The organism is Deltaproteobacteria bacterium, assembly GCA_028818775.1.
In the GTDB taxonomy this organism is placed as follows: domain Bacteria; phylum Desulfobacterota; class Binatia; order UBA9968; family JAJDTQ01; genus JAJDTQ01.
The window spans coordinates 1-44,859 of the sequence record JAPPNE010000089.1; the positions used below are offsets into that span (position 1 = coordinate 1).

General features: G+C 67.3%; 48 protein-coding genes and 1 pseudogene. 15 read left to right on the forward strand and 34 right to left on the reverse strand.

Annotation, left to right across the window (positions count from 1 at the left end; translation table 11 throughout):
- The 3 genes from OXU42_10865 to OXU42_10875 all read right to left on the reverse strand — a co-directional run.
- Positions 1-202 (reverse strand): hypothetical protein (locus OXU42_10865; GenBank protein MDE0029886.1); only part of this gene is annotated, 202 nt, incomplete at its 3' end.
- Between the two features lie 148 nt (positions 203-350).
- Positions 351-1,460 carry a c-type cytochrome gene (locus OXU42_10870; GenBank protein ID MDE0029887.1) on the reverse strand — a complete coding sequence of 370 codons (1,110 nt, stop codon included), beginning with the start codon at positions 1,458-1,460 and terminating at the stop codon, positions 351-353.
- Positions 1,461-1,498: 38 nt separating this feature from the next.
- Positions 1,499-2,572, reverse strand: coding sequence for a c-type cytochrome (locus OXU42_10875; protein ID MDE0029888.1), 1,074 nt, complete (start codon positions 2,570-2,572; stop codon positions 1,499-1,501).
- A gap of 248 nt (positions 2,573-2,820) precedes the next feature.
- Between OXU42_10875 and OXU42_10880 the strand changes: the two genes are divergently transcribed.
- From OXU42_10880 to OXU42_10905, 6 genes are all read left to right on the forward strand, one after another.
- Complete coding sequence (locus OXU42_10880; GenBank protein ID MDE0029889.1) at positions 2,821-3,231, forward strand: c-type cytochrome; 411 nt, start codon at positions 2,821-2,823, stop codon at positions 3,229-3,231.
- Positions 3,232-3,394: 163 nt separating this feature from the next.
- Positions 3,395-4,435 (forward strand): hypothetical protein, encoded by a 1,041-nt coding sequence (locus OXU42_10885; GenBank protein MDE0029890.1) that lies wholly within the window; start codon positions 3,395-3,397, stop codon positions 4,433-4,435.
- A 114-nt stretch (positions 4,436-4,549) separates the two neighbouring features.
- On the forward strand, positions 4,550-5,434 hold the full coding sequence (locus tag OXU42_10890; GenBank protein MDE0029891.1) for a hypothetical protein: 885 nt from the start codon (positions 4,550-4,552) through the stop codon (positions 5,432-5,434).
- A gap of 14 nt (positions 5,435-5,448) precedes the next feature.
- On the forward strand, positions 5,449-6,915 hold the full coding sequence (locus tag OXU42_10895) for a UbiD family decarboxylase (GenBank protein ID MDE0029892.1): 1,467 nt from the start codon (positions 5,449-5,451) through the stop codon (positions 6,913-6,915).
- Positions 6,916-7,004: 89 nt separating this feature from the next.
- Positions 7,005-7,553: a TIGR00725 family protein gene (locus OXU42_10900; GenBank protein ID MDE0029893.1), complete on the forward strand. Its 549-nt coding sequence runs from the start codon at positions 7,005-7,007 to the stop codon at positions 7,551-7,553.
- Between the two features lie 107 nt (positions 7,554-7,660).
- Positions 7,661-8,728, forward strand: a complete 1,068-nt coding sequence (locus OXU42_10905; protein MDE0029894.1) for an AI-2E family transporter — start codon at positions 7,661-7,663, stop codon at positions 8,726-8,728.
- Positions 8,729-8,732: 4 nt separating this feature from the next.
- Here OXU42_10905 and OXU42_10910 read toward each other — a convergent pair whose 3' ends face one another.
- From OXU42_10910 to OXU42_10930, 5 genes are read right to left on the reverse strand one after another with little or no spacing between them, the layout of a single operon-like run.
- The gene (locus OXU42_10910; GenBank protein MDE0029895.1) at positions 8,733-9,500 is read right to left on the reverse strand and encodes an ABC transporter permease; all 768 of its coding nucleotides are present in this window, start codon (positions 9,498-9,500) and stop codon (positions 8,733-8,735) included.
- The gene (locus OXU42_10915; protein ID MDE0029896.1) at positions 9,497-10,420 is read right to left on the reverse strand and encodes an ABC transporter ATP-binding protein; all 924 of its coding nucleotides are present in this window, start codon (positions 10,418-10,420) and stop codon (positions 9,497-9,499) included. Before OXU42_10915 ends, OXU42_10910 begins: the two co-directional genes overlap by 4 nt.
- Before the next feature lie 28 nt (positions 10,421-10,448).
- Positions 10,449-11,513, reverse strand: a complete 1,065-nt coding sequence (locus OXU42_10920) for an amidohydrolase family protein (protein MDE0029897.1) — start codon at positions 11,511-11,513, stop codon at positions 10,449-10,451.
- A gap of 57 nt (positions 11,514-11,570) precedes the next feature.
- Entirely contained in the window at positions 11,571-12,782 is a 1,212-nt protein-coding gene (locus OXU42_10925; protein ID MDE0029898.1) for an MFS transporter, read from the reverse strand.
- A gap of 31 nt (positions 12,783-12,813) precedes the next feature.
- Complete coding sequence (locus tag OXU42_10930; GenBank protein MDE0029899.1) at positions 12,814-14,304, reverse strand: nicotinate phosphoribosyltransferase; 1,491 nt, start codon at positions 14,302-14,304, stop codon at positions 12,814-12,816.
- Between the two features lie 104 nt (positions 14,305-14,408).
- Between OXU42_10930 and OXU42_10935 the strand changes: the two genes are divergently transcribed.
- Positions 14,409-15,173, forward strand: coding sequence for an aldolase (locus tag OXU42_10935; protein ID MDE0029900.1), 765 nt, complete (start codon positions 14,409-14,411; stop codon positions 15,171-15,173).
- A gap of 36 nt (positions 15,174-15,209) precedes the next feature.
- On the opposite strand, the gene tatC is transcribed toward OXU42_10935, so the two are convergent.
- A complete protein-coding gene (gene tatC / locus OXU42_10940) occupies positions 15,210-15,941 on the reverse strand; it encodes a twin-arginine translocase subunit TatC (GenBank protein ID MDE0029901.1) in 732 nt (243 codons plus the stop codon).
- A 249-nt stretch (positions 15,942-16,190) separates the two neighbouring features.
- Between tatC and OXU42_10945 the strand changes: the two genes are divergently transcribed.
- Positions 16,191-16,523 (forward strand): alanine-zipper protein, encoded by a 333-nt coding sequence (locus OXU42_10945; protein MDE0029902.1) that lies wholly within the window; start codon positions 16,191-16,193, stop codon positions 16,521-16,523.
- Positions 16,524-16,552: 29 nt separating this feature from the next.
- On the opposite strand, the gene murJ is transcribed toward OXU42_10945, so the two are convergent.
- Positions 16,553-18,232 carry a murein biosynthesis integral membrane protein MurJ gene (murJ, locus tag OXU42_10950; protein ID MDE0029903.1) on the reverse strand — a complete coding sequence of 560 codons (1,680 nt, stop codon included), beginning with the start codon at positions 18,230-18,232 and terminating at the stop codon, positions 16,553-16,555.
- Between the two features lie 35 nt (positions 18,233-18,267).
- On the opposite strand from murJ, the gene rpsT reads away from it, so the two are divergent.
- A complete protein-coding gene (gene rpsT / locus OXU42_10955) occupies positions 18,268-18,537 on the forward strand; it encodes a 30S ribosomal protein S20 (protein ID MDE0029904.1) in 270 nt (89 codons plus the stop codon).
- A gap of 19 nt (positions 18,538-18,556) precedes the next feature.
- Here the strand turns inward: rpsT and lptE are convergent, their stop codons facing one another.
- The 15 genes from lptE to OXU42_11030 form a co-directional block, all read right to left on the reverse strand.
- Positions 18,557-19,138, reverse strand: a complete 582-nt coding sequence (gene lptE / locus OXU42_10960) for an LPS assembly lipoprotein LptE (protein MDE0029905.1) — start codon at positions 19,136-19,138, stop codon at positions 18,557-18,559.
- Between the two features lie 22 nt (positions 19,139-19,160).
- On the reverse strand, positions 19,161-21,650 hold the full coding sequence (leuS, locus tag OXU42_10965) for a leucine--tRNA ligase (protein MDE0029906.1): 2,490 nt from the start codon (positions 21,648-21,650) through the stop codon (positions 19,161-19,163).
- On the reverse strand, positions 21,647-22,099 hold the full coding sequence (gene nusB / locus OXU42_10970; GenBank protein MDE0029907.1) for a transcription antitermination factor NusB: 453 nt from the start codon (positions 22,097-22,099) through the stop codon (positions 21,647-21,649). Before nusB ends, leuS begins: the two co-directional genes overlap by 4 nt.
- 20 nt (positions 22,100-22,119) lie before the next feature.
- Positions 22,120-22,587, reverse strand: a complete 468-nt coding sequence (ribE, locus tag OXU42_10975; protein ID MDE0029908.1) for a 6,7-dimethyl-8-ribityllumazine synthase — start codon at positions 22,585-22,587, stop codon at positions 22,120-22,122.
- A 25-nt stretch (positions 22,588-22,612) separates the two neighbouring features.
- Positions 22,613-23,827: a GTP cyclohydrolase II gene (gene ribA, locus OXU42_10980; protein ID MDE0029909.1), complete on the reverse strand. Its 1,215-nt coding sequence runs from the start codon at positions 23,825-23,827 to the stop codon at positions 22,613-22,615.
- Between the two features lie 50 nt (positions 23,828-23,877).
- Entirely contained in the window at positions 23,878-24,474 is a 597-nt protein-coding gene (locus tag OXU42_10985) for a riboflavin synthase (protein MDE0029910.1), read from the reverse strand.
- 13 nt (positions 24,475-24,487) lie between these two features.
- The gene (ribD, locus tag OXU42_10990; protein ID MDE0029911.1) at positions 24,488-25,585 is read right to left on the reverse strand and encodes a bifunctional diaminohydroxyphosphoribosylaminopyrimidine deaminase/5-amino-6-(5-phosphoribosylamino)uracil reductase RibD; all 1,098 of its coding nucleotides are present in this window, start codon (positions 25,583-25,585) and stop codon (positions 24,488-24,490) included.
- Positions 25,586-25,604: 19 nt separating this feature from the next.
- Entirely contained in the window at positions 25,605-26,177 is a 573-nt protein-coding gene (gene nrdR / locus OXU42_10995; protein MDE0029912.1) for a transcriptional regulator NrdR, read from the reverse strand.
- Positions 26,178-26,223: 46 nt separating this feature from the next.
- Positions 26,224-27,519 (reverse strand): serine hydroxymethyltransferase, encoded by a 1,296-nt coding sequence (locus OXU42_11000; GenBank protein MDE0029913.1) that lies wholly within the window; start codon positions 27,517-27,519, stop codon positions 26,224-26,226.
- A 92-nt stretch (positions 27,520-27,611) separates the two neighbouring features.
- Positions 27,612-27,848, reverse strand: coding sequence for an acyl carrier protein (gene acpP / locus OXU42_11005; GenBank protein MDE0029914.1), 237 nt, complete (start codon positions 27,846-27,848; stop codon positions 27,612-27,614).
- Between the two features lie 73 nt (positions 27,849-27,921).
- On the reverse strand, positions 27,922-28,674 hold the full coding sequence (fabG, locus tag OXU42_11010; GenBank protein MDE0029915.1) for a 3-oxoacyl-[acyl-carrier-protein] reductase: 753 nt from the start codon (positions 28,672-28,674) through the stop codon (positions 27,922-27,924).
- A gap of 5 nt (positions 28,675-28,679) precedes the next feature.
- Positions 28,680-29,627, reverse strand: a complete 948-nt coding sequence (gene fabD / locus OXU42_11015) for an ACP S-malonyltransferase (protein MDE0029916.1) — start codon at positions 29,625-29,627, stop codon at positions 28,680-28,682.
- Positions 29,624-30,616: a phosphate acyltransferase PlsX gene (gene plsX / locus OXU42_11020; protein ID MDE0029917.1), complete on the reverse strand. Its 993-nt coding sequence runs from the start codon at positions 30,614-30,616 to the stop codon at positions 29,624-29,626. Before plsX ends, fabD begins: the two co-directional genes overlap by 4 nt.
- Positions 30,617-30,649: 33 nt before the next feature.
- Positions 30,650-30,832 (reverse strand): 50S ribosomal protein L32, encoded by a 183-nt coding sequence (gene rpmF / locus OXU42_11025; protein MDE0029918.1) that lies wholly within the window; start codon positions 30,830-30,832, stop codon positions 30,650-30,652.
- A 41-nt stretch (positions 30,833-30,873) separates the two neighbouring features.
- Positions 30,874-31,395 (reverse strand): DUF177 domain-containing protein, encoded by a 522-nt coding sequence (locus OXU42_11030; GenBank protein ID MDE0029919.1) that lies wholly within the window; start codon positions 31,393-31,395, stop codon positions 30,874-30,876.
- 195 nt (positions 31,396-31,590) lie between these two features.
- On the opposite strand from OXU42_11030, the gene OXU42_11035 reads away from it, so the two are divergent.
- On the forward strand, positions 31,591-32,514 hold the full coding sequence (locus tag OXU42_11035) for a S1C family serine protease (GenBank protein MDE0029920.1): 924 nt from the start codon (positions 31,591-31,593) through the stop codon (positions 32,512-32,514).
- A 51-nt stretch (positions 32,515-32,565) separates the two neighbouring features.
- Positions 32,566-32,970: a thioesterase family protein gene (locus tag OXU42_11040; protein ID MDE0029921.1), complete on the forward strand. Its 405-nt coding sequence runs from the start codon at positions 32,566-32,568 to the stop codon at positions 32,968-32,970.
- Between the two features lie 27 nt (positions 32,971-32,997).
- On the opposite strand, the gene lpxC is transcribed toward OXU42_11040, so the two are convergent.
- The 6 genes from lpxC to OXU42_11070 form a co-directional block, all read right to left on the reverse strand.
- Positions 32,998-34,329 (reverse strand): UDP-3-O-acyl-N-acetylglucosamine deacetylase, encoded by a 1,332-nt coding sequence (gene lpxC, locus OXU42_11045; protein MDE0029922.1) that lies wholly within the window; start codon positions 34,327-34,329, stop codon positions 32,998-33,000.
- A gap of 59 nt (positions 34,330-34,388) precedes the next feature.
- Positions 34,389-36,635, reverse strand: a complete 2,247-nt coding sequence (locus OXU42_11050; GenBank protein MDE0029923.1) for an ATP-binding protein — start codon at positions 36,633-36,635, stop codon at positions 34,389-34,391.
- Between the two features lie 125 nt (positions 36,636-36,760).
- Positions 36,761-37,798 (reverse strand): Holliday junction branch migration DNA helicase RuvB, encoded by a 1,038-nt coding sequence (gene ruvB, locus OXU42_11055; protein MDE0029924.1) that lies wholly within the window; start codon positions 37,796-37,798, stop codon positions 36,761-36,763.
- 36 nt (positions 37,799-37,834) lie between these two features.
- Positions 37,835-38,422, reverse strand: a complete 588-nt coding sequence (ruvA, locus tag OXU42_11060) for a Holliday junction branch migration protein RuvA (protein MDE0029925.1) — start codon at positions 38,420-38,422, stop codon at positions 37,835-37,837.
- Between the two features lie 9 nt (positions 38,423-38,431).
- The gene (gene ruvC, locus OXU42_11065) at positions 38,432-39,028 is read right to left on the reverse strand and encodes a crossover junction endodeoxyribonuclease RuvC (GenBank protein MDE0029926.1); all 597 of its coding nucleotides are present in this window, start codon (positions 39,026-39,028) and stop codon (positions 38,432-38,434) included.
- Positions 39,018-39,764 (reverse strand): YebC/PmpR family DNA-binding transcriptional regulator, encoded by a 747-nt coding sequence (locus tag OXU42_11070; GenBank protein ID MDE0029927.1) that lies wholly within the window; start codon positions 39,762-39,764, stop codon positions 39,018-39,020. The genes ruvC and OXU42_11070 overlap by 11 nt, the downstream gene beginning before the upstream one ends.
- A 388-nt stretch (positions 39,765-40,152) precedes the next feature.
- On the opposite strand from OXU42_11070, the pseudogene OXU42_11075 reads away from it, so the two are divergent.
- Both OXU42_11075 and OXU42_11080 read left to right on the forward strand, forming a co-directional pair.
- Positions 40,153-40,458 (forward strand): annotated as a pseudogene (locus OXU42_11075) (septal ring lytic transglycosylase RlpA family protein).
- Complete coding sequence (locus OXU42_11080; protein MDE0029928.1) at positions 40,456-40,737, forward strand: SPOR domain-containing protein; 282 nt, start codon at positions 40,456-40,458, stop codon at positions 40,735-40,737. Before OXU42_11075 ends, OXU42_11080 begins: the two are co-directional and overlap by 3 nt.
- A gap of 128 nt (positions 40,738-40,865) precedes the next feature.
- Here the strand turns inward: OXU42_11080 and OXU42_11085 are convergent, their stop codons facing one another.
- The 3 genes from OXU42_11085 to OXU42_11095 form a co-directional block, all read right to left on the reverse strand.
- The gene (locus OXU42_11085; GenBank protein MDE0029929.1) at positions 40,866-41,690 is read right to left on the reverse strand and encodes an MBL fold metallo-hydrolase; all 825 of its coding nucleotides are present in this window, start codon (positions 41,688-41,690) and stop codon (positions 40,866-40,868) included.
- A gap of 90 nt (positions 41,691-41,780) precedes the next feature.
- A complete protein-coding gene (locus OXU42_11090; protein ID MDE0029930.1) occupies positions 41,781-42,653 on the reverse strand; it encodes a CoA ester lyase in 873 nt (290 codons plus the stop codon).
- A gap of 15 nt (positions 42,654-42,668) precedes the next feature.
- Positions 42,669-43,829 (reverse strand): acyl-CoA/acyl-ACP dehydrogenase, encoded by a 1,161-nt coding sequence (locus tag OXU42_11095; GenBank protein ID MDE0029931.1) that lies wholly within the window; start codon positions 43,827-43,829, stop codon positions 42,669-42,671.
- A 37-nt stretch (positions 43,830-43,866) separates the two neighbouring features.
- Between OXU42_11095 and OXU42_11100 the strand changes: the two genes are divergently transcribed.
- Both OXU42_11100 and OXU42_11105 read left to right on the forward strand, forming a co-directional pair.
- A complete protein-coding gene (locus OXU42_11100; GenBank protein MDE0029932.1) occupies positions 43,867-44,601 on the forward strand; it encodes a DUF3047 domain-containing protein in 735 nt (244 codons plus the stop codon).
- A 144-nt stretch (positions 44,602-44,745) separates the two neighbouring features.
- Positions 44,746-44,859 (forward strand): MaoC family dehydratase (locus tag OXU42_11105; protein ID MDE0029933.1); only part of this gene is annotated, 114 nt, incomplete at its 3' end.

Sequence of the window (44,859 nt, forward strand, 5' to 3'; positions counted from 1 at the left end):
GCTTGCCGATGAGCTTGCGCGGGTAGGTGGACACCACCGCCGGCGTCTGCGCCCCGGGACGTCCGGGGATGCCGGTCATGATCACCGCGGTGGTGATGCCGCTCCACAGGAGGAAGCTGCGCCGGCTCACGAGGCAGGGCGCCGAGCCTTCCTTTTCCTCGACGCCCGTGGGGCCGGGGAGGTTTCGGCAGGATATCGTCATGGTATTTGTCCTCCGGCATTCGAGCGACGTCACGTCCTTCGACTTCGCTTCGCTACGCTCAGGACGAACGGAGACAGGCTGTCACAACCGTTCGTCTTGAGCGTAGCGGAGCGAAGTCGAAGGACAGCTCACTTCCTCGAACAGTCTCCTACGACCCCTTCCCGCCCGGAGGCGGCAGCGGCTGCATCACCGGGAGATCCGGCGTCTCCATCAAGATTTCCTCGCCCGAGAGGCTTTCGAGGAAGGCCACCAGGTCGTCCATCTCCGCGCCGGTGAGGCCCAAGGGCCGGATCAGCGGGCTCTTGGTGGCGGCGAACTCGTTCTCGCCGCCGCCGCCGTTGTAGAACTCGACGACGTCGCGCAGGGTCTCGATCATGCCGTTGTGCATGTAGGGCGCCGTGTACTTGGTGTAGCGCAGGCTCGGGGTGCGGAACTTGCCCAGGTGCTTCCTATCCTTGGCTCGGAAGTAGAGACCGGGGTCGTCCTTGGTCTTGCGGTACATGTCTTCGGTGACGCCCTTGGCATAGAGCTCGAAGCGGAAGGTAATCTGCGCCACCGCGTCGTCCTCCCAGCCGTTGTATGGGGGCACGCCCACGTTGTGGTACTTCTCGTCGGTCAGCAGCGGCCCGCTGTGACAGGCGATGCAGTTGGCCTTGCCCGAGAACAGCGCGAGGCCCCGTTTCTGCGACGCGTTGAGCGCGGCATCGTCGCCGCGCATGTAGCGGTCGAAGGGCGTGTCGGTCTGCACCAGGGTGCGCTCGAAGGCGGCGATGGCCATGTAGGCGTGGCGGATGTTGGGCCAGTCGTCGCCGAAGACCTCCTTGAACCGTCGCCGGTACTCGGGCACGAAGGCAAGCCGCGCCTCCATCATGTCGTCCTCGCCGTTCCCCGCCACCGCGCCCCGGGCCGCGGAGCGCGCCTGGGACTCCAGCGACCTGGAAGACCCAGCCCAGAAGAGCTTGCCGTAATAGGCTGCGTTGATGATGGTCTGGCTGTTGCGCCAGTGTATGGTGCCGGGGTAGCCCGTGCTGACGGGTTCCGGGACCGACCAACCCGCCTCGGGAAAGTGGCAGACCGCGCACGGCATGGCGTAGTTGCCCGAGAGGATGGGATCGAAGAACAGCAGCTTGCCGAGCTCGACCTTCTCCGCCGACATCGGGTTGTCCGCGGGGACGGGGGGCGGACCCAGGGGAGCCAACCCCGGCGGTCGCACCGCGCCCGCCGGCGCGGCCGCCGCCAGCACAGCGGCTGCCGCGATGGCGAGAATCGTTCGGAAGCGGTTCACGGCCATCTCCCTTAGTTCGGTGCCCTGCGCCAGTTCCGGACCGGCTTGTAGTCGTAGTCGTCCGCGCGCCAGACGAATTCGTCTACGTCGAACGTCTCGCCGCTCAGCGCATCGAGAAAAGCCAGGAGATCGGCCTTCTCTTCAGGCGTCAATCCGAGCGGCTTGAGTCGCGGGTCCTTCAACGGATCGTCGCCGCCGCCGGCGTCATAGAAATCCACGACCTCCTCCAGCGACCGGAACACGCCGTTGTGCATGTAAGGCGCCGTCCACTTGAGCTCGCGCAGGGTCGGCGTGAGGAAGCTGCGGCGGGTCTCCGGCCGGTGGGTGCGCACATAGGCGCCAGGGTCCTCGCGCAGGCTCATGTAGTTCTCGATGCCCATGAACTTGGCGTAGGTCACGAACGCGGAGTGCCTCCTGGGGTCGGCCCAGATCTCCGGATTGTCCGGAACTCCGGTGTTGTGCGGCTTGTCGTCGGTGAAACGCGGCCCCGAGTGACACGCGGCACACCCCGCGCGGCCCTGGAACAGTGCCTGCCCCCGGCGGGCGGCGGCGGACAGCCTGCCCGTGTCGACGGGCGTGCCGCGGGAGACGATGGTGTCCAGGAACGCGGCCAGAGCCCGGCGGGCGCCGCCGTTGGACGGCTCGCCGAGTCCGGCGGCCCGGAACATCTTCCCGTAGACCGGATCCTGCTTGAGACGTTCCTGCATGAGCCTCATGTCCATGTTCATGAGGTAGGTCTCGGTGAGCATCTCGCGAGTGACGTCGTTGAGGTTCGTGCCCAGCCGGCCGTCGTGCATCCACGCGGCGCGACGGCCGACGTTGGCCAGAGTGGGAGTATTGCGGAAGTGGGCGGCCCCGGTGTAGGCGGCGGACAGGGGCTGCCCGTCGCTGAACGCCTTGTCCGGCTGGTGGCAGGTCGCGCAGGCGAAATTGACGTCGCCGGAAAGCCGCTCGTCGTAGAACAGCCTCTTGCCCAACTCGGCGCGGGCCGCCGCCACGGTCTTGTCACCCACGGAACCCGCGCCGGGCACGGGAGCGGCCAACCCCACCAGAGACACCAGAACCAACCCGAGAGTCAGTCTCATGAGCGCACCTTCCGCGCCAACCGTCGCACAGGGCCTTCCGTAGTCGCGTCAAGTCGCCGGTGTCGGGAATGGGCTCGAACGGCACCCCTCGCGTTCATCCCCGGACACCGATTCCCAAGCTCGATGATACCACTGCCGTGCCCCACGAGACAACGAGAAACCGCTCCCGGGTGTCTCCCGTGCCTCTTTCAATTCCCGACGACACTACCTAAATTGGAAGGAGGGTCACGCAGAGGGGAGGAGCCACCATGGTACGAGGCGTTTTCCTGTTGTCCGCGGCTCTGGCCTGGGCGGCTCTGGGGGCGAACGCGGCCTTCGCCGAGGGCGACGTCGCAGCCGGCAAGAAGGTCTTCAAGCGCTGCCTCGTGTGCCATACCGACGTGGAGGGCAAGCACAAGACCGGACCCACCCTCCACGAGGTCCTGGGCCGGGCCGCGGGAACGGCGAAGGGGTTCCGATACTCGCCGGCTTACGTACGGGCGGGGAAGGAGGGCCTGGTCTGGAAGGACGAGACCCTGTTCGAGTACCTCAGGCATCCCAAGAAATTTCTCCGCAAGTTTCTGAAGGACCCCAAGGTCAAGTCGCGCATGACCATGAAATACTTCAAGGAGAAGGACCGCCGCGACGTCATCGAGTACATGAAGTCGCTTGGCAACTGAGCCGGGAACTACGGCAAACCGCGGTCTCTCCCACACGCCCGCCCGCGCGACAGGCTTCGCAGATCGTTGACACCGACAAACCGGTTTGGTATCGGCGTGCCATGGACAGGCATGCGTCCACCCTCAGGGATTTCCGGGCCTGACGGCCCGCAGGAGGTGACCGATGGAAAGAAATGAGCCACGCGGCGTCGTGCATTGGATCGATCATTTTATCGTGGGCACCAACGACATGGTGGAGTGGGTCGACTGGGCGGTGAACGCCACCGGCATCACCCGGCGGCCGATCCGCGGCATCACCACCAAGGCACGACAGAAGGACGTCCCGATCATGTGCTTCCTGTGGTGGGATGGCGAGTCCTGCCGCATCGGCGCGTTCCTCCAGCCCGAGGTCTACCCGACCGCCAAGCCCCTGGGCGAGGAGTTGCCGCGTTGCGGCTTCTACATCCGCCCCGAGGACGTGGACCGGCACGTCAAGCGGCTCGAGCGCCACGACATTCCCCACACCGACCCGGTCCGGACCGCGGACGGCGGCGACGAGGGCACGGTGATCCACTTCGCCGACCCCGACGGCAACCAGTTCGAGTTCTGGGCCCCGGAGCACATGCCCGAAGGCGCCATGGAAATGTGCACCACCGAGGGCGTCGGGCGCATCAGCCACGCCGTGTACGGCTCCCGGGACCTGGGCCGCACCGCCGATTTCTTTGGCAAGTATTGCGCCCTGGAACCGGAAGTGAACCCCAACGTGGCCGAGGGGAACCTGGTGCTGCGGCTGCACGCCGGCGGCCGGCTCATCTACAAGCTCACGGACGAGGTGGACGAGCGCGTGGCCGGGCACGGACCCTGGTGGGACATGCACACGGCGCTGACCGTGCGGGCGGATGAGTTCATGCCCAACTACCGGCGCATGTGGGAGACCCTGCCCGAGGAAGCCATGGCCAAGGAAGACGACACCCTCACCCTGGAGCAGGAGGACGCCCTGCCGGCGCGCACCGGCCTGCACCGCAGCCCGGTAGGCTACCGCTGGAAGGCCATGTTCGAGCGCGGCGACGAATTCTACGACTGGGACGGGCACGCCTTCCACTTCTTCGGCGGCAGACCCGTGAAGGACGACGGATCCCTCGCCCTCTACACCATCGTGGAGCAGGAAGAGTACCTCACCGACGTCGCCGTCGAGGCCGAGAAAGCGCGGGTCGCCCAAGGCTGACGGCTGTTTTCACCCCTGGTCAAGATCAGCCGCGGCTGATCTTGACCAGGGTCCACACTCGCCCTTCCGATTTGCAAACATTCCGCAACGACTCGGTTCAGCGAGGAGGCTTTCATGGAAGTGGTCAAGGTCGACTTCAAGGGGACCAAGGGGATTCCGCCGTCGGGTCTGTGCGTGGGCGTGCACCGGGCCGGGGCGATGCACCAGAAGATGGTGGAGAAGTACGGCAGCGGCATCGCCGTGTGGTCCCTCCGGCCCGAGAACGACTTCATCGCCTTCAAGTCGCTGGAGGACGAAGACGGCATCCGCTCCACCAACGACATGGACTCCATCCAGGACGAGAAGCTCATCTACGGCGTGCGCGGCGCGCCCCCGGAGATCCGCAGGCAAGCGAAGGAACAAGGCCTGGAACTGCTGGCCGACGCCACCTGTCCGTTCGTCGTTCAGCAGGAGGAGGCGGAGCTTGAGCTGCTGGACCAGGGCTGCCACCTGGTGATCCTGAGCAGCCGCTCGCACCACGGTATCCCGCGCCTCATGGGCATCGCCAAGGAGAAGGAGCGGGAGGTGTTCATCGTCGAGAAGGCGGAGGACGTCGACGACATCCGCCTTACCCGGTTCGAGCCCGTGGGGGTCATCGTCCAGACGACGTTCTGGATGGAGAGCTACACCGGTATCATGACCCGGATCCTTGAGCGTTTCGCCAACGTGCGCATCCGCAACACCGCCTGCATCGACTCGCTGCAAAGGCTTCCCAAGGTCGAGGAACTGGCGCGCGATGTGGAGGCGGTGGTCATCTTCGGCTGGACCGAGGGCATGACCAACCGCATGGAGGAGGTGGCAAAGGCCTTCAACGACAACGTCTACCGCATCGAAAAGCTCGAAGACCTGGACCGGTCCTGGTTCACGGGCAAGTCCCGGGTCGGCATCATCGGCGCCAACGAGACCACCGACGACCTCGTGGACGAGGCGGTGGAACGCATCAAGTCCATGGCGGCCTGAGGGCGGGCGGAAACATGTCCACGGTCGCCAACATGGAAGCCAGACTCCCTTACCACGATCTTCGCGAATGGATGGCCCGGGCCGACGCCCTGGGCGAGCTCCGCACCGTCACCGGGGCGAGCTGGGAAGAGGACATCGGCCTCGCCGCCGACGCGGTCATCCGCGTCGACGACGGCCCTGCCGTGCTCTTCGACGAGGTCCCCGGCTGTCCCAGGGGTTTCCGGGTCCTGATCAACACCTTCGCCGGCAAGCGCCGGAACATGACGCTGGGATTCCCCGAGCACCTCACCAAGCAGGAGCTCAGCCAGGCCTTCTTCGACCACTACATCAAGGTGCAGCGGCGATTGCCCCACGTGGTGGTGGACGACGGGCCGGTGTTCGAGAACATCCTCACCGGCGACGACATCGACGTCATGAAGTTCCCCACCCCCAAGTGGCACCGGGACGACGGCGGGCGCTACATCGGCACCGGCTGCTTCTGCGTCACCATCGACCCGGAGGAACGCTGGATCAACGTCGGCACCTACCGCGCCATGGTGCAGGGCCCGAAGTCGGTGAGCCTGCTGTTCGTGCCGGGCAAGCACGCCTACATGCACCGCAAGAAGTACTTCGACAAGGGCCAGCCCATGCCCGTCGCCCTGGTGGTGGGCAGCGACCCCATGTCGTTCTTCGTGGGGGGCACGGAGTTCCCCTACGGCGTGTGCGAGTTCGACGTGGTCGGCGGGCTGCGCGGCACCCCCGTGGAAGTGGTGCGCGGCCAGGTCACCGGACTGCCTATCCCCGCCAACGCGGAGATCGTGCTGGAAGGGTTCCTGACCGAGGACGAACGCGCGGTGGAAGGGCCGTTCGGGGAATGGACCGGCTACTATGCCGGCGGCGCCAGCGCGCAGCCCACCCTGGACATCCGCGCCATCTACCACCGCAACGATCCCATCATCCTGGGGGTGCCGCCGCTGGGCGCGGGGTCCGACGAGATGGCCCGCTACCGGGCCATCATGCGCTCGGCCATGCTCAAGCACGAGCTGGCCAACGCCGGCGTGCCCGACGTCACCCAAGTGTGGTGCCACGAGGTCGGCGCCTCGCGCCTGCTGCACGGCATCGGCATCAAGCAGCGCTACCCCGGCCACGCCAGGCAGGCGGGGGTGCTCGCGTCGTCCTGCGGCTCGGTGGTGTACGGCTGCAAGTTCGTCATCGTGGTGGACGACGACGTCGACGTGTCCAACCTGGACGAGCTGGTCTGGGCCATGCTCACCCGCACCGATCCCGAGACCTCCATCGAGATCCTGCGCAAGATGCGCACGTCCCCCGCCGACCCGCGGGTGACGCCGGATCAGCGCAAGGTACAGGACCTCACCAACTCCCGCGTGGTGGTGGACGCCTGCCGTCCCTACGAGTGGTTCGACAGGTACCCCAAGGTGAACGCGCCCGGCCCGGACGTGGTGCGCAAGGCGCGCGAGAAGTTCGGCTACCTGCTGGACTGAGGGCTGACGGTCTGTATCCCGCGGAGGCACGGCAAAATGCACCGGCGGATTGCTGAGCCCTTATGCGTACAGGCCGTCGGGGAGGATTCGTGACGCCCGGTGCCGCACGCTTCGCCCAAGCCGCGCTGGTAGGGGACTCGGACGCATCCTACGACAACCTGGCGCTGGCCGAGCAGGCCGGCGAGATGCTGGCCCGTCGCGGCATCACCCTGATCACCGGCGGCCGCGGCGGCGTCATGGAAGCGGCCGCCCGCGGCGCCGCCGGAGCAGGCGGCCTCACCGTGGGGATCATGCCCGGCACCGACGCACGCTCGGCCAACCCCTGGTGCGATGTCGTCATCCCCACCGGCCTGGGCCACGCGCGCAACGTGCTCACGGCGCTGGCCGGCGACTTCATCGTGGCCGTGGGCGGCGGCGCAGGCACCCTTTCCGAGTTGTGCTTCGGCTGGATCCACGCCCGGCCCATCTACGTCCTGGGGGGATCGGGCGGTTGGTCCGACCGCCTTGCCGGCGGCGCGCTGGACCACCGCGCGTCCTCGGTGATCGTTCCCTGCGACGGCATTGAGACGCTGGAACGCGAAGTGGCGCGTTTTTGCGCCGCGAAGGGGCTGCGCCTTCGGGATCCGGGCGCGAAGTGACCGTCACGAGCGGTTGGAGACCCCCGTCGCCGCCGGCAGGGCAGCGCGGGCAAGGCCATGAGTACCCGCAAACGGTGGCTGGAACGTACGGGGCGCCAATTTAGTCCATGAACCCTCGCTCACAAGCCCTGTTCTGGCTGCTGGTGCTGGCGGCGACGCTGCTGCTGGTCTGGCTCCTGAGCGCCATCCTGTTCCCCTTCGTGCTGGGCATCGCCCTCGCCTACGCCCTGGACCCGGCCGCCACCGCGCTGGAGCGGCGGGGATGCTCCCGCACCGCGGCCACGGTGCTCATCGGCGCCGGCTTCTTCGGCTGCGGCATGGTGCTGTTGCTGCTGCTGATCCCGCCGGTGGCGGGGCAGGCCGCGGACCTGCTTCAGCGGCTTCCCGGCCTCGTCGCGCGCCTCATCGAGGCCGTCGGCCCTCTCCTCACCCGGGCGCTCAACGCCATCGGCGCCGACCAGCCCGAAGGCCTGCACCAGACCATGGCCGGGAACCTGCAGCGCATGGCCGCCTTGGGGCTCGCGCTGCTCAAGGGCGTTCTTGGGGGCGGCGCCGCGGTCGTCAACGTCGCCACCCTCCTGACCATCACCCCCCTCACCACCTTCTACGTGCTGCGGCAGTGGCCCGGCATCGTCCAGACCGTGGACGACTGGCTGCCCCGCGACCATGCCGACGCGGTGCGCGGCATCATGCGCAACATCGACGTGGTGCTCAAGGGGTTCCTCCACGGCTCGGTCATCGTCTGCGGCGCGCTGGCCGCCTTCTACGGCGTCGCCCTTTCGCTCGCGGGCCTCGACTACGGCCTCACCATCGGACTCGTCACCGGCGCCCTGTCGTTCATCCCCTACGTGGGAACTCTCTTCGGGCTGATTTCGTCGGTGGGAGTCGCCCTGTTGCAGTTCTGGCCGGAGTGGGTCCGCATCGCCGTAGTTCTGGGGATCTTTCTCGCGGGTCAGATCCTGGCCGACTACGTGCTGACCCCGCGAGTCATGGGCAGCCGCATCTCCGTGCATCCCCTGTGGCTGATCTTCGGCCTGCTCGCCGGCGGCGCCCTCTTCGGCTTCGTGGGCATGCTGCTGTCAATACCGGCCACCGCCGCCATCGGAGTCCTCGCCCGCTTCTTCATCGAGCGCTACAAGGAGTCTTCGTTGTATCGGGGCGCTGGGGACACCTGAGCCGTCACTGGGTCAGCTTGCGCCGCATGAGGTGGGTCGCCCAGGCGATCAGCGCGCCGGAGAGAACCAGGATGTAGGCCACGTCCCAGATGAGCGTGGCGGAGGGCTGGCCGTGGAACGCGGCGCGGGCGAGCCGCACGGGATGGAGCAGCGGCAGGCATTCGGCCACCCATAGCCAGGACGCGGACAGGCGTTCCTCCAACGGGAAGAAGACCGATGAGAAGAGGAACAGCGGCGTCAGGAACAGGGTGAAGTAGAAGCTGTAGAGTTCCATGGTGCCGATGCGCAGGGTGAAGGCCAGCCCGATGGCGGAGAAGAGCAGGCCCGTGAGCGGTATCACCGCCAGCACCCACAGGGCCTGCGGCAGCGGCGCGAGCCCGGCCACGGCCACCACGAGCGCGAAGCACAGTCCGTACATGCACGACCGGGTCATGGCCCACAGCAGCTCGCCGGCGACCACGTCCACGGGCTGGATCGGGGTGGTGAGCATGGCGTCGTAGGCCTTCTCGATGTTCATGCGCACGTAGACGTTGTAGGTCACCTCGAAGCTCGCGCCGTTCATGGCAGCCACGCACACGAGCCCCGGAGCGAGGAACTCGATGTAGGAGGTGCCGCCCATGGTGGTGATGTAGGCGCCCAGGCCCACGCCCAGAGAGACGAGGTAGAGCACCGGCTCGAAGAAGTTCGGCAGGATGTTCCATCTCCAGGTGCGGCGGTACATGGTGGCGTTGCGCCGCCACACCGACAGGGCGTGCCGCCAGGACAGGGTCACCGGTCGTCCTCGAGGCGCGTGCCGGTGAGGGAGAGGAAGACGTCCTCCAGGTTCGTGGGACGTGCCACCATCGCCCGGTCGTCGAACCCCGGGCGCTTGCGGATACGCTCCAGCAACGGGCCGGCCTCGTCCGTGTAGAGCATGGTGCGGTTGCCCGCGCGGTAGCGTGGCGGGCTCTCTTCGAGGCCGCGCAGGAGGGCGTGCTCCTCCTCGGGGGTGGCGTCGAGCTCCACGGTCTCCTGCGCCAGGTAGCGCTCGATGAGCGCTTCGGGCGCGCCCTGGGCGATGACGTCGCCGGCGGACATGATGGCGACGACGTCGCACAGCCGCTGGGCCTCGTCCATGTAGTGGGTGGTCAGGAGCACGGTGGTGCCGCCCCGGCGCAGCTCGCGCACCCGCGACCACAGCGCCAGCCGTACGGCCGGGTCGAGTCCGGTGGTAGGCTCGTCGAGGATCAGCAGCTCCGGCCGGTTCATCAGCGAGAGGGCCACGGCCAACCGGCGCTGATAGCCGCCGGACAGCTTGTTCACCGGCACGTCCGCGTGGGAGCGCAGCTCCAGGAAGTCGAGAAGCTCTTCCACCCGGCGTGCCAGGTCCGCGCCGTCCATGAGGTGGTAGCGGCCGAACACGGTGAGGTTGGCGCGCGGCGAGATGGTCTCGATGAAGACGTTCTGCTGGAGCGTCACGCCCAACCGCCGCCGCACCGCGCGCACGTGGCGCGCCGCGTCCATGCCGAAGACGCGCACTTCCCCGCTCGTGGGCAAGGTGACGCCGTAGATCATCCGGAGCGTCGTGGTCTTGCCCGCCCCGTTGGGACCCAGCAGTCCGAAGCAGACCCCCGCGGGCACGTTCAGGGTCAGATCGTCCACCGCCACCCGCTCGCCGAAGCGCTTGGTGACGCCGGAGAGATGAACGATCACGCCCCGGCCGCGGCCGAAAGGCGGTGCCTCAGTGGAGGCCGTAGAAGCGGCGCGCGTTGTCCCCAAGGACGGCGACCTTGTCCCCTTCCGACAGCTCCGCGTGGTCGCGCGTCTCCTCGATCATCTTCCGCGCCGCGGGCAGGTCCACCTCGTGGGGATAGTCCGAGGAGTACGCGAAGGGCTCGATGCCCACGCGCCGGGCCAGGTACGGCAGGCTCGCGTCGTTGCCTTCGCAGCCGATGAGGATCTGCCCGCCCGCGATGTATTCGGGCAGCGGCTTGCACGACAGCCCTTCCAGCTCCGCGTCCCGCTCCATGCGGTCGGCGATGCAGGTGAGCCAGGCGCATCCGCCCTCCAGGAACGCCACCTTGAGGGTCGGGTAGCGGTCGAACCAGCCGTGGTAGATGAACGACACCAGCGCGATCATCAGCGGCACCGGGTGATGCAACAGCCGGGAGCCCAGCCGGCTGCTGAACGAATCCAGGCCCACGCCGCGGTTGGAGCCTCCGTGGATGCCCAGCGCGCACCCCAGCTCCGCCGCCTCTTCGTACACGGGCGCGTAGAACTCGTGGCCGAGATGCAGTCCCAGGCCGGTGGAGGGAAGCATGCCGCCCAAGAGCCCCAACTCCTTCACGCACCGGCGCAGCTCCGCGGCCGCGGCCTTGGGATCCTGCATGGGCAGCAGCGCGATGGGATGCAGCCGCTTGCTGACGCCGCGGTATCGCTCCGTCACGTAGTCGTTGTAGGCGCGGCACACCTTGACCGCGTAGCTCGGCTGCTGGATGAATCCCAGGGACAGCCCCTCGGTGGCGTAGAGGACCGAGTCGGTGAGCTCCGCCTTCTTGACGAACTCGAAGATGTCCTCGCCCGAGCCCGTGCGTTCGTCGCTGGCGCGCACCGGGTGGACGCGGCTCTGCGCGGTCATCTCCTCGGTCTCGGGGTAGTGCATGCCGTCGATGGACGGGAACACACCCGCGCGGTTGCGCGGCGGATGCAGCGCGTACTCCTTGGCATCCGGCACCATGTACTCGGCCATCTCGGGTATGGACTCGATCAGGTGGCCGTCGGCATCGACAACGGAAATCTCGCTCATGGCAAACCTCCCGTGGGCAGGGTTGAAAGTTGGACTAACACCGGGACGCCGTAGCGGTCAATCCCTGCGCAGCCGCAGGGGAATGACCATGCACGCGCCCACGAGCAGGCAGACGCCGGGGAAGAAAAAGGCGGCCATGATGCCGAAACGCTCGCTGAGATATCCCGCCAGCGTGGGCGCCGGAACCACGAGAATGTGTGTGCCCAGGGACACCAGTCCGAAGGACGATGCCTGACTCTCCTTGTCGGCCACGTCCAGCGCGACCGTCGTGGTCACGTTGGCCACCGTGTAGAACAGAAATCCCATGGCGAAGACGACGGCCCCCAGGGCCAGGCCCGGGGCGGCCCATCGCAGCAGGAAATAGGTAAGCCCAAGGGCCGCCAGCGAAGGCGCCAGAACCACCTTGCGGCCCAGCCGGTCTGACAGCACTCCCATTATAGGCTGGGCGATCAGGCCCGACACCGCCATCGGCGTCAGGTAAATGCCCATCTCGGGGTTGGACAGGCCCAGGTGCTCGACGATGTAGATGGGCAGGAAGGTGATCGCCACCTGGCGCGCCATCTGATTGAAGCTTCGCACCAGCGTCACCACCAGGATCGCGGGGTTCCGCGCCAGCACCTTGAGCTCCTGGAACGGCCTGGGCTTCTTCGTCGGAACCTCGTCGCCCTCGAACATGCGCGCGCCGTACAGCCACACCAGGCCGGCGCACGCCAGCGCCACCAGGAGCTGGCTTTCCGCCAGGGCCTGCCACGAGAAGCTGGCCAGCAGGAAGCCGACGGTCAGGTAGGTGACGGTGTTGCCCAGGGTGGCGCCCATGCCGTAGAGCGCCACGGCCGTGCCCCGGCTCTCCGGGAAACGGTTCGACAGCGAGGCCACGGACGCAGGATGAAACAGCGTGGTGCCGGTGGCCAGGAGCGCCACGGCGAACAGCGCCCAGCCATACCCGGGCAACGCCCCCAGCACCCAGTAGCAGAGCCCCATGCACACCAGCGAGGAAGTCACGATGAGCCCGCGCAGGCGCACCCAGGTGTCGGCGATGATGCCGGACGGAACGTCCAGGGCAGCCTGACCGAACATGCGCATGGAGGACAGGCCGCCCACCTGAACGTCGTTGAGCCCCATGCCCGCCTTGAGGGTGGGAAGGAGCATGGTGATGAGCTGCATGAACCAGTGGATGGCGAGGTGCGCCAGGGTGATGAAGCCCAGGAACCGGAGGCGTTCCCGGCCCACTTGCGCGGCCAGACCGCGAATCTGCTCAAGCGTCTTCATGAGGGTCCTTGGAGCAGCGTCCCGCCCGCCGTCACCGGCCGGCCAGTCCGTTGTCGCCGCGGGCCTGGAGCACGAGCCTGGTCTTCATCTCGTGGAGTCGCGCCTCCAGCCCGACGGGATACTCGTGCGGGTTGACCCGGCGCTTGATGCTGTTATGGAAACACGACAGCTCGGCCTGGGTCTTCTCCTTGGCCGCGTGCACCGAGGGTACGTCGTACACCAGCTCGCCGCCGCGGAACACCGGCACCAGCAGGTCCTGGCACTCGGTGCCGGCGGCGATGTGTTTCCTGCGAGTCATGTTCATGGGGTCGACGATGGTGCAGCCGTCGGCGATGCCCAGGTTCTCGTCGTAGATGGCATCCGCCACGTACCGGTCGCCCTGGCGAAAACGCCGCGTCTGGAGGATGCCGGGCGTCGACACCTTGACGGCCTGCTCGGACAGCTTCACCTTGTTGACCCATTCGTTGCCGTTGCCCGCGGAACGGACGCACGACAGCTTGTAGACGCCGCCGAGGGCGGGCTGGTCGAAGGCCGTGGCGAGCCGGGTGCCCACCCCCCAGACGTTGATGCGCGCGCCCTCCTCCTTGAGGGACGCGATCAGGTGCTCGTCCAGGTCGTTGCTGCCGACGATGACCGCTTCGGGGAAACCGGCCTCGTCCAGGATGCGGCGCGCCTCGATGCTGAGGAACGCCAGATCGCCCGAGTCCAGCCGGATGCCCACCATCTCGTGGCCGCGCTGCCGCAGCTTGCGGCCGATCTCCACGGCCTTGCGCACCCCGTTCAGGCTGTCGAACGTGTCCACCAGCAGCAGGCAGTTGTTGGGCATGGCGTCGGCGTAGGTCTCGAAGGCCTCCATCTCGTCATTGAACGACAGCACCCAACTGTGTGCGTGGGTGCCCTTGACCGGAATGTCGAAGAGCTTGCCGGCCAGGGCGTTGGAGGTTCCCGCGCACCCGCCCACGTAGGCCGCCCGGCTCGCCGCCAGGGCGCCGTCGAAACCCTGGGCGCGCCGGAGCCCGAACTCCAGCACGGACTCCCCGCGCGCCGACTGGCACACCCGCGCCGCCTTGGTGGCGATGAGCGTCTGGAAGCAGAGGATGTTGAGCAGCACCGTCTCCAGGATCTGGCATTGCAGGATGGGGCCGCGCACCCGCACCAGGGGCTCGTGAGGGAACACCACCGTTCCCTCCGGCACCGCGTCCACGTCGCAGACGAAGCGGGCCTCCCGCAGGTAGTCCAGGAAGGCGTCCTCGAACATGCGCTCGCCGTCGTTGCCGCGCAGCCCCGACAGATATTCGAGGTCGCTGGCGTCGAACCCGAAACGGGTGAGCACCCCCACCACGTGCCCAAGGCCGCAACCCACGGCAAAGCCTCCCTGGTAGGGGTTCTCGCGGAACGAGAGGTGAAACACCGCTTCCTTCGTGTCGGTCCCGGACTTCCAGTAGGCGTAAGCCATGGTGAGCTGGTAGAGGTCCGTGAGGAGCGCGAGCGAATTGGCGTAGAGCTGTTCGAGCGTGTGCATGAATGAACCCCGAGGCATTTGCGCCGTGCGGCCGATTTGTTACAAATCACCTCCACGGCCCTGCGTCAACACGTGGGTCAAGGGCCGGTTGCAAGGAGGCAAAAGTGGCGCAGCCTGAAGAAACACGGTTGTACGACCGGGAGGCGGCGCGGCAGGCGCGGGTGGATCTCGCCGCCGCCTACCGGCTCGCGGTGCGGTTCGGCTTTCACGAGGCCATCGACAACCACTTCAGCCTGCTCCTGCCCGGCCAGGACGCGCTGATGCTGTTGAACCCCTATCCGTTGCACTGGACGGAAGTGACGGCCGGGAACCTCCTGCTGGCGGATTTCGAGGGGAACCGCCTGGAAGGCGAACACGAGGTGGAGCCCACCGCGCTGCACATCCACGCGCCGCTGCACCAAGCCAACCCGCGCGGGTTCCGCTGCGTGCTGCACACCCATATGCCCTACGCCAGCGCCATCGCCTGCCGGCAGGGCGGACGCCTGGAGATGGTGCACCAGGTGAGCAGCCGGTTCGACGGCGACGTCGCCTACCTCGAAGACTACAACGGACTCGTCCTCGACCGCACGGAAGGGAACCGCATCGCGCGGGTGATGGGCGACAAGAACGTGCTCTTCATGGCCAACCACGGCGTCATCACCGCCGGCAGAACCGTCGCGGAAGCCTTCGACCGGCTCTATTTCCTGGAACGCGCCTGCAAGGTGCAGGTGCTGGCGGAGATGGGCGGACACCCGCTCCAGCGCATCACGCACGAGACCGCCGAGCTGCTGCGGCGCCAGCGGGGTGAAGGCGAGAACCCCGCGGCCGAGCTGCACTTCGCCGCCCTGAAACGCATTCTCGACCGGGAAGAGCCCGACTACGCGGACTGACGCGGTCCCCGGCTGCTGCCCCGCTGTTCCTGGTCACTACGGCTTGCGCCCGAAGATATACGCCACGCCGATGCTCAGGAGGTAAAGGGCGATGAGCGGCCCCGCCAGGAGCACCTGCGAGACCACGTCCGGCGGCGTCAATACCGCCGCGAGCACGAACATCACCAGAACGGCGTAGCGGAAATGGTGCCACAGGAAGCGGTGGTTCCAGATGCCCGCGCGCGCCAGGAAGAACGAGAACACCGGCAGTTGGAAGGTCACCCCGAAGGCGACGACGATGCGGAAGAAGAAGGAGAAATACTCGGAGACGCGGATCTCCGGGTTGACCTGCAGCGACCCGTACTGGTCGAGGAAATACAGAAACGCCACCGGCAGGACGGCCTGGTAGCAGAAGAGCGCGCCGGAAAGGAAGAAGACAGTGGTGGCGCTGACGAAACCCACCATGTATCGGGTCTTCCCCTCGGCGCCGAACGCCGGCGCCACCATGCGCCACGACTGGAGGAAGATGACCGGGCTCCCGGCGAGCACTCCGGCGAGGAACGCCACCTTGATCTCGACGAAGAAGACCTCCGCCACGCCCGTGCCGATGAGGCTCTGCCCGGGTTGAAGCCGGCTCTTGAGGGGTTCTACCAGGACTTCGAAGAGTTGCGGCGCAAGCAGAAAGCCCACGACGAACGGAACGAACACGGCGGCCAGTGACCATGCGACACACGAACGTATCCGCTCCATCTGGTGGACGAACTTGGGCAGGATCGGATCGTCGGTCATATGCGGGGCGTTCCAACGGCCGGCACGCCGGTATCCTTCGCCCGCGGGCTGCGGATCCGGGCCTACCTGTGTGTATCAGATCATCGGACAGCACGCGACGAAAGCCGCAAAATTGCCCTCGCCCGGCTTTAGGCGGCCGGAATTGAGAACAAACTGTTGAGTTTTCTTGAGATTCAAGCTAAGATGCCGCGCAATCCACGTCACTCTTAACGTGATGTCAGAAGCATGACGTCCCAGAAGGAGGCACCTGTGAAGCTTTCAACGAAATTCGCCAGCTTGGCCGGAAAATCGGCCGTCGCATTGGCCGCCGTGGCGCTGCTCGGCACCGGCTGTATTCCCGAGCACGAGCATCCGGACTACAAGGTGAACGTCCAGGCGGTGGAGAGCGCGACCAAGAAGGCGGAAGCCGCGGGCTCGGGCGCGAACGCTGCCGCCGACAAGGCCTCGGCCGCTGCCAAGCAGGCTGAAGCCGCCGCCGCAAAGGCCGGCGAGGCCGCCGCTCGGGCCGAAGCCGCGGCGGAACGCGCCGAGCGCGCTGCCGCGAAGGCGGAAGCTGCGTTCGAAAAGTCCATGAAGAAGTAAGCCGGCACGCTTACAACCCCAACCTCACCTCACTTCTTCGCGTGGAAGACAGGGAGTCTCTCGATCAGAGAGATTCCCATCTTCCGGGCCAGCGGCCAGTCCGGGCTGCGCAAAAGCTTCGAGGCCGCAGCGTACAACGCCACTCCGCCCGCAAGTAGCGCGCCGAAAATCGGAACCTGCGCGAACAGCGTCGCGGACCCCCACTGCACACGTGCCGCCACCAGAGCCAGCGGACCGGCCATGACGGCGGCGGCGGCGAGATTGCGCCAAAGCGACGACCCGTAGTCACCCCAGGCGAATCCTCCGAGCCGTCGCGTCATCAGCCACAAGAGCGCCGCGAACTGGAAGGTCGCCGACAGCGAGTTGGCCAACGCGAGCCCGGCGTAAGAGAGGCTCAGCACCCCGACGCCCCCGCCCACGGCCGCCACCACCGTGACGAAAGCGTTGCCCGCCCCCGCCGTTCCGACCGGTCCCATCAGCGCCAGGCTCAGAAGGAAGTTCAACACGAAGGTCAGGAACGCCACCCGCATCGGCGTTTTTGTGTCCTGCATGGCGTGGAACATGGGAACGAGGACGCGCGCGGCGGAGACGCCCCACAAGCCCAGGGCCAGGAAGACCAACGCGTGAGCGCAGGCGGCGACGTCGGCCGCGTCGAACGCGCCCCGTTGGAACAGCAGTGAGAACGCCGGCACGGCGACGACCATCAGCCCCAGGGCGGACGGCAACGAGATGAAGTTCACCATCCGTAGCGAGTAGCCGAGTGTCGTCCGCAATCCGTCGATGTCCTGGCGCGCGGCCAGCGAGGAGAAGCTGGGCAACGCGGCCGTGCCCAGGGCCACGGCGAACACCCCCAGGGGGAACTGCAGCAGGCGGTCGGCATAGTAGAGGTAGGAGACGCTTCCAGGCTCCAGCAACGAGGCCAGGATGGTGCTCACCAGCACGTTCAACTGGTAGACGGCGGCGCCGATGACGGCCGGACCCATGAGCCGCAGAAACCTGTAGAGCGCGGGGCTGCGGAAGTTCGGATTGGGGAGCCAGGAGAAGCCGTGCCGCCGCAGGAAGGGGAGCTGCAGCGCGAGCTGTGCGGCGCCGCCCAGCAGGACGCCGTAGGCCAGGCTCATGACCGGTTGCGACAGCAGCGGGATCAGCAGAAAGGCCGCCGCGATGATGGACAGGTTCTGCAGCACCGGCGCCAGCGACGGCGCCATGAAGTGGCGGAACGTGTTCAGGTACCCCATGCACAGCGCCACGAGACTCAGGAAGAAGATGCTGGGGAACATGATGCGGACCAGCCGGACCGTGAGGGAGAACTTCTCGGGCGCGGCGGAGAAACCCGGCGCGAACAGCCAAGTCAACGGTGCCGGGAAGAGCACGCCGGCGGCGGTCACCACCAGGAGGAAGAGAACCGCGAAGGTCATGATCACGCGGCTCGCCTCGATCGCTTCCCGGCGCCCCTGGGTGGCGAGGACCTGGGACAGGACCGGCACGAAGCCGGCGGACAGGGCGCCCTCGGCGGTCAAGCGCCGCAACAGGTTGGGGATGCGGAAGGCAACGAAAAACGCGTCGGCGGCGCTCCGCGCCCCCAGCAGGTACCCGATGACGATATCCCTGGCAAGGCCCGTGAAGCGGCTCAACAGGGTCATCGAGCCCACGACACCCGTGGCCTTCGCGACCCGGCCAAGCTCCCTCGCCGTTGACTCTTCACTCATGCGGTGCTACAGAAACAGCCTCTAGGAGGTACATCTTGGCGAACCACAAGTCGGCCATCAAACGGCACAAGCAAAGCGTGCAACGCCATCTGCGCAACCAGGCGTTCCGCTCCCGGGTCAGGACCCTGGTCAAGAAGACCCGGGTGGCGATCGAGAGCAAGGACCGGGATACCATCGCGGAGAAGATCAAGGAAGTGAACGGGCTGCTCGACAAAGCCGTGCTCAAGGGCGTGCTCAAGCGCAACACGGCCTCGCGCACGATGGCGCGGTTGGCGCGGGCGGCGCATCAGGCCGCTTCCTCGTAGACCGCCGCCAGGGCGACCCTCAGAATCCCTCCGCCATCCGCTGCCGGATGACACGAGCCAGCCGCAGCAGCAACCGTTCCCTCGCAGCCATTCGAGAACTCTCCGCAATCGCGGCGTCGCTCAGACGGCCGATGTCGGCGGTATCGATGGCGTCGCGCAGAAATTCGCCGGAACCGGGGACCACGGCCCCGCGGGCGCCCGCGTAGACTTCCCGCAACCGCACCACCTGCCGCGGCCACAAGACTTCCCGCGGCGACCGCCGCCGCAGGGTGACCTCCGCGTCGAGCCGGGCTTCCGACTGCAGCACCCGGTCCGCTCCATCTACCGACAGGTTCCGGGTGCCGTAGTGCCGAATCACTCCCGAAAGGACCGCGTCCGCATCCTCGAACCGGTCCACCACCCGCGGCCGCTCCGCGCCGGCTAGCTCCCGTCGCAACGCCAGCCCGACCCCGTGCTCCAGGCCGGTGACGCGGGTCTGATTGAGGAAACGCTCGAGGTAGACGGTTCGGACATCGTCCGGCAATCCCGCGCCGGGACCCACGAACCGGTAGCCGCAGGCGCCCGCCAGGAGCGCCGCCGCCAGCGCGAACGCCAACCGCAAGGCGCGCCGGCCGTGCAAGCTCTCAACCCCCGATCACGATATTGACCAGGCGTCCGGGCACCTGGATGACCCGCTTGACGGGGCGGCCGTCCAGGAAACCCGCCACCTTGGGGTCCGCCAGCGCGGCCGACTCGACGTCCTCCCTGGCGGCGTCGGCGGGCACCGAGATCTTGCCGCGCAGCTTGCCGTTCACCTGGACGACGATGAGCCGGGTTTCCTGCACGAGGGCGTCCTCGGAGTGCTCGGGCCAGGCCACGTCCGCCAAGGATTCACCGTGTCCCAGGCGCTGCCACAGCTCGCTCGCCACGTGCGGCACGAACGGCGCCAGGAGCACCACCTCGGTCTCCAGCACCGCCTTCACCAGCGCCGCGTTGCCGTCCTGTTCGAGCTCCTCGGCGCTCAACGCGTTCACGGCGTTGTGGAGCTCCATGACGGCGGCGATGGCGGTGTTGAAGTGGAAGCGCTCCACGTCGTCGGTGACCTTCTTGATGGTCCAGTGGATGCGCCGGCGCAGCTCCTTGAGACCGTCGGACGCGGGCTCGGCGCCGGCATCGGCCGCGACGCCCGTGAGCCGCTCGCCGTGGCGCATGGCGAAGCGCCACACCCGGTTGAGGAAGCGATGCGCGCCCTCGACGCCCTGGTCGCTCCAGTCCAGGTCCTTTTCGGGCGGGGCCGCGAACAGCGTGAACAGGCGCGCGGTGTCCGCGCCGTAGCGCTGGATCAACTGATCCGGGTCCACCACGTTGTTCTTGGACTTGGACATCTTGGCGCCGTCCTTGATGACCATGCCCTGGGTCAGGAGGTTGCTGAAGGGCTCATCCACGGCAAGCCAGCCCATGTCCCGCAGGACGCGGGTGAAGAAGCGCGCGTAGAGCAGGTGCAGCACCGCGTGCTCGACGCCGCCCACGTACTGGTCCACGGCCATCCAGTAGTTGGCCCGCTCCCGGTCCAGCGGCTGCCGGTCCTCGTCGGGGCAGGCGTAGCGCGCGAAGTACCACGAAGACTCCACGAACGTGTCCATGGTATCGGTCTCGCGGCGGGCCGTCCCCTTGCACGTGGGACAGGCGGTCTCGTGGAACTCCGGGAGGTTGGCCAGCGGCGAGGCGCCGGCGCCGGTGAACTCCACGTTGGTGGGGAGCCGCACCGGCAACTCGTCCTGCGGCACCGGCACCATGCCGCAGGCGTTACAATACACCACGGGGATGGGGGCGCCCCAGTAGCGCTGGCGCGAGATGCCCCAGTCCCGCAACCGGTAACGCACGGTGCCCTTGCCCCAGCCCCTCTCCTCCAGGTAGGCGGCGATACGCGCGCGGCCCTCGGCGCTGCCCAGCCCGCTGAAGGGGCCGCTGTCGGCCATCACCCCGTCGGCGACAAAGGCCTCGGTCATGTCCTCGGCCGCCAGGGTGGCGCCGGCGGGATGGATGACCGGGCGCACCGGGAGGTCGTATTTCCGGGCAAACTCGAAATCCCGCTGGTCGTGGGCAGGGACCGCCATGACCGCTCCGGTGCCGTACTCCATCAGCACGAAGTTGGCCACGTAGATGGGGACCTTTTCCTCGGTGAACGGGTTAACGCAGTACGACCCGGTGAAGATGCCCTCCTTCTCCATGTCCGCGTCGTCGCGCCGTGAATGACTCATGCGCTTCACGTGTCCGGCGAACTCCCGGACCGCCTGTTGCTGCGGCGTGCCCTGCGCGAGTTCCAGGGCCAGCGGATGCTCCGCCGCAAGCGAGACGAAGGTCGCGCCGTAGATCGTGTCCTGGCGGGTGGTGAAGACCGTCAGGTCGCCCTCCCGGTCCACCAGCGGGAAGCGTATCTCGGCGCCGATGGACTTCCCGATCCAGTTGCGCTGCATGGTGAGGACCTTGTCGGGCCACCCGCCCGAGAGGTCGTCGCACGCCGCCAGCAGCTCGTCGGCGTAGTCCGTGATGCGGAAGAACCACTGCGGCAACTCGCGCATGACCACGTCCTGCTCGCAGCGCCAGCAGACGCCGTCCACCACCTGTTCGTTGGCCAGGACGGTCTCGCACCCGGTGCACCAGTTCACCGCCGAGCTGCGCTTGTAGGCGAGTCCGCGCTTGAGCATCTCCAGGAAGAACAACTGCTCCCAGCGGTAGTAGTCGGCGTCGCACGTGGCCAGCTCCCGGCGCCAGTCGTAGCTGAAGCCCATCTTCTTGAGCTGGGAGCGCATGTAGTCGATGTTCTCCACGGTCCAGCGCGCCGGATGCACCTTGTTGGCGATGGCCGCGTTCTCGGCGGGCAGGCCGAAGGCGTCCCAGCCCATGGGATGAAGGACGTTGAACCCGCGCATGCGCTTGTAGCGCGCGATGACGTCGCCGATGGAGTAGTTGCGCACGTGGCCCATGTGGATGCGCCCCGACGGGTAGGGGAACATCTCCAGCAGGTAGTACTTGGGGAGGGGCGAGTCCTCGCCCACCCGGAAGCTTTCCTCGCGCTCCCACTCGCCCTGCCACTTCTCTTCGATCTTCCAGAACTCGTACTTCTCGATCATGGTTCCGGCCGCTCGCTCTCCTTGATCTTTCCGGTCTCCTTGAGACCGTTGGCGTGGGCTACCTGGTCGAGCACCCCGTTGATGAAGGCGGGGGAATCGTCCGACCCGTAGCGGTTACCGACCTCGATGGCTTCGTCGATGCTCACGTTCATGGGGATGTCCGGACAGAAGAGCAACTCGTAGGTGGCGAGGCGAAGGATGATCAGGTCCACCTTCGACAGCCGCTCAAGCTTCCAGTGCTCGACGGCGTTCTCGATGAAGCCGTCGATCTCGTCGCGGCGCGCCGTGGTGCCGGCGATGAGGCGCTGGGCGAAATCCCGGGCCGCGGGGCGCGACGGGAAGTGGCCCCAAAAGCTCTCCGGACCGGTGGGTGCCGGTTCGCCGGTGATCTCCATCTGGTAGAGCACCTGCAACGCCAGCTCCCTAGCCTTGCGGCGAATACCTGCCATCGACAGGACGTCGTGCGGGTTCAGGCGAGTTGCTTGCCCAGGCTCGCCATTTCGATGGCCGTCACCGCGGCCTCGAACCCCTTGTTGCCCATCTTCGCACCGGCCCGGTCCACCGCCTGCTCCACCGTGTTGGTGGTGAGAAGGCCGAAGGCGATGGGGATGCCGTAGTGGTTCATGGCGTTGCCCACGCCGCGCGAGGCTTCCCCGCATATATAGTCGAAGTGGGGGGTCTCGCCGCGGATCACCGCCCCGACGCAGATCAGCGCGTCGTACCGGCCGCTGGCCGCCATCTTGTGCGCGCAAAAGGAGATCTCGAAAGCGCCGGGGACCCACGCGACGTCGACGTTCCCGTCCACGTCGGCGCCGTGCCGCCTCAGGCCGTCCACGGCGCCGTCGAGCAGTCGCTCGGTGATGAAGCCGTTGAAACGGCTGGCGATGATGCCGAACCGCATCCCCGTTGCATCCAGTTTTCCTTCGATCACTCGCATGGCCGGCCCTCTAGCGACACTGCGCTCATTTCCCCTCCAGGTGGGTGAGGATGTGTCCGAGCTTGTCGCGCTTGGTTCGCAGGTAGCGGGCGTTGCCGTCGTTGGACTGGATCTCCAGCGGCACGCGTTCGCTCACCGACAGGCCATAGCCCTCGAGGCTGACGATCTTGCGCGGGTTGTTGGTCAACAGGCGCAGGCGCTGGATGCCGAGATTGCGCAGGATCTCCGCCGCCACGCCGTAGTCGCGCAGGTCCACGTCGAACCCCAGTTCCAGGTTCGCCTCGGCGGTGTCGCGCCCCTGGTCCTGCAGCGCGTACGCCTTGATCTTGTTGGTCAGGCCGATGCCGCGTCCCTCCTGGTGCATGTACACGATGGCGCCGCACTCCTCCTGGTCGATGAGGCGGAGGGCGGCCCGCAACTGGTCGCCGCAGTCGCACCGCTCCGACGAGAACACGTCGCCGGTCAGGCACTCGGAATGCACTCGGACGAGGACGTTGTCGCGCCCGCTCACGTCGCCCTTGACCAGGGCCATGTGCTCGAACGGATCGAGGTTCGTGCGGTAGAGAATCGCCTTGAAGGACCTGCCGTGGATGCTCGGGAAGTCTTCTTCCCACACCTTGCGTATGGTCGCTTCGTTGCGCAGGCGATGCGCGATGAGATCCACGATGGACACCATCCGCAGGTCATGCGCGCGCGCGAACTCACGGAGCACAGGCCCGACGGCGACGGCGCCGTCCTCGCCCAGCACCTGACAGAACGCCGCCGCCGGCTGCAGGCCGCACAGCGTTGCCAGATCCATCGAGGCCTCGGCGACGCCCGCCCGGGCCAGCACGCCCCCGTCGCTGGCTTGCACCGGCAACACGTTGCCCGGCATCACGAAATCACGAGACCCTGCGTCGGGGCGAACGCACGCGCGGATGGTATGGGCCCTCCCGGCGGCGGACACCTCCAGACCCAGAGCCGAGTTGGCGCCCACGGGAGCGCCCACCGGCGCATGGCCCGGCACCAGGTTGGCGGGCTCCTCGGCCCGGAACCCCAACCGCAGCATGTACGACGGGTGCATGGCCAGATAGAGGACGCCCCGGACATGGAGCAACATGAAGTTGATGGACTCGGGCGTCACCTTTTCCGCGGGCATGCACACGAAGCCCACGCCGCCGTCGCTGGGCTCGTCGACGAGCAGGACCGGGCGACCCTGACGGAGTTCTTCCGAGATATCTTCAATGGGAGTCAGTGACATGGAGGGTTCAGCGCCGCCGTTCACATCACCGGGTCCCCGGCGCGCGACGGTTAGTGTCGATAGGCCTTCACGAATTGCTGGACGTACTTGCCGATGATGTCGGCTTCGAGGTTGACTCTATCACCAACACCCCGGTCCTGCAAATTCGTGTGCGCCAGCGTGAAGGGGATGATCGCCACGGAAAAGGAGCGCGAAGTGCACTCGTTCACGGTCAGGCTGATGCCGTCCACCGCGATGGAGCCCTTGGGCACCAGCAGCCGGCCCACCGCCGCGGGCGCGCGGAAGCGGAAGAACGTGAAGTCGCCGCTCGGCTCCACGCGGGTGATCTGCCCCACGGCATCCACGTGCCCGGTGACCATGTGTCCGCCGAGCCGGTCGTTGAGCTGAAGCGGCCGCTCCAGGTTGACGCGGCCGCCCTCGCGCAGGTCCGCCAGGTTGGTGCGCTTGAGCGTCTCGGGAGAAACGTCCACCGCAAGCCGCCGGCCGGTCTTCCTGACCACCGTCAGGCAGCAACCGTTCACCGCGATGCTGTCCCCGAGCGCGATCTCCCGCCCCGGCAGCGCCGTCTCGAAGGTCAACTCGCCGCCTTCGGGCTCGGCGCGCCAGCGGCGCACCTGGCCCACATCCTCAATGAGTCCGGTAAACATGGTTGATCAGTCCTCACAGATACGCAGAAACCAGGATATCCTCGCCCAACCGCCGGACCGCCGGGCTGTCCAGTTGCGGGCACTGGCGCATGCGTTCGATGCCGAGGTCGCCCACCATGGGAAGGCCCTCGGCGCCGATGAACTTGGGGGCGTAGAAGCACAGCACCTTGTCCACGGCCTTTTCGGAGATGGCGCGGGCGGCGGTCACGGCGCCGCCTTCCAGCAGGACGCTGAGGACGCCGGCGCGGGCGAGTTTTCGGAGCACGCGCCGGAAGGAGACGCGGCCGCGGCTCACGGGGAAGCGCCACACCTGGACTCCCATATCCTCCAGGCGCTTCCGGCGGGCGGCAGGCGCATCGTTTCCGGTGACCAGCACGGTCTTCTCGGGGTGCGGCTGTGTGACCAGCCTGGCGGTTAGGGGCGTGCGCAGCCGCCGGTCCAGCACGACGCGCAACGGGTCGCGGCCGCCCGGCAGGCGGCAGGTGAGCTGGGGATCGTCGGCGAGGACGGTGCCGGAGCCCACCAGTACGGCGTCCAGCTCGTTGCGCAGGCGGTGCACGTAGCGGCGCGCGGCCGGTCCGGTGACCCAGCGGGAGTCTCCGGTGGCGGTGGCGATGCGGCCGTCCAGGGAGGCGGCCAGCTTGAGGGTGACGAAGGGCAGTCCGCGGGTGACGTGCTTGACGAAGGCCTCGTTGAGCCGGCGGCACTCCTCTTGCCGTACAGGCGCATCCACGCGGATGCCGGCGTCGCGCAGGGCCTGCACGCCGCGGCCCGCCACCGCGGGATTGGGGTCGATCATTCCCGCCACCACCCGCGCCACACCCGACTCGATGACGGCGCGGGCGCACGGAGGGGTGCGCCCGAAGTGGCTGCAGGGCTCCAGGTTGACGTAGAGCGTGGCGCCGCGCGCCGCCGCCCCGGCCTCGCGGAGGGCGGCTATCTCGGCGTGGTCCGCGCCGGCGCGGGCGTGATAGCCGCGCCCCACGACACGGCCGCCGCGCACCACCACCGCTCCCACCATGGGATTCGGACTGGTCCTGCCCGCCGCTCGGCGCGCCAGCCTCAGGGCCGCGCCCATGTAACGCTGATCGCTCTGCTCGGAAACCTGCATGCCCTGTGCGGACGACGTCTCACGCCGATCCGCCGCCGGAGGGATCGGGCGTGGCGGGGCTGTCCGCGCGGACGGACTTCCGCCGGGCCTTGCTCGGCGCTCCCGTCTTGCGGGGCGGCTTGGGGGCGGCGCGGCTGGTCCGCTGGTTGAGGAGGTCCTCCAGCTCGGCCATGAACTCGTTGAGGTCCTTGAAGGAACGGTAGACCGAGGCGAAGCGGACGTAGGCCACCGCATCGGTATCGTGCAGCTCGCGCATGGCGGCCTCGCCGATGATGGAGCCGGGGACCTCCTTTTCGCCGCGTTCCTGGATGCCGCGCTCGATGCGGTCGGCCATGGCCTCGATGGCGTCCATGCTGACGGGACGCTTCTGGCAGGCGCGCTTGAGTCCGTTGATGATCTTGAGGCGGTCGAAGGCTTCCCGGCGGCCGTCCTTCTTCACCACCATGGGCATGGCCTCTTCCACGCGCTCGTAGGTGGTGAAACGGCGCGAGCACACCATGCACTCGCGCCGCCGCCGGATCATCTCGCCGTCCTTCCCGAGCCGGGAATCGATGACGTGGCTATTGGACTGGCGGCAGAACGGGCATTTCATGGGATGCCTGCGTGGGCCGCAGTGGCGGCCCGAAACCGGGTTTCGGTTACGTCTCCGTGTCCTGTCGCGCCTTCCCGCGGTACACGGGAAAGCGCTCGCACAGCGCCCGCACATCGGCGGCGACGGCCGCGAGGCCCGCGTCGTCCCCTACGTGGGCAAGCGCGCGCTGGATCAGCTCGGCGATGAGCCGCATTTCCGGCTCCTTCATGCCGCGGGTGGTGACGGCTGGGGTGCCGATGCGGACTCCGCTGGTGACGAACGGCGAACGGGTGTCGAAGGGCACGGCGTTGCGGTTGGCGGTGATTCCCGCCACCTCCAGGGTCTCCTGCGCAAGTTTCCCCGTCAGCTCGGAGTCGCGCAGGTCCATCAGCATCAGGTGGTTGTCGGTGCCCCCGGAAACCAACCGGAAGCCGCGCTCGGTCAGCGCGCCGGCCAGGGCCTTGGCGTTGGCGACGATCTGCCGCTGGTAATCGGCGAACTCCGGCGTCGCGGCTTCCTTCAATCCCACGGCCTTGGCCGCGATGACGTGCATGAGGGGGCCTCCCTGCATGCCCGGGAACACCCGGCTGTTGAGGGTCTTGGCGTGCTCCTCGCGGCACAGGATCATGCCTCCGCGCGCTCCCCGCAGGGTCTTGTGCGTGGTGGTGGTGACGAAGTCCGCGTAGGGCACCGGGCTCGGGTGGCAACCGGCGGCGACCAAGCCGGCGATGTGGGCCATGTCCACCATCAGCAGCGCTTCCACTTCGTCCGCGATCTCGCGGAACCTCGGGTAGTCAATGGTGCGCGGATAAGCGCTCGCCCCCGCCACGATAAGCCGCGGGCGATGCTCCCGGGCCAGGTCGGCCAGCGCGTCGTAGTCGATGGTCTCGGTTGCCTCCGAGACGCCGTACGGCACCACGTTGTACAGCCGGCCGGAGAAGTTCACGGGACTCCCCATGGAGAGGTGCCCGCCGTGGGACAGGTTCATGCCGAGGTAGGTGTCGCCGGGGTTCAGCACCGCGAAGTAGACGGCCATGTTGGCCTGGGAACCCGAGTGTGGCTGGACGTTGACGTGCTCCGCACCGAACAGCTCCCTGGCCCGCTCCACCGCCAGACGCTCCACCACGTCGACGTACTCGCAGCCGCCGTAGTAGCGGCGCCCCGGATAGCCTTCCGCGTACTTGTTGGTCATGAGCGAGCCCTGGGCCTCGAGCACGGCCTCGCTCACCACGTTCTCGGAGGCAATCAGCTCCAGGTTGGACTCGAGGCGCTCGCTCTCGTCGGCAATCGCTTGAAACACCTCGGGATCGACTTGCTCCAGGCTGGCTGAAATCACTCTCAATTCCTCGTCGTCGAGCGGCATGGCGCGACCGGGAGGTCCCCCATGTCCTCTCATGGGCATGGCACGTTCCCGCCCCACGGGCAGGACCGCGCGGCGCGGGGGCGCTCCGGACTCTACCGGTGACTCTCGATGTAGTCGATGACGTCTTGCACGGTCTTGATCTTTTCAGCGTCCTCGTCCGAGATCTCCATCTCGTACTCTTCCTCCAGCGCCATGACCAGCTCGACGATGTCCAGGGAGTCGGCCCCCAGGTCCTCGATGAACGAGGCTTCGGGACTGACTTCTCCGTCGCTCACCCCCAGTTGCTCACAGATGATCTCCTTGACCCTCGCCTCGACCTCTGTCGCCATCTTGTACCCTCCTCTTCGTGTCCGTGCTCGTGTTCGTGATGACGGGTGCCCCGCCCTTCCGCGGGTGGCGGCGTCACATGTACAGGCCGCCGTTGACCGCGATGGTCTGTCCCGTGATGTACGCGCCGCCCGACCCCGCCAGAAAAGCCACGGTCCGCGCGACGTCGTCGCCGCCGCCGAACCGCCCCAGGGGAATCGCCTCGAGATAACGGCCGCGGGTTTCCTCGTTCAGGCTCGCCGTCATCTCCGTTTCGATGAAGCCCGGCGCCACCGCGTTGACGGTCACACCGCGCGGCGCAAGCTCTCGGGCCATGGACTTGGTGAACCCCTCGATGCCCGCCTTGGAAGCGGCGTAAACCGACTGGCCAACGTTTCCCATTTGTCCGGCCACCGAGGTCAGGTTCACGATCCGGCCGTACCGCTGCCGGATCATCCTCCTCGCGGCCGCCTTGGTGCAGAGGAAAAGGCCCCTCAGATTGACGTCGATAATCCGATCCCAGTCCGGGGGCGATTGGCGCAGCAACAAGCCGTCGACGGTCACGCCCGCATTGTTGATTAAAATATCAAGTTTTTCATGCCCGTCAATGATTCCTTTGAAGGCCGCCTCCACCTCGTCGGCGCGTCCGACGTCAAAGGGCGCCAGCTCGGCGCGGCCGTTCCCGCTCAGGACCTCCTCCAGCACCTCCCTGGCCGCCGCGTGGTTTTCCCGGTAGTTGATGATGACGCGGGCGCCCAGCCCGGCCAGGCACAGGACCACCGCTCGTCCGATGCCCCTGCTCCCGCCCGTGACCAGTGCCACTCTGTCCGCCAACGGTGCCGCCGCCATGCGCTTCAGGCCCCTAGTGTCGTCGGAAGCTTGTCCACGTTCTCGGGCGCTTCCACGTGAAGGTTGCGCACGCTCCGGTCGATGCGCCGGATGAGTCCCGAGAGGACCCTGCCGGGACCGATCTCCACGGCGCGCTCGCAGCCGAGGTCCACCAACGCGCGCACCGACTCGTCCCAGCGAACCGGCGCCACCACCTGCTCCACCAGCAGAGGCTTCACGCGCGCCGGGTCCGCGTTCACCGCCGCCTCGACGTTGGTGACCACTCCCACCGACAAGGGATGCACCTCCACGGCCTCCAGCACCTCCCGCAATCCCTCGGCCGCGGGCTTCATCAGCGCGCAGTGGAACGGCGCGCTCACGGCCAGCTCCACCACCTTGCGCGCGCCCCGGTCGCGCGCAAGGTACGCGGCCCGCCGCACCGCGGCTCGTGTGCCGGACACCACCACTTGTCCGCCGCCGTTCAGGTTGGCCGGGGCCACCACCTCGCCGTCCGCCGCCTCGGCGCAGATCCCGTGCACGGCGGCGGCCTCCAGCCCGAGAATGGCCGCCATGCCGCCCTCGCCCTCGGGCACGGCCTGCTGCATCAGACGGCCCCGTTCCCGCACCACCCGCGCCGCGTCCGCCAGCCCGAGGGCCCCGGCGCACACCAGGGCGCTGTACTCGCCAAGGCTGTGGCCGGCCACCCAGGCGGGCTTGAGGCCACACCGGCTTTCCAGTGCCCGCAACGCGGCCACGGACACCGTGAGGATCGCCGGCTGGGTGTTCTCCGTGCGGTTGAGGTCGGCCTCGGGGCCGCGAAAGCAGAGCTCCCGCAACCCGAAACCCAAGGCATCCTCCGCCTCCTCGAAGACGGCCCTGGCCTCGGGAAACCCGTCGCACAAGGCCTGGCCCATCCCCACGTACTGGGAGCCCTGTCCCGGAAAGACGAAAGCGGTCCGTGTCCGGTCCGTCACCGTTCTCCACCCAGCGCGCTCACGATGTCGTTGTTGATGTCCTGCGAGGCGGCCTCGGCCGCGACCCGCACGGCGTTCTTGATGGCCTTGGCGGACGAGCCTCCGTGCGCGACGATGGCGATGCCGTTCAAGCCGATCAGCGGCGCGCCGCCGTAGTGCGCGTAATCGAGACGGTCGTAGGCGCGTCTGATGGCGCCCCTGCTCAACAGGTAACCCAACCGGCTCGAGAGGCTGCCGCGGAACGCCTCCTTGAGCACCGTGGAAACGAACTGTCCCAGGCCCTCCATGGTCTTCAGCGCGACGTTGCCGGTGAAGCCGTCGCAGACCACCACCTGCACCCGGCCGTTGGTGATGTCCCGGCCCTCCACGTAACCCACGAAGTTCAAATCCGAACCCCGCAACTCGCCGAGCGCCTCGCGCGTGAGGTCATTGCCCTTGCTTTCCTCCTCGCCGTTGCTCAGGACACCCACCCGCGGGCGGGCGATGCCGAGGATCTTCTCCGCGTAAATGGCTCCCATGTGCGCGAACTGCACGAGTTGCCGGGGCTTGCAGTCGGTATTGGCGCCCCCGTCCACCAGCACGGTGCCCCCGGACAGCGACGGGCTCACCGCCAGGATCGCCGGCCGGTCCACGCCGGGCAACCGCCCCAGCACGAACATGCCAATGGCGAGCATGGCCCCGGAATTCCCCGCGCTCACCACGGCGTCGCCTTCCCCGGCCTTGAGCCGGTCGAAGGCGGCCCTCATGGAGGAGTCCTTCTGTTTCAGGGCGCGGCTGGGCGAGTCGTGCATGCCGATGAAGGTGGCCGCGGACAGCACGCGTACGGCCGACGGGTCGTGCTTGCGGCTCGACAGCTCGGACTCCACTGCGTCCCCCTGGCTCACCAGGGTCACCTCCACCCCATACTCCTCCGCCGCCTCCAGAGCTCCGGCCACGACGACGCCCGGGCCGTGGTCACCGCCCATCGCGTCAACGATGATCCGCCGCATCACGCACCGGGGACAGGCGCAATCCAGGGCACGTCAGGTGTCTTCGCCGGTCGTCACCGGCCGCGCCTTGTAGTAGCCGCAGGCGGCGCAGACCCTGTGCCTGAGCATCGCCGCGCCGCACCGCGAGCAAGTGACCCACTGCGGGGCGGCGATGGCGTCATGGGCGCGGCGCTTGTTGCGCTTGCTGTTGGAGGTTCTTCTCTTGGGTACGGGCATGTCCTTGTCCTGCTTGTCTGGTGTTTGCCGACCCGCCGGCGCTACGACCGGTCGAGTCGGAGGTTGCGGAAAGCCGCCATGCGGGGATCCCCCGGCGACGTGCACCCGCACGTGGTCCGGTTCAAGTCGGCGCCGCAGTCGGGGCACAGGCCGCGGCAATTCTCGCTGCACAGGGGCCGGAGGGGCAGGGCGAGCAGCGTCTGCTCGCGGACGAAGGGCGAGAGGTCGATGTCCTCCCCGGTGTAGAAGCTCAAGCCCATTTCGTCCGCCGTAAGCTCCATGTTCTTATTAGTCGGAAGGGGGTCCGGGGTCAATACGAAGTCGAAGGATTTTTCGATAACGAAGCCGCAGTCTTCCAGGCAACGGCTGCACTCGGCTTCCGCCGCCCCCTTGAGACTCCCGTGGAAGAATATCTCCCGTCCCGACCGGTAATAGGTGACGTCGATCCGGACCGGCGACGGCAGGCGGACCGCCGCCGAAGCTTCTTCCCGGACGATGTCGGGGGTTTCGGCGAAGCAGGTCTCCCTGGGTACGGTGTCGATTCGGCTGAGGGGGATCTTCAAGGCCGCTCCAGTCAAACGATCTTCATAGCTGGCAGGCGTCAAGCCTGTCAATCTCCAGAGCCCGCGCCCCACGGGGGCGCCTTGTGTACGTGAATCGTTTCTGTTAACGCATGTGTCCGTGACATTTTCCCTGCATCCCAGGAACGCTCGGCCTGGAAGCCGGATCCGCCGGCGCAACACCACCGGAGACGCCGCGTGAACGCCCGTCTCGGACTGGTGCACGCCGTGCTGCTGGCCACGGCGGACCTCAGCACCACGGTACCGGCGCACCATCCATCGGCCCGCAACCTCGGCACCGAGCGCATGGGCTCGGGAACCGTCGTCGATCCGGCCGGCATCATCCTCACCGTCAACTATGTCGTCAACGGCGCCGACTCCATCACGGTGACGCTCGCGGACGGGAAGCAATACCCCGGACAGCTCATGGCCCAGGACTTCGACTCCGGCATCGCCCTGGTCAAGATCGACGCCAACGACCTGCCCTTCCTGCGCCCGGCGGAAACCGTGACCGTGGGGCAGCCGGCCTTCATGATCGCCAGCAGCGGACAGCACAACCGGCGCGTCAGCGACGGCAACGTGACCTCGCTGGAAGGCTACGACGGCCAGTGGGAGTACATGCTGGAGAAGTCCATCCGCGTGAGCGCCTTCAATCCGGGCTTCGGCGGCGGCACGCTGGCGGACACCCGCGGGCGGCTGCTGGGAGTCGTGTCGCTGAACCTCAACGATATCGGAAAGTTCACCATGGCCATCCCGGTGGAGTACTACCTCCGGGACGCGGACGAGCTGCGCAACTTCGGACGGGTGCGGAGCCGCCCAGCGCGCCCCTGGCTGGGCCTCTACTCACAGGCCATGGGCGGCCACGTGCTGATCACGGGCGTGACCCCGTCGGGACCCGCGGAGAAGGCGGGGCTCAAACAGGGCGACATCATCCTCGCGGTGGAGCGGCAGGAGGTACAGACCCGGCCCCAGCTCTACCGGGAGGTGTGGAAGAAGCAGGCCGGCGACGTCATTACCTTCCGCGTGATCCGGGGCGACGGCGCCATGGACGTTCAGGTCCCCAGCATCGATCGCTGGGACCGAAACCGCAACAATCCGCCGGAGGGCCAGGCCGGCGCCTGACCGGCGTCTCCCGTCGGGCGTACAGGGCGTCCTTCCGAGACGACGCGCCCCGTGAAGAACATCACCACCTACCGGGTCATCTACGGCGACACGGACCAGATGGGCGTCGCCTACTACGCCAACTATCTCCGCTGGTTCGAGATCGGCAGGACCGAGTTCATGCGCCAGGCGGGCATTCCCTACGACCAGGCGGAACGGGAGGGAATCTTCTTCCCGGTGACCGAGGTGCAGTGCCGTTACCGCAAACCGGCCCTCTACGACAACCTGCTCTGGATCGAGACCACCCTCGAATCTCTCAGCCCCGTGGCGGTGCGGTTCCATTACCGCATCGGCCTGGAGGGACACCGCACCGCGCTGGCGTCCGGCTGGACGAAGCACGCGTGCCTCGGTCCTGAACGCAGGCTGACGCCCCTGCCCGACGCCTACGCGCGGCTACTCGGGCTGACCGGGCACTAGTGCCCGTCCGTGTGACCGATGGAAGAATCAGCGTGCCGGCTCCGCCGCGGCATGGACGCCGGCGCCGGTCTCGAGTCCGGGGACGCCGTAGGTGTCCGCGACGCGCCGCAAGAGCGCGATATTGTCGGCGTGGCCCGTCATCCGCGCGCGCACCCGGCCGCGAATGGGGCGGCCCATGAGCGAGAAGTCGCCGACGATGTCCAGTATCTTGTGCCGCGCGAACTCATCCTCGAAGCGCAGGGAGGTGTTGATCACGCGCTCGTCGTCGACGAGGATGCAGTTGCCGAGGCGGCCGCCCTTGATCAAGCCCAGCCGTTCGAGCTTCTCGAAATCGCGCAGGAAGCCGAAGGTCCGCGCCGGCGCGATCTCGTCCCGAAACGACTCCGCCCCCCGGTGGATGTAGGTGTATTCCTGACTGCCCACGGGACTCGGGTAGCGCAGGCGGTAGTGCACCGTGAAGACGTCGGCCGGTTCGATGACGATCTCCTCCGGCCCGTCCCCGCTCACGCTCAGGGTCCGGTCGATGACGATCTCCGGGCACGTCCCCTCCTGCTCTTCCACCCCGGCCTCCTCGATCAGGCGGCAGAACTCGATGGCCGAGCCGTCCATGATGGGAATCTCACCGTACATCTTGATCAGCAGGTTGGTGATGCCGTAGGCGTGCAGGGCCGCCATCAGGTGCTCCACGGTGCCCACCACCACGCCGCCGCGGCGCAACGACGTGGCAAAATCGGTGGAGCGCACGCAGTCCAGATGGGCCGGGACCGTGGCATCGCCGGAGATGCCGCCGAAGTGAATGCCGCTGTTCTCCGGCAGCGGGTGCAGGATGACGCCGGTGCTGACCCCCGAATGCAGGCCCAGGCCGTTGGCCACGACGCTCTTCCGGAGAGTTTTTTGGCGCACCGCGCCATCGGCGGAAACGGCGCTGGACCACGGCGCCGCCTGGTGCAGCCGCAACTGCTGCTCCGCCGCCGGACCCTCGCGCCGCGCGTCGCCGCAGGCGCGCTTGATGGTCGCCAGCAGCCCGTCGAGAGAGAGCGGCTTCTCGATGAAGTCGAAGGCGCCCAGCTTGGTGGCGGTCACCGCCGTGTGGATGCTCCCGTGGCCCGAGATCATGATGACGCGGGCGTCCGGATGCGCACTCTTGATCTGCTTGAGCAGCACGATGCCATCCATCTCGGGCATCCAGATGTCCAGCAGGATTACGTCCGGCGCCTCCTGCGTCACAAGCCGCAGCACCTCGGACCCCTCGGTCGCCGCGATCACACGGTAACCCTCGTCGGCGAGGATCTCGCGTACGGTATCGCGGATGACGTCCTCATCGTCCACCACCAGCACCGTTCGTTGCGCTGCCTGCATCGTCTCTGAATCCTCCACTTGAAACGCCGCGCGGTTTCCCCGCCTTCCGCGGTCCCGCGTCAGGACGCCTCGCTCGTTCGGACGTCGAGCGGCTCGGCCTGCGCGGCCGCGGGCAACTCGATGATGAAGCGCGTGCCGCGGGGCTGGTTCTGGCGCACGCGAATATATCCCCGGTGGTCGGCCACGATGGTGCCGACGATGGAAAGCCCCAGTCCGGTGCCGTCCTCCTTGGTCGAATAGTACGGCTCGAAGATCCGCCCCCGGTCCTCCCGGGCGATGCCCTCGCCCTCGTCCGCCACCTCCAGCCGCACCATGCCGAAGGCTTCGTCGTAGCGCGTGGCGATCTCGATGCGTCCGCCGCCGTTCAGGGACGCCACCGCATTGTCCAGCAGGTTGAACAACGCGCGCTTGATCTGCTCGCGGTCCAGCTCCACCAGCGGAACGGAATCCTGCTCCGAGAAATCGAACTCGACTTCCCGGTGACCTTCCTTGACAAGGAACAGCGCTTCCCGCACCACGTCGTTCAAGTCATCGGGGGCAAGCTTCGCCGTGGGCAGCCGCGCGAAGTTCGAGAACTCGTTCACCAGCGTCTTGAGCTCCTCCACCTGCCGGATGATGGTGGACGTACACTTGTCGAGCACGGCGCCGTCACCGTCCAGGACGTTCTCGTAGCGCTTGCGCAGGCGCTGCGCCGAGAGCTGGATCGGCGTCAGAGGGTTCTTGATCTCGTGGGCGATGCGGCGCGCCACCTCGCGCCACGCCTCCACCCGCTGCACGCTCTGGATCTCGGTGAGGTTCTCGATGAAGACCATGATGCCGAGCGTGTTGCCGTCGTCGTCCCGGAGGCTGGCGGCCGCGGTCATGAGAGTCAGGGGTCCGTCGCGGCCCACGATGCGTATATCGCGTTCCACGCCGGCGCTGCCCTTGACCTGTTGGATGACGTCGAGCAACGGCCACAGGTTCGGGGCCTGAAGCGCCTCCTCGTAAGGCCGGCGGAGCACGTCCTCGGCCGCGATGTCCAGCATCAGCTCCGCGGCCTTGTTGACGATGGTCACCTTTCCGGACCGGTCCACCGAGATCACACCGGCGGTGATGTTGGCGAGCAGCGTCTCCATGTATTGCCGGCGCTGATCCAGTTCGGACTGGGTGTGCTTGAGGTCCTCGGTCATCTGGTTGAACGAAGACACCAGGGTGCCGATCTCGTCGTCGCCGCCGCTCTCGATACGGTAGTCCAGGTTGCCGTGGGCCACTTCGTGCGTGCCCTCGGCCAACTGCTGGATCGGCACCGTGATCCCCTTGGCCAGCGCAAAGCCGAACCACGAGGCCGCGAAGATCATGACCAGCGTGATGAGCAGCAGCGTCAGCATGTACGCGTTCTTCACCGGCTTGTTGAGGATGGCCATGTGCTTGTACTCTTCGTACGACCGCGAGATCGCCTGCGCCTTCTTGCTGACGCTCGCGGGCACGAAGTAGTCCACCACCACCGCGCCGATGATCCGGCGGCCCTCGCCGTAGACCGGCACCGCGCCGCGCAGCACGTCGCCGTCGCCCAGCCCCTCGCTGCGCGTCACCTCGAGGCCGCGCAACGCGCTGTCGAGAAAATCCGCCCGGGGCCGCACCGTCACTCCGGTGGGCACCTGGTCGTTGAACGCCTTCACCAGGGCCGTCCCGTCCGGCTTGTAGACCTCCACCGTGCCGAGGTTGTATTCCCGCTGCTTCTCCTCCACCAGGCGCTTCAGACCGTCGAGGTTCTTCGACTCGAAGAGCTTCACGTCGCCGATGCGGTGGCTGAGCTGGCGCGCGAAGAAAAGCGCGTTGTCGGCGGAGTTCTGGTAGTAGGTGGAGCTGATGTCGAGGGAGCCCCTGAGCGCGTTGACCACCTGGGCGTCGAACCATTTGTCCACCGACCGGGTCACCAGGCTTCCGGCGGTCAGGAACAGCAGCACGGTGGGCACCAGCGAGAGGCCGATGAAAGCGAACACCAGGCGGGCCTGGAGGCGGGAGCCCAGGATGCGCCGGCGCCTGTCCAGCACCAGCTTCAGGAGGTTCCGCACCACCAGGAACACCAGCAGCGCCAGCAGGATGATGTTGAGGTTGACCAGCAGGAAGAACGCGATGTTGCTGACGAGGGTGTAGTCCGCGGAAACGTCCGGAAGGATATCCTCGAAGAACGCGAACAGGAGGATCAACAGGGAACTGATGAGGATCAGCCACCCTTCGCGCCGGCGCCGCCTGCGTTCCGCGGATTGCAGCGCCCGCGCGTGCTCTTCCTCGGCCTTGGCTGTGCTGCTCATTGGAGCGGCCATACCGGCTTCCTCCGGCACGGAATACGAATGCACGGAATCACACTAACGTTTCCACCGGCAAAGCACAAAGGAAATGACCGTCCTGGAAAGACCCGGCTCGTGAGGGGAAGCGCCTCGCGCGACGCCTACAGCAAACGCTTCTGCCGCTTCTCCCGGTCCACGCGGGACGCCGACTGCGACCGTCCCAGGTGCCGGTAGGCCACCGGCGTGGCCACCCGGCCCTGCGGTCTCCGCTCCAGGAAACCCGCCTGGATGAGGTAGGGCTCGTAGGCATCCTCGACGGTGCCGCGCTCCTCGCCGATGGCGGCGGCGAGGGTATCCAGACCCACCGGACCACCGTCGAACTTGTCGATGATGGTGGCGAGGATCAGCGTGTCCATCTTGTCGCACCCCTGCTCATCCACCTCCAGCATCTCCAGCGCGCGGCACGCCACCGGCCGGGTGACCCTGCCCTCGCCGTGGACCTCCGCGTAGTCCCGCACCCGGCGCAGCAGCCGGTTGGCGATGCGCGGCGTGCCGCGGGAGCGGCGCGCGATCTCCATGAAGCCGGCGTCGTCGCCGCCCACGCCCAGGAGCGCCGCCGAGCGGGCGAGCAACCGGGCCAGCACCTCCGGCTCGTAGAAGTCGAGACGGAACACCGCGCCGAAGCGGTTGCGCAACGCCGGGGTCAAGAGGCCGGAACGGGTGGTGGCGCCGACGAGGGTGAAGCGCTTGAGATCGAGCTTGATGGACTTGGCGCCGGGACCCTGACCGATCATCACGTCCACCTGGAAGTCTTCCATGGCCGGGTAGAGCACCTCCTCCACCACGTGGTTGAGGCGATGGATCTCGTCGATGAAGAGGATGTCGCCCGCGTCCAGGTTGGTGAGGAGCGCGGCGAGGTCGCCGGGGCGCTCGATCACCGGACCCGAGGTGGGGCGGATGTCCACCCCCATCTCGTGCGAGATGAGGTGCGCCAGGGAGGTCTTGCCGAGCCCGGGAGGGCCGTGGAACAGCAGGTGGTCGAGGACGTCACCGCGCCGCTTGGCCGCGGTGATGGCGACGGCGAGGTTGGCCTTGACCTTGTCCTGACCGACGTATTCGCTGAAGCGCCGCGGCCGCAGGCTCGAGTCGTAGACGACGTCCTCTTCCGTGCCCGTGGGCGAGATGGTCCTGTTTTCCATGAAGGCGTTTCAGCGCGCGGCCGGCCGGTACGTACGCTAAAGGCTGAGCTGGCGCAGGGCTTCCTTGAGCACGGTCTCCAGATCGGCGGTACCCTGGTCCAGCAACCGCCGCACCACCCGCTCCGCATCCGCGCGGCGGTAACCCAGGTTCACCAGCGCCGACACCGCGTCGCCGCGGACTCCCGGATCCACCGTGGCCGACTCCGGAGCGCTTTCCGGCAACCCCGCTACTTTATCACGCAGTTCCACGACCATGCGATCCGCCATGCGCTTGCCGATCCCGGGGATCGACACCAGGCGGGCGACGTCGCCGTCCCGCAGGGCGGCCAGCAGCTCACCCGCGGCCAGGCCCGACAGGATGTTGAGCGCCAGCCGCGGGCCGATGCCCGACACCCCGGTGAGCAGCGTGAACGCCTGCTTCTCCGCCGGATCGAAGAAGCCGAACAACTGGATGGCGTCTTCCCGGACGTGTGTGTAGACGAGCAGGCTCACCGGCTCTCCCACCTCCGGCAGCCGGTAGAACACGCTCAATGCCGTGTAGAGCTGGTAGCCGACGCCGCCGACGTCGACGATGACCTCGCCCGGCGCCTTGTGGTCCAGTGTGCCGCGAACCTTGGCGATCACATCCGACCCTCACCCCTTGCCGCCGGGCAGGGCCTCCACCGGCCACCGCAGTCCGCGCGAGCTTCTTCCCCTCCGACCCGTTGCGGCGGCACTGGTGCGGAACGCGCACAGATGGCCGTGGCATATGGCCGCCGCCAGCGCGTCGGCGGCATCCTCCTGCGGTTCGGCGGAGAGTTCCAGGAGCGCGGCGACCATCTGCTGTATCTGTGCCTTGCTCGCGTGCCCGTAGCCCGTCACCGCCTTCTTGACCTGCACCGAGTTGTACTCGGCCACCGGCACGCCGCCTTCCGCGGCGGCCAGCAGCGCCACGCCGCGCACCTGGCCGAGCTTCAACGCGCTCTGGACGTTGCGCGCGAGAAAGACCTTCTCCAGGCTGACGTGGGTGGGCTGGTGCTCCCGGACGACGCGGGTCAGCTCGGTGAAGATGCGTTGGAGGCGACGGTCCTGCGACAGGGTCGCGGCGGCTCGCACGGTCCCGTGGGCGACATGCCGGAGCCGGCTTCCGTCGACGCGGATGACGCCCCAGCCGGTCTTAATGGTTCCGGGGTCTATGCCCAGGATCGTTTCGATAGGACCTTCTCCGATCCCGCCGGCATCAACCGGCATTCTCGAGCATCTCGTCCGGTATGTCGAAGTTCGCCGCGACGCTCTGGACGTCGTCGTGGTCCTCGAGCTCCTCGGTGAGGCTGAGGGTGCGCTCCGCCTCCTTCTCACCGAGGGTCGTGGTGTTCTTGGGGATCATGGTGACTTCGGCCGAGATCACCGCGATCTTGGCGTTGTCGAGGCTTTCCCGGACCGCGTTGAAGTCCTCGGGCGCGGTGACGATCTCGTAGACGTTATCGCTCTCGGTGACGTCCTCGGCGCCGGCCTCGAGAGTCAGTCCGATCAGCTCTTCCTCGTCCACCGCGTCCTTGGACACGACGATGAGCCCCTTGCTGTCGAACATCCATGCGACGCAGCCGGTCTCGCCGAGGCTGCCGCCGTGCTTGTTGAAAAGGTGCCGGATGTCGGACACCGTGCGCTTGCGGTTGTCCGTCAGCACCTGCACGAGGAAGGCGGCGCCGCCCGGGCCGTAACCCTCGTAGCTGACCTCCTCGTAGGCCACCCCTTCGAGCTCGCCCGTGCCCTTCTTGATGGCGCGCTCGATGTTGTCGTTGGGCATGCTGTTGTCACGGGCGGTCTGCACGGCGGTGCGCAGGCGCGGGTTGGCCGCGATATCCCCACCACCCATGCGCGCCGCCGCCGTGATCTCCTTGATGAACTTGGTGAACAGCTTGCCCCGCTTGGCGTCCTTGGCCGCCTTCTTGTGCTTGATGGTGCTCCATTTGGAATGTCCGGACATGGCGCGACACTCTCCTCCAGCAGAGTCAGCCGGCACCCGACCGCCGGGTCGAGGTTGCCGGAATGCTTGCCGGCCCGTCGACCCCGAACGCGGGCAACGTGCCAGCGAATCAAAAAGTTACCACAACCGGCACCGGGCCGTAAACGAGCCGGACGAGCGCCCGCCCCCCGTGGAAGCCGTATGAAGGTGCGCCACTTTCATGAAACCGGCATTCCGGTATAATCGGAAAGCGATGGTTCCCACACTCCGTTGGCGCCCGCACGGCCGCGTTTGGCCCTGGGCCATCGCAACACTCGTGGCGCTTTCCGCGTGCGCGCCCTCGAAACCGGACCCCGCGAAGCACGATCCGTCGCCCGGCGTGTCGGTGTCGCCGGACACTCCCCGCGTCCCCACGCCTCCCGCGGTGGCGCTCTCGCAGGAAGGCATCGCCTCGTGGTACGGCCCCGGCTTCCACGGGAAGAAGACCACCAGCGGCACCGTCTACGACCAGCACGGCATGACCGCCGCGCACCAGACCCTGCCGCTGGGTTCCAGCGTGGAAGTCACCAATCTCACCAACGGCAAGTCCGTGACCGTGCTGATCAACGACCGCGGCCCGTTCGTGAAGAACCGGGTGATCGACCTCTCCTACGCCGCCGCCCGCGCGGTGGACATGATCCGGCCGGGAACGGCGCCGGTGCGCGTGGACGTCGTGGATACCGGCGGATACCCGCTGACGGCCATCCCCGAGCGTCTGGACTACACCTTGCAGGTCGGAGCGTTCTCGGACCTGGACAAGGCCCGTGAACTGAAGGCCCGCCTCGAGAGCCGGCACGACAGGCCGGTAGTGATAGAGTCCCATGAAGGCTACTATCGGGTCCGCCTCGGAACCTTCAGCGGCGAGGCCGCGGCACGGGAGTACGGCGCCCGCCTGTCTCAAGAAGGGTTGCCCGTGGTGCTCGTGGAGGTGTGGCCGCCGGCGGCGGGGTGGTGACGCCGATGATCGAAGCGGTGAAGACGCAGCGTCAGACCGCTTCCCCTGCCCTCGCAGAGCAATTCGTCCATCGGTAACCCCGTGGGGATGGTTGCAAATCAGGCACCATGGTGCCCGATTTACAAGGTTCAAGCGGAGGGAGAGCCTGTCAGGAGGTACCGGTCGCCTTCCCGATACACCCGCTCCTCGACCATGAGCTTCAAGAGGTGGGCCTCGACGGACGAGCGGGCCACGCGCATCAGGGCCTGGGGGTAGTCCACGTAGATGACCGCCACCAGTTCGGCGATGGAATGGCGGCCTTCACGGAGCCCCTGGAGGATCTGCTCCTCGCGCATCAGCCGGTGGTCGATGTACTCCCGGATCTTGGCCATGGGCTCGGTGACGAACGGGCCGTGCCCGGGAAGCAGCAGGCGGATGTCCAGCGAGAGGAGCTTCTCGAGGGACTCCATGTAGTGGACCATGTTCCCTTCGCCGGCCGGCACCACCGTGGTGCCCTTGCCGAGGATGTGGTCTCCGGAGAAGAGGATCTTCTTTTCGCGTTCGTAGAAGCAGCAATGCCCGGCCTCGTGTCCCGGCGTGAACACCACCTCCAACTCGCCACCGTCATAGGGGATGCGGTCGCCTTCGTCGTAGGTGAAGTCCTCGCCGCCCAGATGGCCCGCGCGCACCCGTGAAATTCCCACTTCGGCGCCCGTGCGCTCCTTGAGCGCCAGCGCGCCGCCGCAGTGGTCCATGTGGATGTGGGTCAGCAGGATGCGGGTGATGCGGCTCCCGCCCAGCGCCTCCATCTCGGCCAGCAGCCCGTCGATGTTCTCGTCCGAACCCAGGGCCACGTCGATGACCGTAATGTCCCGTTCGCCCAGGAGGTACTGGTTCGTCCCCCGAAGCGTCATGTAGCCGGGATTGGTGGCGGTGAGGCAGCGGATGTTGTCGGCGTTCTCTACCTTGGGCATGGGCTGGTGCGCTCCTCAGTTTGGGGCCATGACGGATACTGAACCCACGCCTGGACCCGATCCGATATCACGTGCTCGCCCCCCGCCCGGTTATACGCTGCCCAGGGCCTCGGCCAACTCCAGGGTCCGGCGCGCGCGCTCGATGATGGGCCGGTCTATGAGTTGGCCGCCGAAGGCCACCGAGCCGTCGCCGCGGGCGGCGGCCTCCTCGTAAGCCTCGATGACCTTGCGGGCGTAGTCGATCTCCTCGGGACCGGGGCTGAAGGCCGCGTTGATGGGCGCGATCTGGGCCGGATGGATGGATGACATGCCGGTGAAGCCCAGGCGCCGCGACTGCAGCGCGAACCGCGCCAAGCCGTCCGGATCCTGGAGATCCACCCAGACTCCGTCCACCGCCTGGACGTGAGCCGAAGCCGCGGCCACCACCATGGCCGAGCGCGCGTAGAGCAACTCCTGGGCCTCGCCTTCCCGCGAGGTGGGGAGCCCCAGTTCCCGACCGAAGTCCTCCGCGCCGAACATGAGCCCGACGACGCGCGGCGAGCAACCGGCTATAGCCGGCGCGGCAAGGAGTCCTCTGGGGCTCTCGATGGCTACCAGCATCTTCACCGTCGTGCCCGTGGACGCCTCGTGCTCCGCCACCAACGACTCCACGGTGGCGATCTCTTCGGGCGACTCCACCTTGGGCAGCACCAGCCCGTCCAACCCCGGGCGCAGCACCGCGGCGAGGTCGTCCTCCATGCGCTGGTGGCCGATGGCGTTGATGCGCACGTAGCGCAGGGGCTGCCCAGGGCTGCGCTCGCGCCCCAGCGCCTCGCCGATGAGACGCCGGGCCTCGTCCTTCTCCGCCGGCGCCACGCCGTCCTCGATGTCCAGCATGAGCGCGTCGGCGTCCAGCCCCAGCGCCTTGTCGATCATTCGTTGCCGGTGGCCCGGCACGAACATCCAGGAACGTTGCAAATCCATGGTCGTTTCTCTCACTCAGTACGACCGCGGCATCCCCAGTACATGCTGCCCCAGATAGGCCAGCACCAGGTTGTTGCTCACCGGCGCGATGGTCAGCAGCCGGGTCTCGCGGAACTTGCGCTCCACGTCGTAGTCCACCGACAGCCCGTAGCCGCCGTGGGTGGTGATGCAGGCGTTGGCCGCTTCCCACGCGGCTTCGGAGGCGAGCAGCTTGGCCATGTTGGCCTCGGCGCCGCAACGCTCGCCGCGGTCGAACTTGGAGGCGGCGTGCCAGCGCACCAAGTCCGCCGCCTCGATGTGCGCGTAGGCCTGGGCGATGGGAAACTGGATTCCCTGGTTGGCGCCGATGGGGCGGCCGAACACCTTGCGCTCGCCCGCGTAGCGCGATGCCCGCTCCACGAACCAGCGGCCGTCCCCCACCGCCTCGGCGGCGATTAGCACGCGCTCCGCGTTCCAGCCGTCGATGATGTAGCGAAAGCCCATGCCTTCCTCGCCGATGAGGTTCTCGGCCGGCACCTCCAGGTCGGAGAAGAAGAGCGCGTTGGTATGATGATTGATCATCATGTCCAGGGGCTTTACGTCCAGCGCGTCGCCCGCTTCCCGGATGTCCACGAGGAACGCCGACAGGCCGCGGGTCTTGTCCTCGAGCTCGTCGTAGGGCGTGGTGCGCGCCAGCAGCAGCATCAGATCCGACTGCAACACCCGCGAAATAAAGATCTTCTGCCCGTTGATCACGTAGCGGTCGCCCTTGCGCACGGCGGTGGTGCGGATGCGCGTGGTCTCGGAGCCGGAGTCGGGCTCGGTGACCCCGAACGCCTGGAGCCGCAGCTCGCCGCTGGCCACGCCGGGCAGGTAGCGCCGCTTCTGCTCCTCGCTGCCGTGCCGCAGCACGGTGCCCATGGTGTACATCTGCGCGTGGCACGCGGTGGCGTTGCCGCCCCAGCGGTTGATCTCCTCCAGGATGATGCTCGCCTCGGTGATGCCGAGTCCGATGCCGCCGTACTCCTCCGGGATCAACGCCGCCAGCCAGCCCAGCTCCGTGAGCTTGCTCACGAACGCCTCCGGATACTCGCCCTTGGCGTCCACCGCCCGCCAATAGGGGTCGGAAAAGTCCTGGCAAACCTTGCGGATCTCCTCCCGGAGCTGCACCTGGTCCTCGGTGAGGGTGAAATCCATCATGGGTGTGCGGTACTATACAGAGAGGAGGCGTTGAATGCCAATTTGGTCCATGCTGACAGCTCTTGCCCTCACCGTAACGGCGGCGACCCTCGGTGCACAGTCGCCGGCGACGCTGGATGTCGGAAATTTCTCGGCCGCGAACGCCGGCGGACCCTTCCCCGACGGCTGGGAACCGCTCACCTTCGACAAGATCGAGAAGCACACGGAGTACTCGCTCGTGGAGGACGGCGGGAACGTGGCGGTCAAGGCGGTGAGCCAAGCCTCAGCTTCGGGACTGGTGCGCAAGGTGGACATCGACCCGATGCAGCATCCCGTGGTGGAGTGGCGCTGGAAGGTCGAGAACGTCCTGAAGAAGGGCGACGTCACCCGCAAGGACGGCGACGACTATCCGGCCCGGCTGTACATCACCTTCAGGTACGACAGCAGCAAGGTGGGGTTCTTCGAGCGCGCCAAGTACGAAGCCATCCGCTTCGCCCACGGGGAATACCCGCCCCTGGGGGCCGTGAACTACATCTGGGAGAGCAAGAGCCCGGTGGGAACCGTTGTCCCCAACCCCTACACCGGCCGCGTCCGGATGTTCGTGGTGCAAAGCGGCAACGGCAAGGTCGGCCAGTGGGTGACGGAGTCGCGCAATCTCGTCGAGGATTACCGGAAGGCTTTCGGCGGCGACCCGCCGCGCATCTCCGGCGTGGCGGTGATGACCGATACTGATAATACCGGCGAGTCCGCGACGGCCTACTTCGGCGACATCGTGTTCAAGGCGCGGTGATTCCTGGAGTGGTTTTCACTCTTCACCGTGGCTTATGCTAATCTGCGGCAGCAACGCCGCGACCCCACAAGACGTCATTCCCGCTTTCGGGGTATTGACGTCTTGTGGGTGTCGGCGCCACTCTTGCCCGGAAGGAGATCTCCCATGGCGGTCGTACAGGGCTGGGAAGGACGTTACTTCGAGGACTTCAACGTCGGCGACGTATACCGGTGCCGGGTCGGGCGCACGGTGACGGAGAACGACAACATCTGGTTCACG

Excerpts from the sequence above, each read along its gene's own strand:
- OXU42_10875 (MDE0029888.1), bottom strand. The coding sequence starts at position 2,572 with ATGAGACTGACTCTCGGGTTGGTTCTGGTGTCTCTGGTGGGGTTGGCC.
- OXU42_10880 (MDE0029889.1), top strand. The coding sequence starts at position 2,821 with ATGGTACGAGGCGTTTTCCTGTTGTCCGCGGCTCTGGCCTGGGCGGCT.
- OXU42_10885 (MDE0029890.1), top strand. The coding sequence starts at position 3,395 with ATGGAAAGAAATGAGCCACGCGGCGTCGTGCATTGGATCGATCATTTT.
- OXU42_10890 (MDE0029891.1), top strand. The coding sequence starts at position 4,550 with ATGGAAGTGGTCAAGGTCGACTTCAAGGGGACCAAGGGGATTCCGCCG.
- OXU42_10895 (MDE0029892.1), top strand. The coding sequence starts at position 5,449 with ATGTCCACGGTCGCCAACATGGAAGCCAGACTCCCTTACCACGATCTT.
- OXU42_10905 (MDE0029894.1), top strand. The coding sequence starts at position 7,661 with ATGAACCCTCGCTCACAAGCCCTGTTCTGGCTGCTGGTGCTGGCGGCG.
- OXU42_10920 (MDE0029897.1), bottom strand. The coding sequence starts at position 11,513 with ATGAGCGAGATTTCCGTTGTCGATGCCGACGGCCACCTGATCGAGTCC.
- OXU42_10925 (MDE0029898.1), bottom strand. The coding sequence starts at position 12,782 with ATGAAGACGCTTGAGCAGATTCGCGGTCTGGCCGCGCAAGTGGGCCGG.
- OXU42_10930 (MDE0029899.1), bottom strand. The coding sequence starts at position 14,304 with ATGCACACGCTCGAACAGCTCTACGCCAATTCGCTCGCGCTCCTCACG.
- tatC (MDE0029901.1), bottom strand. The coding sequence starts at position 15,941 with ATGACCGACGATCCGATCCTGCCCAAGTTCGTCCACCAGATGGAGCGG.
- murJ (MDE0029903.1), bottom strand. The coding sequence starts at position 18,232 with ATGAGTGAAGAGTCAACGGCGAGGGAGCTTGGCCGGGTCGCGAAGGCC.
- leuS (MDE0029906.1), bottom strand. The coding sequence starts at position 21,650 with ATGATCGAGAAGTACGAGTTCTGGAAGATCGAAGAGAAGTGGCAGGGC.
- nusB (MDE0029907.1), bottom strand. The coding sequence starts at position 22,099 with ATGGCAGGTATTCGCCGCAAGGCTAGGGAGCTGGCGTTGCAGGTGCTC.
- ribE (MDE0029908.1), bottom strand. The coding sequence starts at position 22,587 with ATGCGAGTGATCGAAGGAAAACTGGATGCAACGGGGATGCGGTTCGGC.
- ribA (MDE0029909.1), bottom strand. The coding sequence starts at position 23,827 with ATGTCACTGACTCCCATTGAAGATATCTCGGAAGAACTCCGTCAGGGT.
- OXU42_10985 (MDE0029910.1), bottom strand. The coding sequence starts at position 24,474 with ATGTTTACCGGACTCATTGAGGATGTGGGCCAGGTGCGCCGCTGGCGC.
- ribD (MDE0029911.1), bottom strand. The coding sequence starts at position 25,585 with ATGCAGGTTTCCGAGCAGAGCGATCAGCGTTACATGGGCGCGGCCCTG.
- nrdR (MDE0029912.1), bottom strand. The coding sequence starts at position 26,177 with ATGAAATGCCCGTTCTGCCGCCAGTCCAATAGCCACGTCATCGATTCC.
- OXU42_11000 (MDE0029913.1), bottom strand. The coding sequence starts at position 27,519 with ATGCCGCTCGACGACGAGGAATTGAGAGTGATTTCAGCCAGCCTGGAG.
- acpP (MDE0029914.1), bottom strand. The coding sequence starts at position 27,848 with ATGGCGACAGAGGTCGAGGCGAGGGTCAAGGAGATCATCTGTGAGCAA.
- fabG (MDE0029915.1), bottom strand. The coding sequence starts at position 28,674 with ATGGCGGCGGCACCGTTGGCGGACAGAGTGGCACTGGTCACGGGCGGG.
- plsX (MDE0029917.1), bottom strand. The coding sequence starts at position 30,616 with ATGCGGCGGATCATCGTTGACGCGATGGGCGGTGACCACGGCCCGGGC.
- rpmF (MDE0029918.1), bottom strand. The coding sequence starts at position 30,832 with ATGCCCGTACCCAAGAGAAGAACCTCCAACAGCAAGCGCAACAAGCGC.
- lpxC (MDE0029922.1), bottom strand. The coding sequence starts at position 34,329 with ATGCAGGCAGCGCAACGAACGGTGCTGGTGGTGGACGATGAGGACGTC.
- OXU42_11050 (MDE0029923.1), bottom strand. The coding sequence starts at position 36,635 with ATGGCCGCTCCAATGAGCAGCACAGCCAAGGCCGAGGAAGAGCACGCG.
- ruvB (MDE0029924.1), bottom strand. The coding sequence starts at position 37,798 with ATGGAAAACAGGACCATCTCGCCCACGGGCACGGAAGAGGACGTCGTC.
- ruvC (MDE0029926.1), bottom strand. The coding sequence starts at position 39,028 with ATGCCGGTTGATGCCGGCGGGATCGGAGAAGGTCCTATCGAAACGATC.
- OXU42_11070 (MDE0029927.1), bottom strand. The coding sequence starts at position 39,764 with ATGTCCGGACATTCCAAATGGAGCACCATCAAGCACAAGAAGGCGGCC.
- OXU42_11085 (MDE0029929.1), bottom strand. The coding sequence starts at position 41,690 with ATGCCCAAGGTAGAGAACGCCGACAACATCCGCTGCCTCACCGCCACC.
- OXU42_11090 (MDE0029930.1), bottom strand. The coding sequence starts at position 42,653 with ATGGATTTGCAACGTTCCTGGATGTTCGTGCCGGGCCACCGGCAACGA.
- OXU42_11095 (MDE0029931.1), bottom strand. The coding sequence starts at position 43,829 with ATGGATTTCACCCTCACCGAGGACCAGGTGCAGCTCCGGGAGGAGATC.
- OXU42_11100 (MDE0029932.1), top strand. The coding sequence starts at position 43,867 with ATGCCAATTTGGTCCATGCTGACAGCTCTTGCCCTCACCGTAACGGCG.